We start from the raw sequence: 55,942 nt of genomic DNA on the forward strand, positions 1-55,942 counted from the left end.
GCCCGCTGCGCGGGACTGGTGCCCTTCTCGAGCTTCGAGATCTCGCCGATGGTGAGCGTGGTCGCGGGCACGCCGACCCCGGTGACGAGGACGAACAGCAGAACGAAGGCCATGACGTAGTGCATGGTCGAGCCCGCGACGGCCACTGACAGGCGGCGGGGGAACGACTGCTGCCGGTAGGTGCGGGCCTCGTCGGCCGGTTCGACCTTCTCGAGGTTGCTCATGCCGATGATCCGCACGTAACCGCCCGCGGGGATCGCCTTGACGCCGTACTCCGTCTCGCCCTTGCGCACCGACCACAGGCGGGGCCCGAACCCGAGGAAGTACTCGGTGACCTTCATGCCGCTCCACTTGGCGGTCAGGAAGTGCCCCAGCTCGTGCAGCATGATCATCACGATCAGCGCGATCACCACGAGGACGAACGGGAACGCGCCGGTCACGATCGAGAAGGCGAGGGTGATCCCCACCACGGCAAGCAGGCGGATCAACGACGCCCGCCGCTGGTCGGGTGTCATCTCCCGGGGAGGGCGACGCCCTCCGAACATGCTCAGCGGGCTACCAGGCGCCACCTCGAGGTCGGCGTCGGCGCCCGCGCCGGGCTGGGTGCGATCTGTGTCGGTCACGCGGCTGCTGCTCTCCGTTCCACGGCTCGCCGGGCCGATTCCCGGGACCGCCTGTCGGCTTCGATGACAACGTCGGCACTGGTGGGGGTTGTTCCATCGTGCCCCGAGAGCACCTCCTGCAGTACTTCGGCTATGGCGACCCAGGGGATGACCCCTTCGAGGAAGGCGGCGACCGCGACCTCGTTGGCGCCGTTCAGCCAGGCCGGACAGGTGCCGCCCACCCGACCCGCTTCGTAGGCGAGGGCCAGGCACGGGAACGCGGCGAGGTCGGGCGGCTCGAAGTCGAGCCGGCGGAGCGCCGCCCAGTCGATGCTGCCGAAGGGGATCGTGGCCCGATCGGGGTATGCGAGCGCATAACCGATGGCAAGCCGCATGTCGGGGTGCGACAGCTGGGCCAGCGTGGCCCCGTCGGTGAACTCCACCATCGAGTGGACGATCGACTGCGGGTGCACGACCACCTCGATGCACCCGTAGTCGACACCGAAGAGCTCGTGCGCCTCGATCACCTCGAGGCCCTTGTTCATCAGCGTGGAGGAGTCGACGGTGATCTTCGGCCCCATCCGCCACGTCGGGTGGGCCAGGGCGTCGTCGACGGTCACGTGGGCGAGATCCGCGGCCGAGCGGCCCCGGAAGGGGCCGCCGCTCGCGGTGAGGACGATGCGCCGCACCCGCTCGGCCCCGGCCACTCCGGCGGCCTGCAGGCACTGGTGCACGGCGACGTGCTCTGAATCGACCGGCACCAGCTCGGCGCCGGCGGTGGCCCGGGCCCGCTGCACGACCGGCCCGCCGGCGATGAGCGACTCCTTGTTCGCCAGCGCCAGGCGGGCGCCCGCCTCGAGCGCGGCCAAGGTGACGCCGAGCCCCGCGAAGCCGACGACCGCGTTGAGCACGACGTCGGCGTCGCGCGCGATGGCCACGAGCGACTCGGGCCCGGCCCAGACCTCGGTGCCCGCGGGGACCTGCGCCTCAAGCGCGGCGGCCTTCGTCGAGTCGGCGATGGCCACCCGCTTGGGCCGCAGGGCGTGGGCCTGCTCGGCCAGCCGCTCGATGGACGACGCCGCGCCGAGGGCCACCACCTCGTAGCGTCCGGGCTCGGACCGGATCACGTCGATGGCCTGGGTGCCGATCGACCCCGTGGAGCCGACCAGGCTGACCGTCCTCACCGGATCAATGCAGCTCGAGGAGCCGCACGAGATAGTAGGTGGCGGGCACGACGAACAGCAGCGCGTCGAGCCGGTCGAGCACCCCGCCGTGACCCGGGAGGAGCGAGCCCGCGTCCTTGAGGTTGAGGTCGCGCTTCACCAGCGACTCGCACAGGTCGCCGAGGGGCGCGAACACGATCACGACCAGCGAGAGGAGGAAGGCGCGACGGATCGTCCACGGGTCGAGCCCGAAGGCCGCGACGACCGCCACCGTGACGATCACGGTGGCGACCGATGCCCCGAGGAAGCCCTCCCAGGTCTTGTTGGGGCTGATGGCGGGCGCCATCGGCGAGCGGCCGAACCGGCTCCCGACGAAGAACGCGGCCACGTCGTTGGCGACGGTGGCGATGATGGCGAGCAGCAGGAACGCCACGCCGTGGCGGTGGGGGAACTTCAGCAGCAGTGCCGCGAACGAGCCTAGGAAGCCGACCCAGGCGAAGGCCAGGATGGTGACCGAGAGGTTCGGCACGGGACGCGCCCGGATGACCCCGATCAGGTACCAGAGGAAGCCGAACACGACGAACATGGCGAGCACGAGGGGGAACGCGGCCTCGCCGTTCCGGTAGGCCGCGGCCATGAGCGAGATCGTGCCCACGAGGCCCAGCGCCGTCGCGGGGTGGTAGGCAGCGAGGCGGAGGCCGTTGTAGATCTCGGCGACCGCGAGGAAGACGGCGGCGCCGGCCACCACGAGCAGCACGCCCGGCCCGGCGGCGGCGGCGAGCAGCACGACGCCCCCGAGGCCGAGGGCGGTCGCGACGGCCACGGGCACGTTGCGTCCACCACCGTCGGCGCGTTCGTCGTCGAGCAACGGGGGCCGCGGCCGGGAACTGGCCCGCACGGGGGGTGGCTCGGGCGCGGAGGGCTGCGCCTCGGTCTCGGGCTCGTCGAAGGAGTAGAGGTCGCTGTGCTCGGGCCGGTCGGCGAGCGCGCCGACGCGGGTGTCGCGGGCACCTTGCAGCTCGTCGTCCTCGAAGTCGCGGCCTTCCCAGTCGCCGGGCTGGTCGCGCCAGCGCGGGCTCGAGACCGACGACCAGGCGTCGATGTCGTCGTCTGCGGCGGAGGCGTCGTCGGACTCGGGGAGGATCCGCGGCACCTCGCCCGTGGGGGGCTCGGTCCAGTGCGGGAGGTCGGCGGCGGGCGGCCCGGGCTCGCCGGCGCCCGTCGTCGTGCCGCGCGACGTCGGCGCGACCGGCGGCGGCTTGGGCACGGCCGTCGACGGGTCGCTGTCCTCGGCGAGCGGGAAGCTCACCGGCGGGCGCGGCCCCTCGGGCGAGGGGGGGACGTCGCCGAACCGCAGCTCGTCGTCGGGCCGCTTGCCCGCCGCCTGCCCGGTCTCGATGGCCGCCTGCGCCTCCTCGGCGCCGATGATGCGCACGCCCTCGGTGGGCGCACGCGGTGTGTGCCGGACCTCGATCTCGTCTTCCTCGTCAACGTCGCGGTCGCCCACGTGACCCCTCCTGACAGCTCAGACCTCGAGCAGCTCCTGCTCCTTGTGCTGCAGCATTCGGTCGATCTCGGCCACGTACTCGTGGGTCAGCTTCTCGAGCTCCTTCTCCGCCCGCTCGAGCTCGTCGCCCGACAGGTTGTGGTCGCGCTCGAGCGCCTCGAGGTCGTGGCGGGCGGTCCGTCGCACCTGGCGCACGGCCACCCTCCCCTCCTCCGCCTTGTGCTTCACGACCTTGACCATCTCCCGGCGCCGCTCCTCGGTGAGCTGCGGGAACGCCAGGCGGATGACCTGGCCGTCGTTGGAGGGGTTGATGCCGAGGTCGGAGTGCTGAATGGCCTTCTCGATGGCCTTGAGGTCGTTCTTGTCATAGGGCTGGATCTCGAGCAGCCGCGCCTCGCGGACGTTGAACCCGGCCAGCTGCTGGAGGAGCACCTCGGTGCCGTGGTACTCGACCTTGATCTTCTCGACCAGCGCCGGAGTGGCGCGGCCGGTGCGGACAGAGGAGAAGTCGCCCTGGGTGTGGGCGACCGCCTTGGCCATCTTCTCGACGGTCTCGAGGAGGACGTCTTCGGCAGAGCGATCCTCTGTCATCGGACAAGCGTACCGATCGCCTCCCCCTCGAGGGCGAGGCGGATGTTGCCCGGCTCCATGAGGTTGAAGACCACGATCGGCAGGTTGTTGTCCATGCAGAAGGTGATGGCGGTGGAGTCCATGACCTTGAGGCCCAGGCGCAACACGTCGAGGTAGGCCACCTCGCTGAACTTGGTCGCCTCCGGATTGAGCAGGGGGTCGTCGGTGTAGACGCCGTCGACTCCCGAGTGCGTGCCCTTCAGGATCGCGGCGGCCCCGATCTCGGCAGCGCGCAACGCCGCGGTGGTGTCGGTCGTGAAGTACGGGTTGCCGGTGCCGCCTGCGAAGATCACCACCCGCCCCCGCTCGAGGTGACGCATCGCGCGGCGCCGGATGTAGGGCTCGGCGATCTGGGCCATCTGAATGGCGGTCATCACGCGCGTGGCCTGACCCACTTTCTCGAGCGCGTCCTGCAGCGCCAGCGCGTTGATGACGGTGGCGAGCATGCCCATGTAGTCCGCGTTGGCGCGGTCCATGCCCGCGCCCTCACCCGTGAGCCCACGCCAGATGTTGCCGCCACCCACGACGACGGCCACCTGTACGCCGAGGTCGCTGCTCGCGTCGGCCAGCTCGCTCGCGATTCTGGCGACCACCTTGCCGTCGATGCCGTAGCCGATGGTCGAGTCGGCGAACGCCTCGCCGGACAGCTTGAGCACCACCCTCGACCACTGCGGGAGGCCGTCGGGCATCAGCGCTATTTCCCGATCTCCAGGCGCGCGAAGCGGGTGACGTCGGCGCCACCCAGCAGCTGGCGGATGGTCTGCTTCTGGTCCTTGACGTACGGCTGCTCGAGCAGGCACGCCTCCTTGAAGAAGCCGTTCATCCGGCCCTCGACGATCTTGGGGATCGCCTGGTCGGGCTTGCCCTCGTTGCGCGTCAGGTTCTCGAGCACCGCGCGCTCCTCCGCGACGACCTCCGGGGGGACGTCGTCGCGACTGAGGTATCGCGGGTTCGCCGACGCGATGTGCAGCGCGACCTCGTGCGCGAGCGCCTGGTCGCCACCGGTGAGCTCGACGAGCACGCCGATGACCCCGCGGTCGCTCTGCACGTGCAGGTAGGTGTCGAGGACGGCGCCCGCGGCCGCCTCGAAGCGCACCACGCGGCCCAGCGTGATGTTCTCCTTGAGCGTCACGCCCAGGTCGGTGATGTCGCCGGCCCGTTCGTCGGCGGACGCCTCGCCCTTGGCTGCGACCGCCTCCGCCAGCTCGGACACCAAGCTTCTGAACTCGGCGGACTTGGCCACGAAGTCGGTCTCGCACCTGAGCTCGACGGCAGCCGCGGCCGTACCCGTGTTCGCGGCGGCGATCGCGCCCTGTGAGCTCTCGCGGTCGGAGCGCTTCGCCGCCTGCGCCTTCCCCTTCTCGCGCAGCCATGTCCTGGCCGCGTCGAAGTCGCCCGCGCACTCCTCGAGCGCGCGCTTCGCGTCCATCATCCCCGCGCCGGTGTCCTGGCGGAGGCGCTGCACGTCCTTCGCGGTGAAGTCGGCCATCACGGCGCCTCGGGGGGTGGAGGAGGTGGAGGCGGCGGGGGCGTGGCGGGAGACGCGGTCGCGGTGGTGGTGCCGGTGGCGTTGTCGGGGTCGGGCTCGCTCGCCGCCGGCCGGCGGCTCGACGCCGCCAGGCGGGCCTCGCGCTCCTGGGCCTGCAGCGCGGCCTGACGCCGCGCCTCGGCCTGCTGGTGGACGCGACGGGCCTCGCTCTCAGGGTCGGGGGCGCCCAGGTCGGCCTTGGTGGTCACCGGGCGGGCGTTGCGCCGCGAGGCGATGTAGCGCCCCTCCTCGACCGCGTCGCTGATGACGCGACACAGCAGCGTGCCCGCGCGGATCGCGTCGTCGTTGCCGGGGATGACGTACTGGACGACGTCGGGGTCGCAGTTGGTGTCGACGACGGCGACGATCGGCAGGCCGAGCTTGTTGGCCTCGGTGACCGCGATGTGCTCCTTCTTGGTGTCGATGATGAACACCGCGTCGGGGAGCTTCGCCATGGTGCGGATCCCGCCCAGGTTGCGCTGGAGCTTCTCGAGCTCGCGCGAGTGGATCAGCGCCTCCTTCTTCGGCATCGCGTCGAAGTCACCGGCGGCCTGCATCGACTCGTACTCCTGCATCTTCTTCACGCGCGAGCTGATCGTCTGGAAGTTGGTGAGCATGCCGCCGAGCCAGCGCTCGTTGATGTAGGGCATGCCGCACTTGTCGGCGTAGCGCGCCACCGGGTCCTGGGTCTGCTTCTTCGTGCCGACGAAGAGGATCGAGCCTCCATCGGAGACGGTGTCGCGCACGTACGTGTACGCGGTCTCGATGCGCTCGAGGGTCTGCTGCAGGTCGATGATGTAGATCCCGTTGCGCTCGCCGAAGATGAAGCGTCGCATCTTCGGGTTCCAGCGCCGGGTCTGGTGGCCGAAGTGGACCCCGGCCTCGAGCAGCTGCTTCATGGTGACGACAGCCACGAAAAACACTCCTCCCATCGGTTGGTGGGCCCGGGCGCTGCGCCCCGAAGGGCGACCGTGGGGTGCGCACGGACGTGGTGAACCCCGGCGACGATCGCTGGGATCGACCCACTCTAGTGCCACCGCACCCGATCGCTCACCACGGCCCCGGCGGCGTCGCGGTCGGGAACGAGGTGCACCCGGGACGGGCCTGCGTCACCGAAGAGGAGGGCGGGGTCGATGTAGACGTCGCCGATCCGGGCGCCGAAGTGGAAGCGGTCGCCGGCGGTGCCGACGGGCTCGCCCCGGACGACCCGGTCGCCCCGGTGGACCAGCACCGTGCGCAGGAACGAGTAGCTCGTGCGGATCCCGTCGGCATGACGCACCACGACGTGGAGCGACCCGCCCACCATGCCCGCGAACACCACGGCGCCGTCGGCGGCCGCCCCGACCCGGGTGCCGGGCACGGTGGCGTAGTCGATCCCCCGGTTGCCCGCCGCCCAGGGCGCCGGTGGGGCACGGAACGGGTCGACGACCGGAGCGTCGATCGGCGGTCGATAGCCGACCGCGGCCAACGTGACGACCGCGGTGAGGGCGGTGAGGGTGGTGCGCAGCGACAGCAGCGACAGCATGGCGACTCCCGGGCCTCGGGGGCTCTGAGGGGGAAGCGCCGGCGCGCAGGCTACCGCCGGATAGGGAGGAGCTCAGGCCAGCTCGCGCTCGGGCTCGGCCAGCTTCGACCGGAGCTGCAGCACCGCCTTGGTGTGGATCTGACAGACCCGGCTCTCGGTGACGCCGAGCACCTCGCCGATCTCGCCCAACGTGAGGCCCTCGTAGTAATAGAGCGTGAGGACGACCTTCTCGCGTTCCGGCATGCGGTTGATGGCGTCGGCGAGGATCTGCTTCATCTCCTCGACCTCGAACGCCGCGACCGGTCCCTCGCCCTTGTCGGGGATCGTGTCGCCGAGCGTCGTGGACTCGCCGCGCTCACCGCCGACCGACAGCATCTCGTCGAGGGCGACGAGGCCGACGAAGGAGATCTGGTTGAACACACCGTGGAGCTCGCCCTCGGTCATGCCCAGCTCCGCCGCCACCTCGGCGTCGGTCGGGGTGCGGTGCAGGTCGTTCTCGAGCTTCGTGTACGCCTTCTCGACCGATCGGGCCTTCGCCCGCACCGAGCGTGGCACCCAGTCGATCGACCGGAGCTCGTCGATGATCGAGCCCTTGATGCGCGCGATCGCGTACGTCTCGAACTTGATGCCCCGGTCGGTGTCGAACTTGTCGATGGCATCGATGAGCCCGAAGATGCCGTAGCTGACCAGATCGGCCTGCTCGATGTTCTGCGGGAGCCCCACGGAGACGCGACCGGCCACGTACTTCACCAGCGGTGAGTACTGAACGATGAGCTTGTCGCGGGCGTCGCGGGCGTTGGTCTCCTTGTACTCCTTCCAGAGCTGGGAGACGGCTGCCGCGTCGTCGTCGGGTTCCACGGACGTCCTAGGCACGAGGGTGCGTTGCTTCGTACACGGCACGAAGCCGCTGCTTGCTGACATGAGTGTATAGCTGGGTGGTCGCCAGGTCGGCATGACCCAGCAGCTCCTGAACGGCACGCAGGTCTGCCCCACCGTCGAGAAGATGGGTGGCGAACGTGTGCCGGAGCGCATGGGGATGGGTGGGATCGCTCGCTCGACGGTCGAGGATGCGCCGGACGTCGCGTGGCGTGAGCCGACCACCCCTGCGGTTGAGGAAGGCGGCGTCGGCGGGGGAACGCTCGCCCACGAGGTGTGCCCGGCCATGCGCCAGCCATGCCCGCACCGCTTCGACCGACGGCTCGCTCATCGGCACCCACCGCTGCTTGTCGCCCTTGCCCCACACTGTCACCCGCCGTTCTCGCAGCTGGAGGTCGGGGGGGCGCAGACCACAGAGCTCGGCGACTCGGAGACCGCTCCCGTACAGGAGCTCGACGACCGCGTTGTCGCGGAGATGAACGGCCCAGGCCAGCTCGTCGGTGGGCGGCGGGCCGGGAGCCTCGAGCACCGTCTCCAGCTCGGCGTCGCGCAGCACCCGAGGCAGCCGTGCCTCGCCACGCGGGGCCGAGAGGCGCCGGGAGGGGTCGACATCGATCGCGCCCGCATGCAACAGCCAACCGAAGTACCGCCGCAACGATGCCGCCTCGCGCGCGATCGTGCGCGACTTGCGGCCCAGCGTCGTGCGGTACGCGAGGTAGCGGCGGAGGTGCAGACGCGTGACGTCGGCGGGCCCGCTGAGCCCGCCCCGCTCCGCCCACCGGACGAACGCGGCCACGTCGCGGCCGTAGGCCACAACCGTGTTGGAGGAGGCCGAGGACAGCGAGCGCACGAACGCTTCGTGCTGCCAATCCACGGGCCCAACCTACCGGTCTCATCCCGCTACCTCGGTGATCCGCTCCCACCAGCCGCCGCGGACCTCGACCCAGCCGTCGCGCTCGAGGTGGTTCAACACGACGCTGAGCCGGGCCGGGGGTTGCGCGGTGCGGGCGGCCAGCTCCTCGAGGCTGGCCGCGTCCCAGCCGAGGGCGTCGAGGACACTCGACCCCATCGCGTCGGGAGCGCGGCGGCGATCGGCGCGGCCCGCGCCATCCGCGCCACCTGCGACCGCGGCGCCTGCGACCGCCGTGCTGAGGCCGAGCGCGACGAGGACGTCGGTGCTGTCGCGCGCCGGATGGCAACCCTCGGCCAGGAGCTCGTTGGTGAACGCCGATGCCGCGCTCCGAACCGATCCCGGGACCGCGAGCACGCGACGGCCCCGGGCGGCGGCTTCGTCGACGGTGTGGCGTGACCCGCCGCGCGGGTGGGACTCGACGACGACGACCACCGACCCGAGCGCGGCGATGATGCGGTTGCGCGCGGGGAAGCGCCAGGGCTCGGGCGCGGCGCCCAACGGCGCCTCGCTCAGCAGCACCCCCGCCCGGGCGACCTCGTCCCACAGCCGGGCGTGGGCCTTCGGGTAGATGACGTCGAGCCCGCTGCCCACCACGCCGATCGGCGGTGCCCCACCATCGTCGGTCGCCTCGAGCGCGCCGCGGTGCGCCGCGCCGTCGATGCCGAGCGCGAGCCCGGACACCACGCGCACGCCCGCACGCGCGAGGTCGCGTCCGAACTCGAACGAGATGTCGTGACCGTAACGAGTGCACCGGCGCGTGCCGACGATGGACGCGCGCGTGCCGTGGAGCGCATCGAGGTCGCCGCGGTGAAACAGCACGCGCGGTGGGTCGTTGTCGTCCGCCAGCGCGACCGGATACCCGTGATGCCCGAGCACCCGGACGCCGACGCCGTGGGCCGCGTAGCGCGACCAGTGCTCGGCGACATCGGTCGCACGTGCGGCCCGGCGCCATTCGCTCGCGATGCGAGCCGGTCGGGGTCCGCAGGTCGACTCGACTCGCTCGTGTCGCATCGCCCGGCCCTCGACCACGCGTGCCCACGCGTCGTCGGCCGGCCAGGTGTCGAGCAACGCCGCGATCCGGCTGGGACCCATCGCGGGGAGCCCGGCGAGCGCGGCCGCGAACCCTTCGAGCGGCGGGCGCTCGCCACTCACGAGCCCGACTCCAACGGGGACGGAACCGTCCGGAGGGGCCCCTGAGGCTCAGGCCCCGTGGCCGTTCCCACTCTCACGCGACCATCTCGCCGACGAGAGGCTCGGCCCGTAGATCGAGGGCCAGGCACACGTGCTCCTCGCCGACGGTGTGCCCGGCCTCCGCCAGGTCTGCGAGCGTTCGTGCCACACGCCGGACGCGGTGCAGGCCGCGCGCGCCGAGCTGACCGGCCCGGAGCTTGTGCTCGAGGAGGCGCGACGCCGCGGTGGTGAGGGGGGCGACGTCGTCGAGGCGCCCGGCCGGCAGCGCCGCGTTGCACGCAACACCCCGCGACCGGGCGCGTGCGCGAGCCGAGGCCACGCGCTCGGCAACGACCGACGAGGGTTCACCGCCGGTGCCTCCCATCAGCTCGCCGACCTCGGGCCGGCTCACGAGCACGCGCAGGTCGAAGCGGTCGAGGAGCGGGCCCGATAGCCGGCGCGCGTAACGCGAGCGCGCCGCTTCGCTGCAGCGGCACGAGTTGCGCGGCCCACCGGCCCCGCACGGGCAGGGGTTGGTGGCGCCCACGAGCAGGAAGCGGGCGGGAAAGATGACGCTGGCCCTGGCGCGCGACACGCGCACTACGCCTTCCTCGAGCGGCTGACGCAGTGCGTCGAGCACGTGCCGGGGGAACTCTCCCATCTCGTCGAGGAAGAGCACGCCGCTGTGGGCCAGGCTGATCTCGCCCGGGCGCATCGCCGCGGTGCCGCCTCCGATGAGCGACACCGCGGATGCTCCGTGGTGCGGCGCGCGAAACGGTGGCCGGGTGACCAGCCAGCCACCGGGCAGCGGGACACCTGCCGCGGAGTGGACGCGCGTCGCCGCGAGCGCTTCGTCGCGCGTGAGCGTCGGGAGCAGGCCGGGCAGGCGCCGCGCGAGCATCGTCTTGCCCGCGCCGGGCGGCCCGGACAGCAGGCAGTGGTGGCCACCTGCCGCGCATACCTCGATGGCCGTACGGCCCACGGGCTGACCGCGGACGTCGGCGAGGTCGGGGGAAGCCGCGTCGCGGGGCGCGGGGCCGGCTTCGGGCGCCGGCGGCCAGGGCGCATCGCCCTTCAGGCAGTCGACCAGCTCGCGCAGGGCTGATGCCCCCCTGACCGCGTGACGCCCGACGAGCCCGGCCTCGGCGCTGCATTCGAGCGGCACCGCAACCGACCGGGTGCGGAGCGCGTCGACCAACGGCACCACGCCGGGGACACGCCGCAGCGAGCCGTCGAGCCCGAGCTCGCCGAGGAACGCACAGCCGGCGACGGCCTCGGCGGACAGCTCGCCGATGGCCACGAGCAGCCCCACCGCGATGGGAAGGTCGAGGCCCGCACCCCCCTTGCGCATGCCGGAGGGCGCCAGGTTGACCGTGACCCGCCGCATCGGCCAGGCCAGCCCGCTGGACAGGAGCGCGGCCCGGACCCGGTCGCGCGACTCGCGGCAGGCGGCGTCGGGGAGGCCGACGATCGTGAACCCGGGCAGCCCGTTGGAGACGTGCACCTCGACGGCGACGGGGTGCCCCTCGACACCCAGCAGGGTGGCGGAGGGGATGGTGGCGAGCACGGGCGCTCCTCCTGCGGTATCGGTTCACGCAAGGAGGAAGTGGCTGTCACCCTATCGGGAGGGTGCGACAGTGCTTGCCGGTCGCTTCGCTCCCGGGTCAGCGGCCTTCGAAATGGGGCTCGCGCTTCTCGACGAAGGCCTTCATCGCCTCGACGATGTCTGCGGTACCGCTGCAGACGATCTGACACCGGGCCTCGTCCTCCAGCGCCTGCTGCATCGACACCAGGGAGCCGTGGTTGAGGAGCGTCTTCGTCATCGACAGCGCGATCGTGGGGCCCGCGGCGAGCTGGGCGGCCCACTCGTCGACCAGCGCGTCGAGCTCGTCGGCGGGCACGACCCGGTTCACCAGTCCCATGGCCAACGCGTCGGGTGCCGACAGCGGCTCGGCGAAGAACGCGAGCTCCTTGGCCCGGTGCAGGCCGACGAGACGCGGCAGCACCCAGCTGCCGCCTCCGTCGATCGACATCCCGCGCTTCGAGAAGATCTCGATGAAGCGAGCGTCGTCGGACGCGAGGATGAGGTCGCACCCCAGCGCCATGTTCGCGCCCATCCCCGCGGCCACCCCGCCGACCTTCGCGATGGTGGGCTTGGTCAAGCGGTGCAGGCCGAGGATGAGATCGCCGACGTGACGCATCGAGGTCAGCCCGTCGCTCACGGGCGACTCACTCAGGTCTGCACCCGAGCAGAAGGCGCCCCCGGCGCCGGTGAGCACGAGCACCCGGTCGTCGCGCTGCGCGGCCGTCTCGGTGATGACCGCAATGAGCTCCTCCATCATCGTCGCCGTCACCGCGTTCTTGCGGTGCGGCCGGTTCATGGTGACGGTGACCACGCCGTCACGGCGGTCGACGAGCAGCGTCTCGTAGCTCTCCATGGCTGGCACGATAGTGACCCTGTGGGCTTCAACCCCTTCCGCCAGCAGAAGCGGCGCACGTCGGACTACGCGCTCGTCGCGGCCGCCTTCGTCGTGATCGCGCTCGTGCTCGCGTGGGCCCTGATCCCGAGGTGACGGTCACCCGGGTCCAGCCGTATCAGGCGGTGAAGCGCTATCGGTGCCCGGGCTGCAACCAGTGGATCGAGCCCGGAACCGGTCATCTCGTCGTGGTGCCCTCCGACGCGCCCGACCTGCGCCGCCATTGGCACCACGCGTGCTGGGCGCACCGCGACCGCCGACGCTGAGGGCAACCGCGATCGAAACGCAGTCAGAACGCGGCTTCGATCACCTCGACGTCGCCGGCGAGCACCGACGCCACGTCGAAGCGGATCTCACCGGCACTGCGCCGGCCGGCCTGCTCGAGCCATTGCACGCCGAGCTTGCGCAGCTGCGCCCGCTTCGTGCGGGTGACGGCTTCGGCCGGCACACCGAACGCGTCCGACGTGCGGGTCTTCACCTCACAGAAGACGACGAGCGCACCGCGGGACGCCACGATGTCGAGCTCGCCGCGCTGGTAGCGCCAGTTGCGGTCCAGCACGCGGTAGCCGCGCGCCTCGTACCACTCGGCAACCAGCTCCTCGCCGCTCGCGCCCAGTGCCCGGCGAGCATGCGTCACCGAACTACTCCTCCCGACGGATCTCCTCGACGTTCACGTCTCTGAACGTGACGACGCGCACCGACGAGACGAAGCGCGCCGGGCCCGGCCGGTACATGTCCCACACCCACGCGTCGCGCATGTCGAGCTCGAAGTAGGTGCGGTTGTCCTCGGTGCGCAGGTTCATGTCGACCGAGTTGGCGAGATAGAAGCGGCGCTCTGTCTCCACGACGTAGGAGAACATCTTGATGACGTCGCGGTACTCCTCGTAGAGCTGGAGCTCGATCTCGGTCTCGTACCGCTCGAGGTCCTCGGCGCTCACGGGTGCACCACGCTCGTATTGATGGAGCTGCGCTCCTCCGCTTCGCTTTGGTGCTCGCTCTGGTGCACCACGCTTCGGTGCTCGCTCATCGTTCCACTCTACGTGTCAGAGGAACGATGTTCGTTGGACCGGCCACACCCGCACGACGGCCCGGCCCACGACCGTCGAGCGGCGGATCGGGCCGAAGACCCGGCTGTCCTCCGAGTTCGACCGGTTGTCGCCCATCACCCAGAGCCGGCCGGCGGGCACGACGGTCGGCGCGAAGGTCGCGGTCGAGGTGCCGGGCGGCAGGTAGGGCTCCACCAACCGCTTGCCGTCGACGAGGATCCGCCCCTGGCGGCCTTCGACCCGCTCACCCGGGAGAGCCACCACCCGCTTGATATGAAACGGATCGGCGCCGACGCGTGGTCCGGCGGAGCGGGCAGGCCCGGCGGCGCGTCGAAGACCACGATGTCGCCCCGGCGCGGGTCGTGCAGGTCGTACGCGAGCTTCGAGACGACGACGCGGTCGTTGACCTCGAGCTGCGGGGTCATCGACGCCGAGGGGATGTAGTACGCCTGGGCGACGAACGTGCGCACCGGCCACACGACCAGCAGCGCGACGGCGACGAGAAGGCCCACCTCCTTCGCCCAGTGCATTCGCGGCAGCCCGATCTCGGGCACCGCCTCGGGCTCAGCGGACGCTGCGCTTCTCCTTGATCTTCGCGGCCTTTCCGGACCGGTCACGCAGGTAGTACAGCTTCGCCCGACGCACGTCGCCCTGGGTCAGCACCTCGATGCGGGCGATGATCGGCGAGTGCACGGGAAACGTGCGCTCGACGCCGACTCCGAAGCTCACCTTCCGCACGGTGAACGTCTCGCGCACGCCGGAGCCCTGGCGGCGGATGACCGCTCCCTGGAACACCTGGATGCGCTGACGGCTGCCCTCCACCACCCGTACGTGCACCTTCACCGCGTCGCCCGGCGAGAACGCGGGGACGTCGTCACGGAGGCTGCTGCGATCGACGAGATCAGTGGGGTTCACGGCGCGACAGGCTCCTGGCCAGGGTCCCGGGGACGGCTCAGGATACACGCGCGGTCATCAGAACCCGAACTCGTCGAGCAGGGCACGCTCCTCGGCGCTCAAGCCCCCACGCGCGTCGATCAGGTCGGGCCGGGCCGCGCGGGTTCGGGCCAGGGCCTGCGCCCGTCGCCACCGGGCGATGCGGCCGTGGTCGCCGGAGCGCAGCACCTCGGGCACCTCGTGTCCCCGGAACGTCGCCGGGCGGGTGTAGTGGGGATACTCGAGCAGCCCCTCGACGAACGACTCCTCCTCCGCCGACGCGTCGTTGCCCATCACTCCCGGGACGAGACGCGTCACCGCCTCGACGACGACGAAGGCGGCCGCCTCGCCACCGGCGAGCACGTAGTCGCCGACCGACAACTCGCCGTCCACGAGGTGATCGCGCACGCGCTCGTCGACTCCCTCGTAGCGGCCGCAGAGCAGCGAGAAACCCGGGCCCGCGGCGAGCTCGCGGGCCAACCCCTGATCGAATCGACGCCCGCCGGGACCGAGGAGGAAGAGCGGACGCGGTGGCACGACCGCCTCCACGGCGCGGAAGATCGGCTCCGGAGCGAGCACCATGCCGGCGCCACCGCCGAACGGCGGGCCGTCCACCGACCGGTGCCGGTCGGTGGTGTGGTCGCGCAGGTCGTGCAGCCGGACGTCGACGAGCCCGTGCTCGCGTGCCCGACCGAGCAGGCTTCCGTTGAGCGGTGCCTCCAGCAGTTGCGGCAGGCAGGTGAAGACGTCGATCCGCACGTCACACCGTTCTGCGCGGCGAGACGGGCGACATCAATCCAACAGGCCGGCGGGCACGTCGACCACGATGCGGTCCGCGGACGACTCGACCACGAAGACGAGCGGCACCAGCCGCCCGTCGCCCAGCACCAGGAGGTCGCTGGCCGGGTTGGCCTCGACCGACTCCACCCGGCCGTACGTGCGACCGCTGACGTCGACGACCTCGGCGCCGATGAGCGCGTGCACCCACAGCTCACCCTCGTCGTCGATGGGCTCAGCCGACAGGGGCGTGCCACGCAACGCCTCGGCCTGGTTGCGGTCGGCCACGCCGGCGAAGGCGACGATCCACCGGCCCTGGTGCGGCGAGGAGCGCTCCACTTCGAGCGGGCCGCGCGGCGTGGCGAGCACCGAGCCCACCGCCACCCGCTCGGTGCGGTTGGTGACGAGGTCGACGATCACCTCGCCGCGGATGCCGTGGGGCTTGACGATCCGGCCGACCTCGAGCAACTCAGCGGATGACCGGCTCAGTCGACGATGTCGACCTGCGCGTCGACGCCCTCACCTGCGCCGGCGGCGCGCACCACCGTGCGGATGGCCTGCGCCACCCGGCCCCGGCGACCGATGACACGGCCCATGTCGTCGGGCGAGACGTGCAGGCGCAGCGTGACCGCGTTGTTGCGCCGGCCCTCGTCGATCTCGATCATCACCGCCGCGGGGTCCTCGACGATCGCCTGCGCGAGATAGTCGAGCACGTTGCGCGAGACCGCCCCGATGACACGGTTGCCGTCGTCGCGGTCGTCGTCGAGGTCGTCGTCACGGTCGTCGTCGAGGTCAGCGTCGGTGTCGGTCACGACGTGCCCGGCGTCTTGAACTGGTCCCACGCGCCAGAGATCTTCAACAGCTTCTCGACCACCTCGGTGGGCTGCGCCCCCTTTGCCAGCCAACCCACGGCCTTGTCGTTGTCGATGTTGACCACCGAAGGCTCGGCGCGCGGCTGGTAGGTGCCGACGATCTCGATGAATCGACCGTCACGCGGCGACCTGCTGTCGGCTGCCACCACCCGGTAGGTCGGTTGCTTCTTCTTGCCCATCCGCATCAGGCGGAGCTTGACGGCCACGTCGCTGTTCTCTCGCTTTCCTAATTGAGACCCGGCAGGGTGGGCACTCGGCCCTTCGACCCCTTGCCGAACGACTTCATCATCTTCTGCATCTCTTTGAACTGCTTGAGGAGCTGGTTGACGTCGGTCGTGGTCATGCCGCTCCCCTGCGCGATCCGCAGACGCCGCGACCCGTTGATGACCGAGGGGTTCCTACGCTCCTGAGGCGTCATCGACCGGATGATCGCCTCGACCCGACCGAGCTCGCCTTCGTCGATCTCGGCCTTCTTCAGCTCCTTCGGGATGCCCGGGATCATACCGATGATGTTCTGCAGCGGCCCCATCTTCTTGATCTGCTGCATCTGCTCGAGGAAGTCCTCCAGCGTGAACTGACCCTTCTGGAGCTTGGCCGCCGCCTTCTCGGCCTCCTCCTGGTCATACGCCTCCTCGGCCTTCTCGATGAGGGTGAGGACGTCGCCCATGCCCAGGATGCGGCTCGCCATGCGATCGGGGTGGAATGGCTCGAAGTCGCTCAGCTTCTCCCCCACCGACGCGAACGCGATGGGCCGGCCGATCACGTCCTTCACGCTCAACGCCGCGCCGCCGCGTGCGTCACCGTCGAGCTTCGAGACAATGACGCCGTCGATCTCGAGCACCGCGTGGAACGACTCGGCGACGTTCACCGCGTCCTGACCCGTCATCGCGTCGACGACGAGGAACGTGTACTTGGGGTCGACGGCGGCCGACACGTGGCGCACCTCCGTCATCAGCTCCTCGTCGACGTGGAGCCGCCCGGCGGTGTCGACGATGAGCACGTCACGCCCGAGGCGCTGTGCCTCCTCCAGCCCCTTGCGCGCGACCGTCACCGGGTCGGACGGCTCGCTGAAGACGGGCACGTCGACCTGGTGGGCGAGCACGCGCAGCTGCTCGACGGCCGCCGGGCGCTGGAGGTCGGCGCCGACGAGGAGCGGATTGCGGCCCTGCTGCTTGAACCAACGGGCCAGCTTGCCGGCGGCGGTCGTCTTGCCCGAGCCCTGCAGGCCGGCCAGCAGCACGACCGTCGGCGGGCGGGACGCGTAGGTGATCTTCAGCGTCTCGCCTCCGAGGGTGGCGACGAGCTCGTTGTGGACGATCTGGATGACCTGTTGCGCGGGGCTCAGGCTCTGCGACAGGTCGGCCCCGACGCACTGCTCCTTGATGCGCGCGATCAGGCCCTTGACGACCTTGAAGTTGACGTCGGCCTCGAGCAGGGCCAGGCGGATCTCGCGGAGAACCTCGTCGACCTCGGGCTCGCCGAGACGGCCCCGGCCCCGCAGGCGCTTGAAGATCCCCTCGAAGCGATCGGACAGAGAATCGAACATGGGCGCCTCAGGCTACCGGGGCGCGGCATCCACCGATCATGAGCCTGAGGGGGCGCTCGGAGGGAGCGGAGGCGTCACCGACGTGGTCGAGGCGGCGGGAACGACGCTGCTCGGCACGTCGGCCGGCTCGGTCGTGGCCGGCCCGGGCTCGGGCAAGCGCTTCTCGGCGGGCACGGGCTTGGGCAGGAACTCGTCCGCGACGGCCAGCACGGGCACGGTGCCGCCGTCCTCGAGGTCGAAGAGCAGGACGGGTACGAGCAGGGCGCGCCCCTCGTTGTCGGGCCCGAGCAGCGGCGCGAAGGCGAGGCCGACGCGCACACCGGTGATCGTGCGCACCTGCGGCGGAAGGGTCTGGCACCCGTCGCAAGAGGGCGCGCCGCCGGCGAGCGGCTGCGGGCCGATCCCGAAGGGCGACCGCTTCAGCCGCTCGAGACCGGCGGCCGCGGTCACGAGCGGGTACTCGTCGCCCCGAACCGGCTGCGTCAACCAGCCGTTGGCCGCTTCGACCGCACCCTTCGGTCCGACGGACACGCTGCCGGCGTACCCGAATGTGGGGAGCCCGCCGACCTGCGGGTCAACCGTCACCTGCCACTGCGAGAAGCCGTCGTCGACGCGCACGCGGGCGCCGTCGAGGTCGACACCCGTCTTCGCCAGGAGGGCCCGCGCGGTGGCCTCGGCGTGCTCTCGTGTCGGAAGGCCGGCGGGGCGCTCGGGCGCCGGGACCGGTTCGGGCGCGGGGCACGCCACCGCCGGGCAGACCGCGTTCTGCGGACACGGCGGCAAGGGGCAGACGGCGAGGGTCGACGCCGTCGTCGTCGCCGACGAGGACACCATCGCCGAACCGGTCGCGTCCGCCGACCCGGCCGACCGCACGACGCCACCGCCGCTCAACCCGCACTCGCTGCCCGCCACCGGCGTGTCGGGGGCGGGTGATGCACCCGCGGCCGTCGCGGGCACCGTGCACGGGCCGATCGCGCGCGCATCGGGCCCGAAGTACCACGGAAGGCCGGGCTGACGCTCGACCCTCAGGCTGTGCCCGCTCGCGCTCACCGTCCATCCGCCGGCGCCGGCCTTCACCGGCCCGTCCAGGCCGAGGGCGTGGGCCAGCGCCTCGACGCGCGAGGCGTCACCATCTCGGCCCACTTCCCATGCCCGCGCTCGGCCCGGCAGGTCGGGCAGGGTTCCCCGCACCCGGTACTCGATCGCATCCGCCGGAAATGACAAGGCGGCCGAGACGGTCCGGATTCCGGCCGACTCTCCTCCCAACGCGATCGCAGGCAGCCGGGAGGGGGAGCTGTCGCTCGAGCGCCCGGCGACGACGGCCAGGCCGATCACACCCACCACGAAGCCTGCGATCGCCGCCCGGGCCAGCATCCGCTCTCTCAACACGCCCCTTGGACGGCAGTGGCCCAACGGCAGTTCCCGTTCTCTGCGGGACCCTGAGAAATCTTGTCAGAAATGTCTTGTGATCGAACGTATGTTCGAGTAGAGTGACGTCAGCGCTTCCCCGCATCGGTGATTCCTCGCGTCCGCGGGAGAGGCGATGTCGGTGCTCGACGAGCTGCAGGCGACGGTGGCGACCCAGCGGGCCATCCTGTCCGCGCTCGAGCCCGGCTGTCTCAGCGGTCCCGACGCGCTGCGCCTGCTGGAAGTCATCACCGAGGGCGAGCGGGTGCTGGCTGCGGGGCGGACGTTGGTGGCCAAGCGGGTGGAGGAGTCCAACGTGTGGCGGGCCTCGGGTGAGCGCAGTGCCGCCCACTTCATCGCGCACAAGACGGGCACGAGCGTGGGTCGGGTGCAAGCGGGTCTGGAGACGGCCGAGCGCGTGGCGGCGCTGCCCGCCACCGCGGAGGCGTTCCGCGCCGGGACGCTGTCGGAGGTCCCGACGCGGTGGCGGTGGCGAGCGCGGCGGCGGCGAACCGAACGAGGAGCGACGCCTACTCGAACGCGCCGGACGCGACACGGCGAAGCAGCTGCGCGACGAGTGCCGGCGGGTGCGCCACGCCGTGACCGACGAGCGGGCCCGCTACGCCGCGATCCGCGCCGATCGCCACCTGCGCACCTGGACCGACGGCGAGGGCGCGTTCTGCGGTGTGTTCCGCACCACCCCCGACGCGGGGGCGAGGAGCTGCTCGCCCTCGACGCCGAGATCGACCGCGTGTTCAAGGGGGCGCGGGCCGAGGGCCGGCGCGAGCCCCACCAGGCCTATGCGATGGACGCGCTCGAGACCCTGGTGTGTGGGGGTGGGGGTGGCGGTACGCGCTCGAAGCCCAAGGCCGAGATCCGAGTCGTGGTCGACTATGCGGCACTGGGGACACACGGTTGCGGGCGAGGCGTGTGAGATCGAGGGCCTGGGGCCGGTGCCGGTGGCGGTGGTGGAGTCCTGGAAGCACGACGCCTACCTGCGCCTCATCGTCACCGACGGCATCGACGTCAAGGCCCTCACCCGCCGCAGCCGCTACGTCGACGCCCATCAGGACGCGGCGCTGGCGGTGCGCGACCGGCGCTGCGTCGTCACCGGCTGCGACGTCGACTGGCGCCTTGAGCGCGACCACCGGGTGCCCTACGCGCAGTGCCACACCACCTCCCTCGACGGGCTGGGGCGCATGTGCTGGTGGCACCACCTGCTCAAGACCAAGGGCTGGGCGCTGGGGGGCGGGCCCGGGTGCTACCGGCTCACGCCGCCGGGCACGGAGGTTGACCCGGTCGAGCACAGCGGTCGAGCGCCCCCTCGAGAGTGAGGCGGGCGGGTCTACGCGAACAGCGCGTCGACGAAGTCATCGGGGTCGAACGGCACCAGGTCCTCCGCCGACTCACCCAAGCCGACCAGCTTGATGGGGATGCCGAGGTCGGTCTGGATGGCGAGGGCGATGCCGCCCTTGGCGGTGCCGTCGAGCTTGGTGAGCACCACGCCGGTCACCTCGACCGCGTCGGTGAACTGGCGCGCCTGCACGAGACCGTTCTGCCCGGTGGTGGCGTCGAGGACGAGGAGCACCTCACTGACGCGACCCGGCGCGCCCTTCTCCGCGACCCGCCGCACCTTCGTCAGCTCGTCCATCAGGTTGACCTTGGTGTGCAACCGCCCTGCGGTGTCGGCCAGCACGAGGTCGACACCGCGCGCCGCGGCGTGCTCGGCCGCGTCGAAGATCACCGAGCTCGGGTCGGCTCCCTCCGCGCCCCGCACGAACTCTGCGCCGACGCGCGTGGCCCACAGCTCGAGCTGCTCGGCCGCCGCGGCGCGGAACGTGTCGCCTGCGGCCATGATCACCGATCGGCCGCCATCGGCCTGTTGCAGCCCGACCTTGCCGATGCTCGTCGTCTTGCCGACGCCGTTCACGCCGACGAAGAGCCACACGTTGGTACCGCCCGGCTCGAAGCGCAGGCTCCGATCGGCGGTCGTGAGGCTCTTCTTCAGATCGTCCTTCAACGCGTCGACGAGCGCGCGGGAAGAGGTGATGCCCTCGGCCTTCACGCGCAAGCGCAGGTCGTCGAGCAACGCGGTCGTCGCGTTGACACCGACGTCGGCGCGGATCATCGCCTCCTCGAGCTCGTCCCACGTCTCGGCGTCGATGCTCGTGCGGGAGAGCACCGAGCCGACGTAACCCGAGAAGAGGCCACGCGCCTTGCCCAGGCGGTCGCGGAACCGGGGACGCGCTGCGACCGCGACCTCGGGCGGCGCCTCCACCTCCGGCGCCGCGACCGGCGCCTCGAGGCGGGCCGCCTCGCGCGGACGCGGCTTCGGCGGTCGAGTGACCGGTGGCTCGATCGCCGGACCGCGCGAGCGACGCCGGCTCACGGCGACGGCGGCGAGCGAGCCGCCCAGCACCACGAGGACGGCGAGGAGGACGAGCAGGACCGTCATGGGCGCGCCAGCCTACCGGCGCGCCCGATTCGTCGGGCCGGCCTCACGGCCGGACCACGACGGTGCGGTCAGGCCACCACCGTCACTCGCTCGGAGATCACGCGTGATGAGCCACCCGGCTGCATGGTCACGCCGTAGAGGCAGTCGGCCGCCTCCATGGTGCGCTTCTGGTGGGTGACGACGAGCAGCTGCGCCTCGTCGCGGAACTCGTGCACGAGCTCGAGGAAGCGGTGCAGGTTCACGTCGTCGAGCGCGGCCTCGACCTCGTCCATCAGATAGAAGGGTGACGGGCGGCTGCGGAAGACCGCGAAGAGAAACGCCAGCGCGGTCAACGACCGCTCGCCACCCGAGAGCAGCGACAGCTTGCGGACGTTCTTGCCCACGGGCCGAGCCTCGACCTCGATGCCCGTGTCCAGCAGGCTGTCGGGCTCCGTGAGGGTCAGACGGCCGCTGCCGCCCGGGAAAAGCGTCTCGAAGAGCTTGACGAAGTTGTCTGCGACGTCGGCGTAGGCCGCCGCGAAGACGTCGACGATCTCGCGGTCGACGGCCTTGATCACCTTGGCCAGCTCGCGGCGCGACGACTTGATGTCGTCGAGCTGGCCCTCGAGGAACGTGTGCCTCTCCTGCAGCTGCTCGTACTCCTCCAGCGCCAGCGGGTTGATCGGGCCCATCAGGCGCAGCTCGCGCTCGAGCTCGCGCACGCGGTTGGGCGGGCTCGTGCCGGCGGGGAGCTCGGGGCACTCGGCGGCCATGGCGGTCTCGGGCTCGCAGTCCTGCTCGCGGCGCAACGTCTCCACCGCGGCCTCGAGCCGCATGCGCGCCTCGGCCTCCTCCAGCTCGGCGCGGCGCGACCGCTCCCGCACCTCTTCGAGGCCCCGGGTCGCGTCCGACCGTTCGCGCCGCAACGATTCGAGCCGCTCAGAGGCGGCGCGCGCCGCCTCGGACTGCTGCCGGCGCCGTTCGCGGACGCGCGCCAGCTCGCTCTCGACGACGGCCAGGCGGTCCTGCACGAAAGCGGCCAGCCGGCCCGTGTGGAGGGCCAACTGGTCGAGGTGGATTCGGTGTTGCTCGGCCTCGGCTCGCTCCGACGCGTGACGCGCCAGCCGTTCGTCGACCTCGGTGAGCCGGCGCGCCAGCTCGGCTCGACGCGCCTCGTGCTGCGCCGCGTGCACCTCGAGGTCGCGTCGCAACGCGGCCACGGCATCACTTCGCTCCTCGAGCCGGCGGCGCGCCGACCGGATGCCTTCGACCCGCGCCGCGCCCGCCGCCTCCTCCGCGGCCAGCGCGGTGAGCGACTCCTCCAGCTCGACGACGCGCGCCGACTCGCGCTCGAGTCGCTCGGCCAGCTCGGCCTGATGGGCGGCCACCGTGCTCGCCTCGATCGACACGTCGCGCCGCTCACTGTCGACGTGTTGCACCTCGGTGCCGAGCGCGGCGAGCCGGCCGTCGTTGGCGTCGAGCGCACGCGCGGCCTCGGCCTCGTTGCCGGTCGCGGCCTCGAGCTCCACCTGGGCCGCAGCCAACCGGCCCTCGGCCGCCTCCAACGCCGTGGCGGCGTCGGCGGCGCGAGCGCGCGCCTCGTCGAGGGCGGCGCGCGTGACGCCCGGACCCGATGCACCGACCCGACTCCCTGCCGCGCTGAACCGGTCGCCTTCGCTCGTGACCGCGACGGCCCCGGGATAGGCGAGGGCGACGTCGAGCGCCTCCTGCCATCCGCCCGGCACCACCACGGCCGCCGCGAGCATCACGTCGAGGAGCGCCTCGACGCCCGCGTGCGCGGAGCGCACGTGGGGGCGCACGGGCTCGCCCAGCAACGGGAGGCCGGGCGTCTCGCGCTGCACACCCAACGCGATCACTGCTCCCGGGTGGCGGGTCTCCTTCAGTCGTGCAATCGCGCGGCGCGCGGTGTTGGCATCGGCCACCACGACCGCCGCGAGCGAGTCGCCCGCCGCGGCCGCGAACGCGGGCTCCCAACCGGGCTCGACCTCGACCAGCTCGAGCAGTGTGCCCACCACGCCGTCGAGATCGGCCAGTCGCTCGGCTCCGGCGCGAGTCCGCGTCTCGTCGAGGGCGAGCGCGAGCGCGTCGGCGCGCGCCGTCCACGCCTCGCGGTCGGCCTCCGCGCGCCGCCGATGCGTCTCGATGCTCGACACGTCGGCCTCGGCCGCCCGATGCCGTCGCTCGGCCTCGTCGACCGCGGTGACGAACGGCTGCTCGGTTCGTGCCGCATCCTCGAGCTCGGCGCGAAGGCGTGCGGCATCGGCGTCGAGACGCTCCGCGCGCTCGTGCAAGGCGGAGAGCCGGCTCTCGAGCCGGGCCGACTCGGTGCGGCCGCGATCGACCGAGGTGCGCATCGCCGAGAGCTCGCCTCGCATCTCCGCGGCGGCGCTGACACCCGTGTCGACGCCGTCGGCCCACTGGCCCTCGACCTCGGCCCGCTCCGCCAGCAGCGCCTGCTCGGCCGCGGCCAGCTCGTCGGCCTGCGGCGCGCGCGCCTCGCCGGCCAGGTCGATCTCGCGGAGCTCGTTCGTCAGCGCGCTCGACTCGGCCTCGAGCGCGGCGATCAGGTTGCGGTCCACTGTGACCGAGCGGTCGCGCTCGACCGAGCGGGCTCGCTCCGCCAGGAGCGCGGCCAGGCCCCGAGCGCGTTCGCGGAGCGCCTCCAGCCGGCCGACCGCATCGCTGAGACCGGCGGAATCGGTGGCCGACAGCGACGACTCAGCAGTCATGACCGACGTGTCGAGATGCGTGAGCGTGGCCTTCAGTTCGGCCTCGCGCGCCGCGAGCGACGTGCGCGCCTGCGCGCCGTGCTCCGAACGCGCGCGCAGCGACGCGATCTCGCGTCCCGCGAGATGCAGGCGCAGCGCCGCCAGCTCGGCGACGAGGTCACCGTGGCGGCGGGCCGCGTCGGCCTGTCGCTCGAGCGGGCGCAGCTGACGCCGCACCTCGCGCAACAGGTCCTGCAGACGGAGAAGGTTGCCTTCGGTGGACTCGAGCCGGCGCTCGGCCTTCTCTTTGCGGCGCCGGTACTTCAGCACACCCGCGGCTTCCTCGATGATCATGCGCCGGTCCTCGGGCCGGGCGTTGAGCACGGCGTCGAGCTGGCCCTGCGACACGATCACGTGCTGTTGGCGACCGACGCCGCTGTCGGAGAGCAGTTCCTGCACGTCGAGCAACCGGCAGGGCACGCCGTTGATCGCGTACTCGCTCTCACCCGACGAACGGAACAGCGTGCGCGTGACCGTCACCTCGGTGAACTCGATCGGGAGGATGCCCGAGGAGTTGTCGATGGTCAGCGACACCTCCGCCCGCCCGAGCGCGGGGCGCTTCGTGCTTCCGGCGAAGATGACGTCCTCCATCTTCGACGATCGCACCGTGCGCGGTCCCTGGGCACCGAGCACCCACGCCACCGCGTCGACGATGTTGGACTTGCCGCTGCCATTGGGCCCGACCACCACGGTGACGCCCGGCTCGAACTCGAGCGTGGTGGTCTCGGCAAACGACTTGAACCCCTTCAGGGTGAGGGATTTCAGGAACACGCGGGCGAGGCTAGCGGCGGGTCAGGGGGTGTCCGTGGATTCCCGCCGCGCTGCACGCCGGCACGGCTTCACACCTGACACTGCTCGCACAGGAAGGACGACCGGCCGTTGACCTTGACCCGCACGATCGTGCTCCGGCAACGGCGACAGGCGTAGCCCTCACGGTCGTACACCTTGTGCTGCGACTGGAAGTCGCCGAGCTGGCCGAACAGGTCGCGGTACTGCTCGTCGGCCAGCGAGGACCCCCGGTGCTTGATCGCGTCCTGGAGGGTCTCGACCATGGCCCGGTAGAGCCGGCGCACCTCCTGCGAGGAGAGCGAGTCGGAGCTGCGGTCGTAGCGCAGGCCGGCCGAGAACAGGATCTCGTCGCTGTAGATGTTGCCGATGCCCGCCACGAACTTCTGGTCCATGAGCAGCGCCTTCAGCTTGGTCTTCTTGGCCGAGAGCAGGTCGCCGAAGCGGGTCCACGACATCATGTCGTCGACCGGGTCGAACCCCAGGTGGGCCAGCTCGGGCACCTGCTCCTCGAGCTCGTCGGGCGTGGTGAGGAACAGCTCGCCGAAGGTGCGGGGGTCGACGAAGCGCAGCTGCCCGCCCTGGGTGAAGGTGATGACCACGTGGGTGTGCTTGTCGGGCTTGTCGCGGGCGCCGCCCTTGGCCCGCAGGAGTTGGCCGCTCATCCCGAGGTGGGCGACGAGGATGTCGCCGCCGTCGAGGCCGAGGAGCAGGTACTTGCCCCGCCGGTCGATCCCCGTGATCTTGTGGCCCGCGAGCTTCCCCGCGAAGTGCTTCTTGTTGGGGTGGCGGCGAATCGAGCGCATGCCCGTGATCTCCACCTGCTTGACGCGCTTGCCCACCACCTCGCGCTCGAGGTCGCGGCGGAGGGTCTCGACTTCCGGGAGCTCGGGCATCAGGCGTCGTCCTCCCCATTGGGACTGCTCGCAGTGACTGGCGCTTCCGGGAGTCGCGCCTCCGGGACCCGGACCGCCTGCAGGGTCTGCCAGGCCTCGCGCGCCGCGGCCTGCTCGGCCTGCTTCTTCGACCGCCCTTCGCCGGCCCCGTGAGGCTCGCCGGCCACGTAGACGGTGGCGTAGAAGCGCTTGGCGTGGTCGGGCCCGTCGTCGGCGACCAGGTAGCGGGGCAGCTCGTCGAAGCGCCGGGCGGCCAGCTCCTGCAGGCGGGTCTTGTAGTCCTGCCCCCCGGGACCGGCCGCGGCCTCGGTGATGCGCTCGCCCAGCAGACCCATCACCAGCCCCCACGCCCCGTCCCAGCCGCGGTCGAGGTAGACGGCGCCGATGACGGCCTCCATCGCGTCGGCGAGGATCGAGGGCTTCTCGCGGCCGCCCGACTGGTCCTCCCCCTTGCCCAGGAGCAGGGCCGCGCCCAGGTGCAGCTCGGCCGCCAGCTCGGCCAGCACCCCGGCGTTGACGACCGAGGCGCGCACCTTCGCCAGCTCCCCCTCGGGCAGCAAGGGGTAGGTGCGGAAGATGTGATCGGTGACGATCAGCCCGAGCACGGCGTCGCCGAGGAACTCGAGACGTTCGTTCGAGTCCGTGCCGGCGGTCTCCGCGCACCACGACCGATGGGCCAGGGCGCGAGCGAGGAGGTCGTCGTCGCGGAACTCCAACCCGAGGCGCTCGGTGAGAGCGGCCAGCTCGGAGCTCGTGCTCAGGGCTTAGGTCGCCCCCTCGTCCAGTCGGCCGACGACGTAGTCCACCGCGTCGCGCACGGTCTTCAGGTCCTCGAGGTCCTCGTCGTCGATGCGGAAGCCGACGCTGCGCTCGCCCAGCTCCTCCTCGAGCGCCTCGACCAGCTCGATCAGGGCGAGGGAGTCGGCGTCGAGCCTCGGCGATGGCGGAGGGCTCGATCTCGAGGATGTCGGCCAGGCGGTCGCGGATCAGCTCGAAGACCTGCCGGCGGTCGAGCGGCCCTCGCTCCACGTGGGTCTCAGCGGGCACGGAGGCTCCTCGGTGGCGGGAACGGAGGTTGGCGGGGGATGGGCCAGTGTACCGGAGGGTCGCGATTGTGCGCTTGTGAAAAGAACTAGCCAGCGACCGCGGCGCGCAACCGATCGACCAGCCCCGCCTCGACCATCTCCGCCGCCAGCCGGACCGCGCCCACGACCGCCCGGGGCCCCGAGGAGCCGTGGCTGATGATGCAGACCCCGTCCACCCCGAGCAGCATGGCGCCCCCCGTGGTGTCGGGGTCGAGCTCGGACGCCACCGGCAGGAGCGGGGTGAGGGCATCCGCGGGGAGACGGCTCGCCACCACTCCCATGAAGAAGCGAAGGGCCCCCTCGAGCGTCTTCAGGGCCACGTTCCCGGTGAAGCCGTCGGTGACGACGACGTCGACGGCGTCGGTCATGAGGTCTCGACCCTCCACGTTGCCCACGAACTTCACGCCCGCGCCGGCCGCCAGCAGGGCATGGGTCTCCTTCACCAGCGGCGTGCCCTTGGCGGCCTCCTCGCCGATCGAGAGCAGGCCGACGCGCGGCTCGGCGACGCCGTAGCGCTCTCCGTAGAACGCCGAGCCCATCTGGGCGAACTGCACGAGGTACTGAGCCGTGCACTCGGTGTTGGCGCCCGCGTCGAGCAGCACCGTCGGCAGGGAGCCGGGCACCGGTATGGGTGTGGCGATCGCGGGCCGCTGCACGCCCTTGAGGCGGCCCATGCGCAGCAGCGCGCTGGCCATGGTGGCACCGGTGTTGCCCGCGCTCACCATCGCGGACGCCCGGCCGTCGCGCACGGCTTCGGCCGCGCGCACCAGCGAGGAATCCTTCTTGCGCCGCACGCCCTGCGCCGGGTCGTCGGCCATCTCGATGACCTCGCTCGCGGGCAACACCTCGAGGCCGCCGGTGTCACCGATGCGATCGGGTGTCCCGACGAGCAGGACGGACACGCCGAGCTCGGCGGCCGCCTGGCGGGCGCCCGTGACGATCTCGTCCGGCGCCTTGTCGCCGCCCATGGCGTCGACTGCGATCGGGAGCCCCGAAGCGGCTCCCCCGCGGGTCACTCGACCTCGATCGCCTGACGACCGCCGTACCAACCGCAGTTCGGGCACACCACGTGCGGCAGCTTGGCCTGGTGGCACTGCGGGCACTCGCTGCGCGGCGGCGCGCTCAGGCGCCACGCCGAGGCGCGGCGGCTGCGGCTCTTCGACTTCGACGTCTTCTTCTTGGGGACAGCCATGGGCCTTCCTGGCGATGCTTCAGTCGGGTCTAGCGGTTCAGCTGGTCACGCAGCTCGTCGAGCGCTTCCCACCGTGGGTCGCGGTCGGGGGGCGCACACCGGCACGCACCCCGGTTGAGGTCGGCCCCGCACGTGGGGCACAGGCCCCGGCACTCCTCCCGGCAGAGCGGCGCCAAGGGTAGCTCCAAGAGCAGCGTCTCACGCGCGAGCGGCTCGAGGTCGACGTGCTCGTGGCGGAGCGGGTAGGTCTCCCCTTCCCTCGCCTGCGGCTCGAACAGCTCCTGGAAGCCGCCGCGTGCCTCGTCCGCCACGTCGGCGAGACAGCGACGGCACTCGCTGCGCCACCGGGCCGTGACCGAGCCCGTGGCCAGGATGCCGTCGCTCACCGACTCGAGGTCGACGTCGACGTTGATCGGCTCGTGGGGTGGCACGACGGTGCCCACCACCGCCAGGCCCGGGAGCGAGGGCGCGATCAGGCGCTCGTGGCGGCGCGCCCCGCGTCGGTGCAGGAGGTCGGCGACGTTGACGACGAGCGGTCCCATGGGGTGTGTCTCACCTGGCCCTGTCTCACGCCTGGTCCTGGTCGAAGAACGGATCGTGCTCACCGGCCTCGACCGCGCCCATGTCGTCGTCGAGCACCGACGGCAGCGGCGTCACGCTCAGCTTCTCGCGCCCCGCCTGCACCGTCTTCGTGATGCGCTCGAGCACGATCTCGAAGCCCGCCAGCTTCTGGTCGCAGTAGTCCTCGGCCTCGTGACGCAACCGGCGGGCCTCGTCGTCGGCCTCCTCGACCGCGCGCTGCGCGGCACGCTCGGCCTCGCGCACGATCTCGGTGCGTTGCACCATCCGCTCGGCGCGCGCCCGGGCGTCGTTCAGGAGGTCGTCGGCCTCGCGCTGGGTCTTGGCGAGGAACTCCTCGCGCTCCTTGAGCAGCCAGCGGGCCCGCTTGAGCTCCTCGGGCAGGCGCTTGACCGCCTCGTCGAGCAGCTCGAGCACCTCGTCCTTGTTCTCGAGGCGAACGGTCGTCGAGAGCGGGATGGGCTTCGCGTTGCCGACCACGTCGGCGACGCGCCGCAGCAGGATCTCGGCGTCGAGCTGCTCGACCGGAAGGCTCTCGTCGGTATCACTCATCGGTCCACCGTGCCTCGTGCCTCGGCCGCTGCACCGACCTGCCACATGGGAGCTGCGCTCCTCGCTGCGCTGCGGTGCTCGCTCATCGGGCGAACCTCTCCTTCAGGCGCTGCGCGACCGTCGGCGGCACCATCGACGAGACATCGCCGCCGAAGCGCGCCACCTCGCGCACGAGGCTCGACGAGAGAAACGAGTGCTGGGGGCTGGTGGGCATGAACAGCGTGTCGATCCGGGCGAGCTTGTAGTTCATCTGCGCCATCTGCAGCTCGTAGTCGAAGTCGGAGACGGCCCGCAGGCCCTTGACGATGGCGTTCACGCCGTGCTCCCGGGCGAAGTCGACCAGCAGACCCTTGAAGAAGTCGATGCGCACATTGCCGAGATGAGCGGTGACCTCGGCCAGCATCTCCTCGCGCTCCTCGAGCGTGAACAGCGTCTGGCTCTTCTGGGGGTTGCGGATGACGGCGGCGATGACCTCGTCGAAGTGGGCGGCCGTGCGCTCGATGATGTCGACGTGCCCGAGGGTGACGGGATCGAAGGAACCGGGGATGAGGGCGATCGCCACGTAGGGGCCTGTCCCTTCAATCGTCCGCTCGTTGCACGACCACGGTCACCACGGTATCGCCGTAGCGCTTCTGCTTTACAGTCCGCCACCTGGAACTGCTCCACCTGCCGCCGAGGTCGAGGTCACGGTCCGACTCGAGCACGGCGACGCGGGCGCCGAGCCGGGCCAGCACGTCTTCCCACGCCTGGAACTCGTACGGGGGGTCGGCGAAAGCCAGGTCGAAGCCGGCGTCCCGCCGCTCGAGGAACCTCACGACATCGGACCGCACGACGTGGCCACGCTCGGTCATCCCCGTCGACTCGAGGTTGGACTGCACGGCCGCGAGGGCGACGGCGTCGATGTCCACGAACACGGCGCGGGAGGCACCGCGCGAGAGCGCCTCGATGCCGAGCGCGCCCGTGCCCGCGAACAGGTCGACCACCGACGCACCGTCGAGGGCACCCATGCTCTCGAGCGAGGAGAAGACCGCCTCGCGCACCCGTTCGCTCGTGGGTCGCAAGGTGCGACCCGCGGGGGCGCGGAGCCGCCGCCCTCCTGCGGTGCCGCCGACGACTCTCACCCCAGGATCTTCTCGCGGCGGGGTCCGCCGTGGGGCTCAGGACTTGAACAGGAACTCGGCCTCGTCGTCGTCGATGAGGAGGCGGATCTCCTCGGCCAGCAGCTCGTGGTCGCGCAGGTGCGGGTCGCCGTCGACGATGGCGAACGCCACCTCGCGTGCGCGGGCCACCCACTCGCGGTCTCGCCGCAGCGACGCGAGCTTCAGGTCGCTGCGGCCTTTCTGGCGCGTGCCGAAGACGGTGCCCTCGCCGCGGATCTCGAGGTCGACCTCGGCCAGCTCGAACCCGTCGGTCGCGCGCTCGAGCGCCTCCAGGCGGGCCTCGCTCTCGGGCGTGGTCGCCTCGCCGAGCAGGTAGCACCACGACTGCGCCGCACCCCGACCCACCCGGCCGCGTAGCTGATGGAGCTGGGCCATGCCGAAGTGGTCGGCGTCCTCGACGAGCATCACCGTGGCGTTGGCCACGTCGACGCCCACCTCGATCACCGTCGTCGCCACCAGCACGTCGACGTCGCCGTCGCGGAAGCCGGCCATCACCGCCTCCTTGTCCTTGCCCTTCATCTGGCCGTGCAGGAGGGCGACGCGCAGGTCGGGGAAGACTTCGCGCGAGAGGCGCTCGTGCTCGTCCGTGGCCGCCCGCGCCTGGATCTTGTCGGAACCCTCGACGAGCGGGCACACCACGTAGGCCTGCCGGCCCGCGTCCACCTCCTTACGCACGCGCGTGTACGCGACGGCCTCCTCCATGGGGCTGCGCAGCCATTCGGTACGCACCGGGGTGCGCCCCGGCGGCAGCTCGTCGAGGACCGTGACGTCGAGATCGCCGTAGACGGTCATCGCCGCGGTGCGCGGGATGGGGGTCGCCGTCATCACGAGCACGTCGGGGACCGTGTTCTCTGAGCCGTCACCTTCCGAGCTCCGGCCCTTCGCGCGCAGCGCCGCCCGCTGCTCCACACCGAACTTGTGCTGCTCGTCGATCACGACCACGCCGAGGTCGTGGAAGTCGACCGCCTCGGTGAGCAGCGCGTGCGTGCCGATGAGCAGGTCGACGGTGCCGTCGCCGAGCCCGGCGGCGATGCGAGCCCGCTCCTTGGCGGTCGTGCGGTGCGTCAGGAGCTCCACCCGCAGCGGCCGGTCGGCGAAGAGCGAGCCCTCCCCGGCGGTCACCGTGAGGTGACGCAGCAGGTCGCGGACCGCGACATCGTGCTGCTCCGCGAGCACCTCGGTCGGCGCCATGAACGCTCCCTGCCGGCCGCTCTGCACACCCATCAGCAGCGCGGTGACGGCCACGACGGTCTTGCCCGCCCCCACGTCACCCTGGAGCAACCGGTGCATCGGATGCGGCCCGGCCAGGTCGGCGGCCAGCTCGTCGATCGCGTTGCGTTGGGCACGTGTGAGCGGGAACGGAAGCGCGTCGTGGAAGCGGCGGACGAGCTCGCCGTCGACGGTGTGACGGATGCCCTTGGCCTCGCGCTCCAGCGCACGCTTGCGCATCACCAGCGTGAGCTGCAGTCGCAGCAGCTCGTCGAGCACCAGGCGCTTGCGCGCCGCCTGCGCCGCACCCATCGACTCCGGCGCGTGCACCTGGTTGAACGCCCACGTGCGGTCGACGAGGTCGAGACGGTCGAGCCATTCCCGCGGCAGCGGGTCGGCCAGCTCGCCCGCCCGTCGCAACGACTCCTCGACCCAGCCACCCAGCTCCCAGGTCGTGAGCCCCGCCTTGTCGGACTGCGGGTAGATAGGCACGATGCGCCCGGTGCGGTTGCCGATGAGGTCGACGACCGGGTTGGTCATCTGCCGCCGCCCCCGGTAGGCCTCGAGCTTGCCGAAGAACACCGCGTCGGCGCCCTCCCGCAGCTGCTTGGCCCGCCAGGGCTGGTTGAAGAACGTGCAGCGCAGGTAGCTGGTGCCGTCGAACACGTCGACCTCGACGAGGGCGCGGCGCTGCCGGGTGCGTCGCGACTGCACCCGCTTCACCACCGCGAGCACCATGGCCTCGTCGCCGACCTTGAGGTCCTTGATCGCGGCCTGCTGCGTGCGGTCGAGGTACCGGCGCGGGTAGTGGGTGAGGAGGTCGAGGACGGTCTCGATCTCCATCGTCGCCAGCGCCTCGACCTTCTTGGGCCCGACGCCGTCGAGCACCGAGACCGGCAGCTCGGCCAGCTGGCGCAGCCGCCGCGGCATCCGCCTACTCGACGCTGAGGAGGTAGGGGTAGAGCGGCTGACCGCCGTGGTGGATCTCGGCCGCGACGCCGGGGTGGTGCTCGGCCAGCCATTCGGTGATGCGGCGGGTTGCCGCGGCGGACGCGCCCTCGCCCTCGATGACGGTGACGATCTCGTGGTCGTCGCCGACGAGCACGTCGAGCAGGCCGGTCGCCGCCCCGGCCAACGTGGGCGCCACCACCTCGATGCCCCGGCGGGAGAGGCCGATGTAGTCGCCCGCGCTCACCGGGCCGGCGGGCGACGCCGACCCGCGCACCGCCTGGGTCACCTCGCCCGACTCCACGTGGGCAGCGCACTGCGTCATGCGATCGGCATTGGACGCCGCGTCGGCTTGGGGGTCGTACTCCATGAGCGCGGCGAAGCCTTCGGCGATGCCCTTGGTGGGCACGACCTTCACCGTCTTGGTCGTGAGCCCGTCGACCTGTTCGGCCACCGCGATGATGTTCTTGTTGTTGGGCAGGACGACCACCTCGTCGGCCGGGCTCATCTCGACCGCTTCGAGGATCTGCGCGGTCGACGGGTTCATCGACTGGCCGCCCGCCACGATGTTCTGGACACCCAGCGAGCGGAAGATGCGACGGACGCCGTCGCCGGTGGCGACCGCCACCACGGCGGTGGGAACGGGCGTGTCCGGAGGTTGCTCCTGCTCCGGCGGTGCTTCCCGCACCCATCGTTCCTCTTCCACCTGCTCCATCAGGTCGGTGACCCGGATGTTGCGCGGGCGACCGCAGTCGAGCGCGGCTTCGATGGACGAGCCGATGTCGTCCGTGTGGATGTGGCAGTTCCAGAGCCCGTCGCCGCCGACGACCACGATCGAGTCGCCGATGCCGGCCCACACGTCCTTGAACGCGGGCACGGTCTCGTCGGGCGCCTCGAGGAAGTACATGACCTCGTACCGCAGGTCGCCGACACCGCCCTCGTGGGCCAGCTCGGCCACTGCGTTCTGGTCCGCGGTGGCGCCGCTCACCGCGCCACTGACTCCGCCGCGGACTGCGCCACCGACTGCGCCGGCGCCGAGGGAGATCGCCTCCGGTTCGGGTACCGGCCGGCCCGCGGTCACGTTGAGCAGCACGTCGAGCAGGAGGAGAAAGCCGGCCGCGCCCGCGTCGACCACGCCCGCCTCCTTCAGCACGGGCAGCAGCTCGGGCGTGTTCGCGAGCGCGTCGGTCGCGGCGATGTGGGCCGCGTCGAGCACGTCGACCAGCTGCTTGCCCTCGGCCGCAGCCGCGGACGCGGCGTCGGCCGCCTCGCGCACGACCGTGAGGATCGTGCCCTCGACCGGCCGCATGACCGCGCCGTAGGCGGCCTCGGACGCGCCTTTGAGCGCGTCGGCCAGCGCCTGCCCGTCTGCGGCCTCCAGTCCCTTGAGCCCGTCGCTGAGCCCGCGCAGGATCTGCGAGAGGATCACGCCCGAGTTGCCGCGCGCGCCCATGAGCGAGCCGTGGCTGATGGCTTTGCAGGTCGAGGGCATGTCGACGCAACCGTCGAGCTCGGCCACCACCGATTCGAGGGTGAGCGCCATGTTGGTGCCCGTGTCGCCGTCGGGCACCGGGTAGACGTTGAGGCGGTTCACGACGTCCTGATGCGCGCGGAGCGCGTCGCGGTACCCGGTGACCACGGCCCGCAGGTCGTCGGCACGCAGTCGATCCAGCGTCGGCACGCGGGGGAGCCTAACGCTGCTGCTATCCTCGCCGGTCCTATGGCATCGGTGTGCGAGGTGTGCGGGAAGCACCCCTCCTTCGGCATGAGGATCAGCCACTCCCACCGGCGCACGAAGCGTCGCTGGAACCCCAACATCCAGCGCGTGCGCGCGCTCGTCGACGGCTCGCCCAAGCGCGTGCACGTGTGCACGTCGTGCCTGAAGGCGGGCAAGATCCAGAAGCTCGCCCACTGACCGGTCCCATCTTGTCGTAGTCAGCCGTCGTCAGGACGGCTCAGTACGACAAGAAGACCCGACTGAGCTTCAGGCCAGTCGCTCCCACCCGGGGTTCACGGGGCCCACGCCGCGACCGAGCTCCACTCCCGCGGCGATGGCGCGCTCCACGAAGCGCTTGCCCGCGACGCACGCGTCGACCGGGTCCATCCCCCGGGCCAGCTCGGCGGTGATGGCCGCGGAGAGCACGCAACCGGTGCCGTGCGTGTGCCGCCCGGCGAGGCGCGGCCCGGCGAGCCACTGCACCTCGCCGTTGGCGACGACGCAGTCGGGCGACGCCTCCTCGTCGTGGAGATGACCGCCCTTGACGACCACGACGTCGGGCCCCAGCGCGGCGAGCTCGCGGCCCGCGACCTCCATGTCCGCGCGCGTGGCCACCTCGGCACCCACCAGCCGCGAGGCCTCGGGCAGGTTGGGCGTGACGACGGTGGCGATCGGCAGCAGCACCTCGCGCAGCACCTTCACCGCGTCGTCGGCCAGCAGTGTGTCGCCGTGCTTCGACACGAACACGGGATCGACGACGAGCCGGCGGACGCCGAGGTCGTGCAGCGTGGCCGCGACCGTCGAGACCAGCTCGGCCGAGGCGAGCATCCCGGTCTTGGCCGCGTCGACGCCGATGTCGATCGCGACTGCTGCGATCTGCCGGCGCACCAGGTCGGCGCTCACCAGCTCGAAGGCCTCCACACCCAGCGTGTTCTGCGCGGTCACCGCCACGATCGCGGTCGTTCCCCACACGCCGTGCGCCTCGAACGTCTTGAGGTCGGCGACGATGCCCGCGCCGCCCCCCGAGTCGGAGCCCGCGACGGTGAGCGCGACCGGGGGTCTCGCCGTCACCACGTGTGCTCCCACCCGCCCTCGGGCAGGTCGCCGTCGGCCAACCGTCGCTCGCCCGCGTCGGCCGTGCAGCGACCGATGGCCAGGGGCCGCGTGAGCCCCGCGGCCGAGAACGCGTCCTCCACGCGCCCCGGGTCGGGCGCGGCGAAGAGCAGCTCGTAGTCCTCGCCGCCTCCGAGCGCGGCCGCGACGCCGTCGTCGCCAGTGGCCCGGGCCACGCCCACGGCCACCGGCACGCGGTCGAGCGCGACGCCGACCCCCGACGCCTCGGCGATATGGCGCACGTCGGACGCCAGCCCGTCGGAGAGGTCGATCATCGCCGTCGCCCCCGCGGTCCGCGCCGCCCGGCCCTCGGCCACGCGGGCGCGCGGCCGGCGGTGGGCCAGCGCCAGGTCGGGCGCCTCGCTCCCCCGGCCGGTGCGCAACAGCTCCAGCCCGGCGGCGGAGGATCCGAGGGGGCCGGTGACGAAGAGCACGTCGCCCGGCGCGGCGCCCGACCGCAGGACAGGCGCCGAGCCGTCGAGCGTGCCGGTCACCGCGACCGACACGATGAGGACGGGCGCCGCGACCAGGTCGCCGCCGACCACCGGGCAGGCGAAGACCTCCGCGGCCGCCAGCACGCCGTCGTAGAGCGCGTCGAGGTCGACGGTCGCGAGCGGGCCGGCCACGGTCACAAGCGCGTGCAGCGGGCGGCCCCCCATGGCGGCGACATCGCTCACGTTGACTGCGAGCGCCTTCCACCCGACGTCGTCGATGCCGACAAGGTCGAGATCGAAGTGCACGCCGCTGACCACCGCGTCGGCGGTGAGCAGCAGGTCGCCGGGCGGAAGGGCCACCACGGCGGCGTCGTCGCCGATGGCGGGCAGACGGGCGCGCAGGCGCGCGATGAGGGCGAACTCGCCGGTCAGGGAAGCCTCCGATAAGTTGGCTGTTCCGACCTTAGGCGAGCTTTTCGGGGGTTTCGTGCAGGGTGTGATCAAGTCGTACGACCCGGGGACCAAGGAGGGAACGCTGCTGCGCGACCTCGACCGGGTCGAGTACGACCTGGCGGCCGACGCGCTGACCGGCTCGGTGTTCCGCATGCTGCGCCAGGGACAGCGCGTCGTGTTCGACCTCGACGCCGACGGCCGGGCCACCCGGCTGCGCCTGGGCTCCGAGGTCGACCTGGGCACGCGGGAGTTCCCCGCGACGAGCTGAACCGGACGAGGTGAACGAGAAGCGCCGAGATGCAATCGAAAGGATCTTTCCAGTGAGCGGCACGACGGCCAACAAGAAGCTGGTGCAGTGGGTCGACACGATCGCGGCGCTCACCAGCCCCGACCGCGTGGAATGGTGCGACGGATCGGCCGAGGAGTACGACCGGCTCTGCCAGCTGCTCGTCGACAACGGCACCTTCACCCGGCTGAGCGACGCCAAGCGGCCCAACAGCTACTGGGCCCACTCCGATCCCGCCGACGTCGCTCGCGTCGAGAACCGAACCTTCATCTGCTCGGAGCGCGAGGCCGATGCCGGCCCCACCAACAACTGGCGGTCCCCCGCGGACATGAGAGAGACGCTCACCGGGCTGTTCCGGGGCTCGATGAAGGGCCGCACGATGTACGTCGTGCCTTTCTCCATGGGCCCGCTCGGCTCGCCGATCGCCCACATCGGCGTGCAGCTCACCGACTCGGCGTACGTCGCGGTGTCGATGCGGATCATGACCCGCATGGGCCAGGGCGCGCTCGACGTGCTCGGCGACGACGGCACGTTCGTGCCCTGCCTGCACTCGCTGGGTGCGCCGCTCGAGCCCGGCCAGACCGACGTGCCGTGGCCGTGCAACGCCGACAACAAGTACATCGTGCACTTCCCCGAGACGCGTGAGATCTGGTCCTTCGGGTCCGGATACGGCGGCAACGCGCTGCTGGGCAAGAAGTGCTTCGCGCTGCGCATCGCATCCGTCATGGCCCGCGACGACGGCTGGCTGGCCGAGCACATGTTGATCGTGAAGCTCACGTCACCGGAGGGCGAGACGCGTTATGTCACCGGCGCCTTCCCGTCGGCGTGCGGCAAGACCAACCTGGCCATGCTCGTCCCCACGCTGCCGGGCTGGAAGGTCGAGACGGTCGGCGACGACATCTGCTGGATGAAGTTCGGGGCCGACGGGCGCCTCTACGCGATCAACCCCGAGGCCGGGTTCTTCGGCGTGGCCCCGGGCACGAGCACGAAGACGAACCCCAACGCCATCCTCACGCTCGACGGCAACTGCATCTTCACCAACACCGCGCTCACCGACGACGGCGACATCTGGTGGGAGGGAATGACCACCGAGCCTCCGGCACACGCCACCGACTGGAAGGGCGAGGAGTGGACGCCCGACAAGGGCACCCCCGCCGCGCACCCCAACGCCCGCTTCACCGCGCCGGCCGCGCAGGACCCCGCGATCGCGCCCGAGTGGCAGGACCCGAAGGGCGTGCCGATCGACGCCATCCTCTTCGGAGGGCGCCGATCGTCGGTCGTGCCGTTGATCCACCAGGCCTACGACTGGCAGCACGGCGTGTTCCTCGGCTCGATCATGAGCTCGGAGACGACGGCGGCGGCCGAAGGGCCCACCCGGCTGCGCCGCGACCCCTTCGCCATGCTCCCGTTCTGCGGCTACAACATGGCTGATTACTTCGCCCACTGGCTGAAGATCGGCCGCGCGAGCGACCCGGCGAAGCTGCCGAAGATCTTCTACGTCAACTGGTTCCGCAAGGACGACGACGGCCACTTCCTGTGGCCCGGGTTCGGCGAGAACAGCCGCGTGCTCGAGTGGGTCTTCGAGCGGGCCAGTGGCCGCGGCGACGCGGACGAGACGCCGATCGGGTGGGTGCCGGCCAAGGGCGCGATCGACACCGACGGGCTCGACGTCCCCGCCGACGACCTCGTCGAGCTGCTGCGGGTGGACGCCGGCGAGTGGGCCGACGAGCTTCCCGACATCGTCGCCTTCTACGAGACCTTCGGCGACCGCGTTCCCGCCGAGCTGCGCGACGAGCTGCAGAAGCTCGAAGCGCGCCTCAGCGGGTAGCGAGCCGCGACAGCCACCGCCGCGCCTCCGAAGGCGAGCGCAACCGCACCCAGCGAGCGTCGACGAGCGCCTCGTAGCGCACCCGCCGGTCGGCGTGCGTGCGCCAGGCCCAGCGGATGGGGTGGTCGGGCGCGAGCCACTCGCGCGCCTGCTCGCGATTGTCGTTCCACAGCGGACGCCTCGTGATGGCGCGCTCCACGGAGCGCCGCAGCACGCGCCGCATCACCACGCCGCGGTCGTAGTCGAGCCAGACGATCGTGGTCGCACGCGGCCACACGACGTCGCGCACCGCCGAGTAGTTGCCGTCGACCACCCACCCGTCGCCGGTGGTCGCAGCCGCGGCCCGTTCCCGCAACTGGGCCTCGGTGGCCTGTTCCCAGTTGGGCCCGTGCTGGAGCGCGTCGAGCTCGACGTGGGGTACGGCGAGGAGCGCTGCCAGGCGAGCGGCGATGGTCGTCTTGCCCGAGCCCGACGTCCCCACCACCACGAGGCGCGTGCCGAGATCCATCGCTTACCATCGTGGCCTGACGCTTCCCCCCAGGAGGACATGCATGGCGGTCAGCGCGTACGTGCTCATCCAGACCGAGGTGGGCAAGGCGGCTCAGGTGGCGTCGGAGGTGGCAAGCATCGATGGCGTGATCTCGGCGGAGGACGTCACCGGCCCCTACGACGTGATCGTGCGGGCCGAAGCCGACTCGGTCGACGAGCTCGGCAAGATGGTCGTGAGCCGGGTCCAGCTCATCGACGGCATCACCCGCACGCTCACCTGCCCGGTCGTCCACCTGTAGCGCGGCCGCGCCCGATGCGGTTGGCGCGTCGCGCGTGGCGCTCGAGCGCGAGCTCCACGAGCCGGTCGACGAGCTTCGGGTAGGGCACCCCCGACGCCTCCCAGAGCTTCGGGTACATCGAGATCGGCGTGAAGCCGGGAATCGTGTTCGCTTCGTTGACGAGGAAGCCCCGTCCGTCCTCCTCGTAGAAGAAGTCGACGCGTGCCATCCCTTCGGCCCGCAGTGCGGCGAACACCTCGATCGCGAGCGCGCGCACTTCGGCGGTGGCGGCGGGTGTGAGCGGAGCCGGCACCACGAGGCCGGCGCCGTCGACGAGGTACTTGTCCTCGTAGTCGTAGAACTCGCGGCTCGGCACGACCTCGCCGGGCACGGACGCCTCGGGGTCGCGGTTGCCGAGCACGGCGACCTCGATCTCGCGTCCGACGACGGCCTCCTCGACCACGACCCACTCGTCGTAGGAGAACGCGAGCCCGAGGGCCCGCTCCAAGGCCTCGCCGTCGGCGACCTTCGACACGCCGACCGACGAGCCGAGGTTGGCGGGCTTCACGAACACCGGCCAACCGAGCTCGCGCTCGACGCGATCGCGCAGCCGCGGGCCGGCTTCGTCCTCGTGCAGGCCGAGCCAGCGGGCCTGCGGCAGGCCGTGCGCGCCGAGCACCTCCTTCGCCTTGGCCTTGTCCATGGCGAGGGCCGAGCCGAGCACCCCGGCGCCGACATAGGGGACGCCCGCCACCTCGAGCAGGCCCTGCACGGTGCCGTCCTCGCCGAAGGGACCGTGCAGCAGCGGGAGGAACACGATGGGCGCGTCGTCGCCTTTGGCCTGCGCGACCGGCGAGAACGGCGAGACCTCGCGACCTGCGGCCTCGAGGGCGCGCGGCAGGCCACCCGCACCCCCCTTCAGCGCCGCGATCGTCGCCTCGTCGAGCAGCCAGCGGCCCTCGGCGGTGATCCCGATGGGGACGACGTCGTAACGGTCGGGGTCGAGCGCCTCGAGGACGTGCACGGCGGTGACGCAGGAGACCTCGTGCTCGGCCGAGCGCCCGCCGTACAGCACCACCAGCCGGATCTTCTGCGCGGTCATCTCACGTCTTTCCGACGAGCAGGGCGCGGATGCCGAGGCCCATCAGGAAGAGGCCGACGCCGCCGTAGAAGGCGAACACGTGGAGACGCACCCACTCGGACTGGCGGTAGGAGTACGCGATGCCGACGGCGATGATGGCGACGAACCCGTAGAACATGTGGAACTGCGGAGCCTTGAGCTTCTGGCCCGCGACCATGCCGACCCCCAGCGCGACCTGCACGAAGATGGCGAACTCGACGAACACCGTGAACCACCACAGCGCACGCGTGCGCAGCGACTCGTAGCGATCGGCGGCGAGCGCCCACACGCCCGCGAGGCCGTTTCCGATGATCACCACCCACGCCCAGCCCTCGTGGATGGCGAGGAGGCTGGCGAGCAGGAAGTCAGGCCCCGCTTGCGGTGGCCGCGGCCTCCGACCGGGCGAGCGCCTCGGTGTGAGCCTCGGCCGCCACATCGACGAGCTCGGTGATCTCGTCCTCGGTGAAGCCGGCCATCTGGCGGAAGCGGCGGGCGAGGTGCACCGGGTTGTCCTCGGACTCGCCGCGGAAGCCACCGAAGCTGAACAGCTTGTCGATGGTGCGCTGGAACTCGAGCGCCTCCTGCTGACGCTCCTTGTCGTTCGCGGTGATGCGGCGCAGCCAGTCGGAGCCCATCTTCACGTGGGTGACCTCGTCGGCGAGCATCCAGTCCTCGCAGAACTCGAGGATGGGGTCGCCGGTGAGCGTGCCGAAGTCGCGCATGGTGTTGAACACGTCGATGGCGAGACCCTCGAGCGCGCGGTTGACACCGGTGAGGCGCAGCACCGGGTCGGGATTGCACGCCGCCTGGTAGAGCAGCGTCTGCTCGGCGAACTCGCCGATCTCGGTGCCCATGTGCTCGGTGAGCTTCACCGAGATCTCGACGTGACGGGCCTCGTCCCAGCACTGGCGCGCCATGTCGAGCTTCAGCTCGAACGGCGCCTCGTTGCGACCGCTGCCCGTGTCGAAGTCCCAGCACGTGCGGCCCGCGCCCTCGAGGGCCTGGATCTCGCCCACGAAGATGCCGTGCATGAGGCCCCGCGCGCCGTCGGGTGAATCGGGGTCCTCGGGGTTGAAGCCGGTACGGCGATCCTGGCGTCTGCCCGCGCCCCGGGGGTCGAAGATGACCTCCTCGATGTTGATCTTGACGAAGCGCGAGTCGCGCGCCAGGTCCTCGACAGGAAGGGTCTTTCGCATGGCCCGATGCTACCCGAACGTCACCGGGACGACCGTGGCCTCGCTCACCGCCCCGTCCTCCGCGGAGCGGGTGAAGAGCACGATGGCGCCGGCCGATCGGCTGGGTGGCGCGAACGTCAACGAGGCGTCGAAGGGACCGAACTGGCCGTTGGAGCCGCCCATGAAGAACCCCTCGCCGAGCTTGCGGCCCGGGCCCGCGCTCTCCTCCCGGACCTCCCAGTTCACCTGGGCCTCGAAGGCCGTGCTGGTTCCCCTGATCCTCATCGGAGAGGTGACGCGGTTGCCGGGCTCGGGGGTGGCGAGGTCGATGTTCTTGGTGCGGGCGCCGGTGACGAACCAGTCGCCACCCGATTCCTCCACCGTGACCGACGTGACGGCCGGACGATCGCGCCGGGCTCGGATCTCCACCACCCGGGCGCTCAGTGCGGTCGACTCGACGGTGGGATCCGGCATGCGGAGGTAGTAACGCGCGAACGACACGGCGACCGCGCCCGGGTCGCTGAAGGTCGTCCCACCCGGGAAGGGCCAGATCGCGTTCGGGGGCCGCGCGGGCGGGATCGGCAACGTGGTCGCCGGCGATGTCGTCGGCGTGGTCGGGGTGGCCTCTCTGGTCGTCGTGCTCGGCGCGGTCACCGCAACCGTCGTCGTGTCGTCACCCCCCAGCACCGGGATCAGGGCAACGACCACCACGGCTGCGGCGGCGAGCCCGAGCGCGGCGAGCCCGGCCCGGCGGCGCATCCGAGTGCGCCGGATCGCCTCGGCGCGCTGCTCGACGTCGTCCCAGTCGGGCGTCGGCGTCACCGTCGAGGCGTACGCGTGCATCGCCTGCTCGAGACGCTCCTCGTCGGTCATGCCGTCGCCTCCAATCTCTTCTCGAGCGCGGCGATGCCGCGGTGGGTGTGGGTCTTCACGGAGCCGGCCGAGATCCCGAGCGTCTCGGCGATCTCCGCCTCCGAGAGGCCGAGGTAGTAGCGCAGCGCGAGGCACTCGCGCTGGCGCACCGGGAGGGCGCGCAGAGCGGCGATCACCTCGCGGTGCTCCTCCCCCGAGAGCGCGGTCGCCTCGGCCGACTGCGTGTCGCGGCCCGGCTCGGGCCGGTGGCGGTCGACGACGTGCAGGTGGCGCATCCGCGAGCGGGCGCCGTTGAGCACCGCGCTCCGCACGTAGGCGAGCGCCTTCTCGGGATCGCGGATGCGTCCCCACCCGACGTGCACCTTGGCGAAGGCGTCCTGGGTGATGTCCTCCGCGGCCGCGACATCGTGCAGTAAGAGGGAGGCCAGGCGCACCAGTGAGGCGTAGTGCTCCCGGTAGAGGGCGACCAGACCCTCGGCTGCCACCGCGTCCGCATCGACCATGGCCTGCATCATCACCGCGACAGACGCCGGGGTGGTCGATCGCGTTGACCCCGAGCGCCGGGGCCCTCCGTCCTCCTCGCTTCCTCAGAGGGCCGAGTCGGAAGCGTCCTCGACCCCGAACGAGGTCGTCGTGCCTCGGAGGGCCTGCTTGAGGATCTTGCCGGCCGGGTTCCGGGGCAGGGGCCGGGTGACCAGGTCGAGGTGGGCCGGCACCTTGTAGGCCGCCAGGTGCTCGGCGCAGAAGCGCTGGAGGTCGGCGGCGCTCGTCGTCGAGCCCGGCTTGAGCTGGACCACGGCCTTCACCTCCTCACCGAGCGTCTTGTGCGGGACACCGACCACGGCCGCGTCGATCACGTCGGGGTGCTCGTAGAGCACGTTCTCGATCTCGACGGAGTAGATGTTCTCGCCCCCGCGGATCACCATGTCCTTGGCCCGGTCGACGATGTAGAGATAGCCCTCGGCATCGAGCCGGCCCAGGTCACCCGTGTGGAACCAACCGTCGGTGAAGGACTCCGCGTTGGCATCGGGCCGGTTCCAGTACCCGTGGCTCGAGACGGTCGGGCCCTTGATCCAGACCTCACCCGTCTCGCCGTGCGACAGGTCGTCGCCGTCGGGGCCCACGATGCGCAGCTCGACCGTCGGCACCGCCCGTCCCGCCGAGCCGGGGTGGGCGACATAGTCGTCGCCGCCGATCGCAGTCGCGACCGACGCCGTCTCGGTCAGGCCGTAAGCGGTGGAGAGCCCCGCCTTCACGTTGGGGAACGCCTCGGTGATGCGCTCGACCAGCTCCGCACCCGACGGTGCGCCACCGTAGGAGATGCGGGTCACCGACGACAGGTCGTAGGAGCCGAAGTCGGGTGACTCGAGGAGTCGCCACATCACGGTCGGCACCCCGCCGATGCTCGTGACCCGCTCGTCCTGGATCAGGCGCATGGCGGCGTCGGGATCGAAGCGGCCGGGCGGCATCAGCACGAGCTTCCCGCCCGACGCGTAGTTGAGAACCATGGTGGAGTGGCACCCGGTCGTGTGGAACAGCGGCACGATCAGCAGCGACGCAGCCTGGGCCCTGCCGGACAGCTCGGCCGGTGGGGCGGAGCCCTGCATCACCTGGACGGTGCCCAGCAGGAAGAGGTTCTGCAGGTTGGCGAGCGTCTGGCGGTGGGTGATGGTCGCGCCCTTGGGCTTCCCGGTCGTGCCCGAGGTGTAGAAGATGCCCGCGATGTCGTCCTCGTCGACGTCGACAGAAGGGAAGCCGCCAGGATCGCCACCGGCCTCCAGCTCGGTGAACGGTGCCGCGCCGGCGGCAGGTGTGTCGGTTCCGATGACGTAGACCTGCTCGAGCGCGGGGAGCACATCAGGAAGGTGCTTCACGAGCTCCCACCGGCGCTCGTCGCAGATCAGCACCCGGCTGCCGGAGTCCTCCAGCGCGAACTGCAGCTCCTCCGCCCTCCACCACGCGTTCAGCGGCACACAGATCGCGCTGGCGGCGGCGCATGCCCAGAACGCCACCACCCATTCGGGGTTGTTCGCAGACAGCAGCGCGACGCGGTCGCCCCGCTGCACGCCCCGGGCCGCCAGGCCCGAGGCGGTGGCCCGTACCCGGGCGTTGTGCTCGCGGTAGCTCAGGCGGCGGTCGTCCTGGACCACGAAGTCCGCGTCGCCGCGGCCGTTCGACATGTCGACCAGCTCGCGCATCGATCCGAGCCGGCTCTTGTAGACCTGCAACGGGACGCCCCGCACGTCGTCGGTGACGACCTCGAAGGGGCCGCCCGGTCCGGTGAGGGTGTCGAGCACGTCGATCATCGTGGTCAGTGTCGCCGTCGCCAGTGTCGCGAACGATCAGACGGGGTCAGCAACCTCGTCGCCGGTGAGCGTGGTCGTCGGCATCCACACCAGCTCGCCCGTGTCACGCAGCTCCTTCACGGCCGCGACCGGATCGGGGTCGGAGAACAGCCGCTTGTCGCCATAGTCCGCGGGGCGGCCGGTCGCGTCGATCGCCCACCACGACGCCTCCAGGGCGATGCCGTTGGGATCGGTGAAGTAGATCGAGCGCACGATGGAGTGGTCGACGACCTCGGTGACCTCGCACCCGTGCGCGATCAACCGCCGACGCATCGCGTGCAGCGCCTCCTCGTCGGGGAGGTTGAACGAGAGGTGGTCGAACTGCATCGGCCGGGAGCTGGGCATACCCGCCGGCTTGGCGAAGGTCGACGCCCCCTTCCACTCGAAGAAGGCGATGGTGTTCTCCGGCCCGAGCTCGAAGAAGTAGTGGCGCATGGGCCCGGCCAGCACGGTCGACACCAGCCGCATACCGAGCACACCGTGGTAGAAGCGGACGGTCGAGTCCATGTCGGGGGTGACCATGGCCAGGTGGTTGATGCCCCGCCACCGCGGGCTTTCGACAGGTTCGCTCATGGCCCCAGGCTAGGCGCGCTCTCCCGCGCAGAACGCCCGGCCTTAGAAAGCGCTCTCGAGGATGGCGCGGGCGTCGGCCTCGGAGACGGGACGGGGGTCGTGCGCGACGTCGGGGCCGGACTCCGCCTGGCGGGCCACCGCCTCGATGTCGTCGTCGTCGACGCCACAGTCGGACAGCCGCGTGGGCAGGCCCAGCCGGCCCAGCAACGCCTCCACCGCGCCGGCCGGGTCGGCGGCGTCCCCCAGCGCGGCACCCACCGTCGCGAGCTCGCGCGGCAGGGTGTCGAGGCTGAGGCGGATCGCGTGCGGCAGGATCACGGCGTTGGCCAGCCCGTGCGGGATGCCGGCGCGGCCCCCGAGCAGCTGCGCCAGCCGTTGCTGGACGCCCATCGACGCGTTCAGCAGGCAGCGCCCGCCGAGCACCGCTCCGGCCAGCATCCGCGTGCGGGCGTCGATGTCGGCGGGATCGTCAACCACCGCGGGAAGGGCCTCGGCGATGCGCTCCACGCCCGCCAGCGCGATCGCCTCTGCCTCGGGCGTGCGCCGGGGTGAGTACGCGCACTCCACACAGTGGGCGAGCGCGCTCATCCCGGTCTCGGCGCTCACGCGCGCCGGCGTGGAGAGCGTCAGCTCGGGGTCGTGGATCGTGGCGATCGGCGCCACCGTCGGGCCACCCGCGTCCGCCTTGCGACGCGTGTGCTCGTCGGTCATACCGAAGAACGGCGTGAGCTCGGCTCCGGAGTACGTCGTCGGGATCGAGACGTGCAGCAACGCCGGCCGGTCGAGGTAGGACGAGCCGGGCGTGCCCTGCTCCTGCTCGGTGAAGTAGCACACCGCCTTTCCCAGGTCTGCGCAGGACCCGCCTCCGAAGGACACCACGCTGTCGACGCCGTCGCGTCGCGACTGCCGCATCGCCTCCTCGACCACGCCGGTCGGGACGTGCGAACGTGCACCCGCGTAGGTCGACACCAGCGCGCGTCCCAGCGCCTTGACGATGCGGTGGCCGTCGTCGGAGTCGAGGCGGCCTGCCGTCGTCACGAGCAGGACGCGCCGGCTGCCGATCTCGTGCACGAGCTTGCCCACACCGGTAACCCGTCCCCGACCGAACCGGACCTGCTGCGCGGCAGAGGTGTGGGTCCACTCCGGAGACGTCACGCTTCTCCTCGCTTTCGCAACGCGGTCTTCAGGATCTTGCCCGTGCCGCTCTTGGGCAGCTCGGAGACGAAGTCGACGACCTTCGGTGCCTTGAAGTGGGCGAGCCGCCCGCGCACCCACTCGATCAACTCCTGCTCGTCGACGGACGCGCCGCCGCGGACGACGACGTACGCATGCGGTACCTCGCCCCACCGCGGGTCGGGCTGGGCCACGACCGCCGCTTCGAGCACGGCCGGGTGCGCCGACAGGGCCTTCTCCACCTGGACCGACGAGATGTTCTCGCCGCCGGACACGATGATGTCCTTCCGCCGGTCGACGATGGTGACATAACCCTCGGCGTCGACGGTCGCGAGGTCGCCTGTGCGGAGCCAGCCACCGCGCAACGCCTCGGCCGTCTCGTCCGGCCTGCGCCAGTAACCCGCCATCACGTGGTTGGAGCGCACGCACACCTCCCCCACCGTCACTCCGTCGTCCGCCACCTCCCGATCGCGGTCGTCGAGCACGCGCAGGTCGACACCGATGTTGGGATGACCGGTCGACGCCCGGCGGGCGCGTCGCTCCCCCAGGGACAACCCGTCGTGCGCCCGTGTCGTGTTGGCCTTGGTCAGCTGCGGCGAAGCCTCGGTGAGCCCGTAACCGCTGATGACCTCGCACCCGAGCGCGTCCTCGAGCGCCGCGAGGAGCTCGGGGCCCGCCGCGGCCCCGCCCACCGTGACCTGGACGAGCGAGGAGGTGTCGTGGTGCGCGCGCGCCGGGCACTCGAGCAGCGCGACGGCCATGGTCGGCACGAGGTGGAGCCGGGTGACGCGCTCGGCCGCGATGAGCCGCAGCACCTCGCTGGCGTCGAAGCGCTCGAGCATCACGTGGCGGCCGCCGAGCACCGTCACCCAGTGCGGGGTACCCCAACCGTTCACGTGGAACAGCGGGATCGTGTGCAGCACGACGTCGCGGTGGTTGCCCCCCATCGACAGCGCGCTGTCGATCGCGTGGGTGGCCAGCGCCCGATGCGTGAGCATGGCGCCCTTGGGGTCGCCCGTCGACCCGCTCGTGTAGAAGAGCTCGCAGACCGCGTCCTCGTCGATCGGCCCCGGGTCGAAGCGCGCCCCGGGCGCGGCGACGAGCGCGGCCTCGTAATCGGGGCCGACGTCGAGGCGCGTCCGGGACGGGAGCGCTTCCGCGAGCGCCGCGAACCTGGGGTGCACGACGAGCAGTGCCGCCTCGCAGTCGTCGAGCACGAAGGCGAGCTCGGCCGCCGCCATGCGCACGTTGAGCGGCGTGAGCACGCAGCCGGCGAGCACCACCCCGTAGTACGCCTCGAGCATCTCCACCGTGTTGTCGCACAGGTACGCGACCCGGTCGCCGGGGCCACAACCCAGCTCGCTCCGCAGCACGTGCGCGAGGCGGTGGGCGCGTGCCGCGAGATCGCCGTAGGTGTACCGCCGCTCGCCGTCGACGACGGCCTCGAGCGGACCGAACAGGCGGCGGGCCCGCTCGAGGAAGTCGAGGGGCGTGAGCGGCACGATCATTCGGCGTCGGACCCTACGCGATGCTCAGAGGACGGCCGTGGCGCCTTCGGCGCCCAGTTGCACGAGACGCAGCCGCCCCCCGTCGTTCTCGAGCACGGTCCGCGAGCAATTGTCGGGGCGGAAGCACACGAGGCGGTCGTCACCGGAGGCGGCGCCGACGGCCGCGTTGATGCCGAAGAAGTGGGTGACCACGACGGTTGCGACGTCGAGCGCGCCGATGGCGGCGAGCAACTGGGCGCGCCAGCGCAGCAACGCGTCGTCCTGCTCGGCCCATCGCCCCGCGTAGATGCTCCGGAGCCACGCCCCGCGCCCGGGGAGGTCGTCGACCGGCGCCCGGATCTCGCCGACGGCGGGCTCGACGTCGGCCACGACGCCCCACACCCGCTCGAGCGCGGCGGCTGTCTCGCGCGTGCGTCGCATCGGCGAGACGACGACCGGGAGAGGCCCGTCGGGCGCGAGGGCCGCGGCCATGGCCGCTGCCTGTTCCCGGCCGTCAGCGTCGAGCGCGGGGTCGGCATCCGCGTCCCACGCGGCGGCAGCGCGACCGTGCCGCACGAGGACCAGCCGGCTCAGCTGCGCGCCTCCGCTGCGCTCGGCTTCTGAGAGGCGCGGTGCTCGCTCGTCACATGGGAGCTACGCGCCTCCGCTGCGCTCGGCTTCTGAGAGGCGCGGTGCTCGCTCGTCACATGGGAGCTGCGCGCCTCCGCTGCGCTTCGGTGCTCGCTCAATCGAGGTCGTCGAGCAGACCGTGCTCGTGGATGCCGGCGGGTGCGCCGCGGCGGATGAACCACTCGGTGCCGAAGGCGCGCGCGAAGAACTCGGACGGCATGGCGAGGAAGAACGACGACTCGGAGATCTGACTGGCGTGGGCGGCCATCGCCGCCCGCTTGCGGTCGAGGTAGTCGGTGACGTCGACCTCGGTGGTGATCTGGTCCTCACCCACACCGAAGTCGTCCATCGCGTCGGGATCGAGGTCGCCGGGCATCTCCATGCCGGCGGATCGAGCCTCGAGCAGGCCCCGCACGATCGCGTCGCGGTTCGCGGTGGCTTCGTAGACGCGCCGTGTGCCGGCGAGTTCGGACGCGCGCACTCCGACGCGGTGGACCTGGATGTGGTCGGGATGGCCGTACCCGCCGTGCTCGTCGTAGACGGTGAGCACGTCGGCCTGCTCCTCGTCGAGGATGGCGCCCAGCCGCTTCGCCGCTTCGTCGACGTCGGCCCGCCAGAACGAGCCCGGCGCGTCGTTCTCGGGCGTGCCCATCATCCCGGAGTCGACGAACCCGAGGAACTCGACGCGGGCCGCCCCGAGCACCTCGGCCGCACGGAGACATTCCTGCTCGCGCCGCTGCCACAGCTCCTCGCCCTCGTCGAGGAAGCCGTCGTCCACCTCGCCGTGCTCGCCGCGCGTGGCGAACACGATGACCACCCGGTGGCCCGCGTCGGCCGCCTTCGCGAGCGACCCGCCGGTGGGGATGGTCTCGTCGTCGGGATGGGCGTGGAAGCTGACCAGCGTCGCCATCAGTGCACGGCTCCCGCTTCGCGCAGCTTGGCCACGTCGTCGGCGTCGAAGCCCCACGCGAGGAGGACATCGTCGGTGTGCTCACCCGGTCTCGGCGGTGGCCCCTGGACCTCGGCGGAGGTGCGGCTGAAGCGGGGAGCCGGCGCAGGCTGCACAATGCCGTCACGCGTGAGGAACGTGGCGCGCGCCCGGTTGTGCGGGTGCGCGGGCGCCTCCGCGAGCGAGAGCACCGGCGCGAAGCACGCGTCGCTTCCCTCGAGCAACGCGCTCCACTCGTCGCGCGTCTTCGTGCGGAACAGCTCCGCGAAGCGCTCCTTCATCGTGGGCCACTGCGTGCGGTCGAGCTGCCAGGGGAGGTCCTCGTGCTCCCAACCGACGAGACGCAGCAGCTCCGCGTAGAACTTGGCCTCGATGGGCCCGACCGCGACGAACTTGGCGTCGGCGGTCTCGTAGACGTCGTAGAAGTGGGCGCCGGTGTCGAGGATGTTGGTGCCGGGCTCTTCACCCCACAGGCCCATCGCGACGAACGCGTGGATCATCGTCATCAGCACCGCGGTGCCGTCGACCATGGCCGCGTCGACGACCTGCCCCTGCCCCGACCGCCCCGCCTCGACGAGCGCGCACGCCACACCGAACGCGAGGAGCATGCCCCCGCCACCGAAGTCGCCCACCATGTTCAGTGGAGGCACGGGGCGCTCGCCCTTGCGGGCGAAGCTGTTCAGCGCGCCGGCCAGCGCGATGTAGTTGATGTCGTGGCCCGCGGCCTGCGCCAACGGCCCGTCCTGGCCCCAGCCCGTCATGCGCCCGAAGACGAGTCGGGGGTTGCGGGCGAGGCACTCGTCGGGCCCGAGGCCCAGGCGTTCCATGACCCCCGGCCGGAACCCTTCGATGAGCGCGTCGGCCTGCTCGACGAGTCGGAGCACGGTGGCGACGCCGTCGGGGTGCTTGAGGTCCACGGCCACCGAGCGACGGCCACGGTTCAGCACGTCGCGCGCGGGGTCGCCCGCACCGGGTCCGGGACGGTCGACGCGCACCACGTCGGCACCCATGTCGGCCAGCATCATGGCGGTGAACGGGCCCGGCCCGATGCCCGCCATCTCGATCACCCGAAGGCCCTGCAGCGGTCCCATCTCGTCGACGCTACCAACTGCCGATGACGGAGCTACCGTGACGGCGGTGACGTCGATGACGGAGATCGCGGCCGCGTACGCCGGCGGCCGCGCCCGTATCACTCGGCTCGTCGAAGATCTCGACGAGCAGGAGGCCGCCACCATCGTGCCCGGCTGCCCGGCGTGGACGGTGAAGGACGTCGTTGCCCACCTCACCGGGATCTGCAGCGACATCGTGGCCGGGAACATCGAGGGCGTCGCGACCGATCCGTGGACCGCCGCCCAGGTCGACGCCCGCCGGCCCTTGCCCGTGTCGCAGCTCGTGGCCGAGTGGGACGAGGTCGGGCCCCAGGTCGAGGCGATGTTGCACGCGTTCCCGGAGCCGGCGAGGCAGCTCGTCACGGACCTCGCGACGCACGAGCACGACCTGCGCGGCGCGCTAGCGAGGCCCGGCGCCCGCGATTCCGACGCCATCGACATCGGGCTCGCGTTCACGGCGCCGAACTTCGTGATGGCCCTGGCCGATCGCGGCGTGCCCGCGCTCTCCTTGCGCGCCGGTGACCGTGAGTGGACCGCGGAGGGGGCCCGGCCGGTCGCCTCGGTGTCGGGCGACCGCTTCGAGCTGCTGCGGGCGCTGACCGGCCGGCGCAGCACGTCGCAGCTGCGACAGCTGAACTGGGACGGTGACCCCGAGCCCTACCTGCCCGCGTTCGAGTGGGGACCGTTCCACGTGCCCGCGGCGGACGTCGTCGAGTAGAGCACCGCTCTTCTTGTCGTACGTGGCCGTCCGCACGACGGCTGAGTACGTCAAGAACGGCGGCTTTGGCCGACGCGGTCAGTGCTGGTGCGACGGCGGCACGTCGAGCGCGGGGTTGCGGTCGAAGAACCCGAAGGGCTGGAGGGTGAACCCGGCGTACTCGACCGGCATGACCGGCCAGTCCTCGGGCCGGGCGACATGGTTGACGCCGAACGTGTACCAGACCACCACGTCGGTGTTCTCGATCGGGCGGTCGGCGGCCGTCCACTCGGGAAGGCCGGCACCCCCCGCGTGGAGGTTGGGATACCCCGCGGCGCGCCGCTCGTCCGGCGCGTAGGGCGTCACCCACAGGTTGTTGCGGGCGAACCCCGCCCGTCGCGCGACCGCCGAGCTCTCGTCGGCGAGCATCGTGGGCGTGTTGCCGGGCATGAGCCGGTACGCAACCGGACGACCCACCGCGTTGCGACGACCCGGGTTCACGATCATCCACCCGCGGCCGCGCGCGGGGTCGACGACGCGTTGGGCCTCTGATTCACGCGCCAACAGACGCGCGGACGACACCGTCGCGTTGCCGTAGGGGTTGTCGGGGCCCGGCGGTAGCCCGGTGACCTCGGTCTCGTAGACCGAGTTCTCCGGCCCGTCGACGTCGAAGTCGAGCCGGAAGTTGAACAGGTGCTGGTGGTGGGGCGCAGCCAACTGCGGTGCGACGAGCGAGCCGTGGGCGGGCTCCTCACCCGGTGCGACCGCCATCGTCTGGAGGATGCCGGTGAGCTTCACCTCGAGCTGCTTGGTGCCGTCGAGGTAGAAGTACCAGAAGAAGCCGTACTCGTAGTTGCCGACGGTGTGGATGGAGCTCACGACCAGGCGCCGCGACCGGCGCACCTCGGTGGTGAAGGTGTGCATGTCGAAGTGCTTCCAGAGGATCCCGTAGTCCTCCTCGTGCATGCAGATGGCGTTCGGGACCGCCTGGCCCTCGCCCTCCTCGTCGGCGACCGCGGCGTCGAAGTAGTGGATGGTGCCGAGGCAGTCGCACCCGAGCTCGAGCGAGTTCACGAACGGGAAGCGGCCGAGGCCCAGCTCGCCGGAGTCGAAGGCGTTCTTCCAACGGTGCCCGAGCGCGGCCTCGCCGTAGGGCACGACCATCTCGCTGAGCGCGGCGCGGTGCAGGATGGGACGCACCCGGCCCTGGTCCTCGTAACCGACGGTGTGGAGCACGAGCCCGTCGAGCGGGTGCATCGACACGCGGAAGCGCCACTTCTGCCAGTGCACCTCGTTGCCCGTCACCTCGAAGCTCGGCCCCTCGGCCTGCACGATGTCGAGCGGCTTCAGGTCGGTGCGCAGCGCGCCCACGCTCGCGGCGTCGTAGTTGCCGTGCGCCTTCGGCACCGGCACCACACCGTGGTCCTCGACCGAGACCACCTCGCCGTGCTGGACGTCGACGGTGGCGACCACGCCCTCGATCGGATGCGCGTAGCCGTTGTCCGCCGGGTTGTCACGCACGTAGGAGATGACGCGGACCAGCCGCCGGTCGCGCTCGCCCTCGATGCCGAAGTTGCCTGCCGGCCAGGGGTCGAGCTGGAGGCTGTCGAGGTCGGTGATGCCCCGCTTGGCCAGCGCGTCGACGTAACGGGGGTCGGCCTTGGTCAGCTCGATCGCGCCCATCATCTCGCCCAGCAGGTTCATGGCCTGGTCGTCGGAGCGCACCCACGACACGACCTCGCGGCGCGTGAGTGACACGACCGCTTCGTACGTGCCGCCGGTGGCGTGGTCGACCACCAGCGCGCCCGCCTCGCGCTCGACGGTGTCGCCCGGCGCGAAGTCGCGCACGACCTCCTTGACCGGCTCGTGCAGGGTGATGGCGGCGAAATGGGCCCGGTCGCCGACGTGCCCGCTCGCGCGCAGGATCGCAGCAGTGGCAGAGATCTCCTCGACCGTCAACGGCTCGAGCGGGTGCTCGACGATGGTCGTCTCGGATACGGCAGTCATGGCTTCATCCTCCGAACAGGCGGCGTGGGTTGTCGACGAGCATCGAGGTCCACGTGGCGCGCTCGACACCCCGCGCCTCGAGCCTCGGCCAGAAGTCGGTGAACATGTACGTGTGGGTGCGGCGGTAGAGCTGGTCGAGCACCATCGGCAGCACCGCCTGCAGCAACTCCTCGGGAACCGCGTACGGGAGGCGTGGTGACCGGAGGCAGCAGCCGTGGTCCTGGCTGAGGCACACGCGGTCGGCGTGACCGGCCTGGATGAGGGCGACGACGAGGTCGGCCTGCCGGTCGTCGGGAACGAGCAACTCGATGCCGATGCGATCGAACCCCACGAACGACCCGCGCTCGGCGATCGCGACGTGGCCGGCGGAGTCGCGTGCCTGGCCCTGGTGGCCGATGAGACACCGGCCCAGGTCGACGCCGTGCTCGGCCAGGATGTCCTGCTGCACGTCGCCACCGATGGAGTTCTCGCAGTGGCTGATGATCGCGAGACCCGACTCGACCGCCGCCATCGCCGCCGCCGCGATCACCTTGCGGTCGTGCTCGCCGGGCGGATCGTTCGAGGCGATCTTGATGGCGCCCGGCCTGATGCCCGTCGAGCCGATCCCGTTGCGGATCTCGTGGAGGTAGAGCTCCGCGACCTCCTCGGCCGAGCGGACCCGCCAGTAATAGGGGATCCCGATTCCCTGGTGGTAGAAGCCCGTGGTGCAGACGATCTGCATGCCGGAACGCTCGGCCACCTCGGCCATCAGCTCGGGGTCACGACCCAGGTCGATCGGACACGGGTCGACGAAGGTGCGCACGCCGTGCTCGGCCAGTCCGGCCATGCGCTCGACCGCGGTCTCGACGCACGCGGCGCGGTCCCAATGACCGGTGGGGTCGAGCTCGTCGCCCGGATAGGCGACGCGGATGTGCTCGTGCACGAGCGTTGGTCCGAGCTCGGCCGCGTCAACCGGGCCGGTGACGGTGTGCACGGTCGCCATGGAGGCGGACGCTAGTCCGACGCCGCGCGGCTCACCCCGTGCGCCGGACCAGACGGGCTCGCCCGATCACCGAGCCGCCTGCCGTGCGCAACGAAACGGTGTCGTAAACCGCGAGATCGCGACGCCCCGACCACGACAGGTTGACGGTGCCGGCCTCACCCGGCGCGAGCGCGCCGAAGCAGGCGGGAGCGACACCATTGCCCGACAGGCACAGGCGGGCGCCCGTGCGGGCGTGCCCGTAGGCCATGATCCACGAGACGACGCGGTTCGAGTCGTAGACGATCACGTCGAGGTCACCGGTCTGCGCGATGCGGAGATGGCCGCGGTGGCCGTAGCTCACCGTCTCGACGAAACGGGCCGAGCGTGCCTCGGACGGGTGCGTGCGCGTGCGGGAGACGACGAACGCCGCCGCGAGCACCACGACGATCAACGCGCCCACGAGCACCAGGCGCGACCGCCGCCGCCGGGCCCGCTGGTCGGTCACGAACCGGCGCAGCACCGCGGTCCTCGTTTCGGGCGAGAGCGACATCAGACCCACCTGTGCGCCGCGAGCGCGTTGCGCAGCTCGGCGTACGCTGCCCGGGCGCGGCTCTTCGCGGTCCCCTCGGGCACGCCGAGACGCGCCGCGGTCTGCACGAGCGTGAAGCCGTCGAGCACGTGCTCGACGACCGCGCGGCGGTCCCCCGACAGCTCCCCGATCGCCGACTGCACGGCCGCCTGGACGTCGCGACGCTCGGCGGTCTCAGCCGGCCCCCCGGCTGCGTCGGCCCGTTCGATGCGCTCGGTCGACGCGGGTGTGGTGCGGCGGCGCAGCAAGCCCAGCGCCACGTTGCGCGCGATGCGGTGGGCCCAGGCTTCGAGCGTGCCGCGCCGCGCGTCGAAGCGGCCCGCGTTGCGCCACACCCGCTCGAAGGTGTCCTGCACGACGTCGTCCGCCGACGCGGCTCCCACGAGGCGCACGGCCTGCGCGTGGATCCCGGGCGCCAGGCGGTCGTACACGACACCCATCGCTTCCTCGGACCCGGCGGCGAGCGCCTCCATGAGGATCTCGTCCTCGACGATCGTGTCTTCGTCGGAGTTGCGCGGCACGACCCGACGTTACGTTGTGGCGTGAGCGAGGTGCGGGTCGACCCCCTGACCGGCGCGCCGGTCGTGATCGTGGGACCGCGCCAGGACCGGCCCAACCTCCCGGCCGACACCTGTCCCTTCTGCCCCGGCGGGCTCGAGGCGCCGGAGCCCTACCGGGTGCGCTGGTTCACCAACCGGTGGCCCCCACTGGCCGCGGGACGCGCCGAGGTGGTGCTCTACTCGCCCGACCACCGGGCGACGTTCGCGTCGTTGGGCGTCGACGGCGCCCGGCGCGTGATCGACCTGTGGGCCGAGCGCACGCGGGAGCTCGGCTCCCGCCCCGACGTCGCGTACGTGCTCGTGTTCGAGAACCGCGGGCCCGAGGTGGGAGCGACGATCGCGCACCCGCACGGCCAGGTCTACGCGTTCGAAGATGTGCCCGAGGTCCCGAGGCGCGAGCTCGACACAGACCGGTGCGCGCTCTGCGCCGTCGAGCCGGGCGGGCAGCTCGTCGCGCGCGCCGGCGACTGGCGCGCATGGGTGCCGCCCGCCGC

Annotated in this window: 61 protein-coding genes and 3 pseudogenes (2 of these 64 cut by a window edge); 9 read left to right on the forward strand and 55 right to left on the reverse strand. The window is 71.5% G+C overall.

The window, feature by feature from the left end; all coding sequences use genetic code 11:
• From E6G06_20195 to E6G06_20255, 13 genes and pseudogenes are all read right to left on the reverse strand, one after another.
• Positions 1-623, reverse strand: a pseudogene (locus tag E6G06_20195) (hypothetical protein) (it extends 673 nt beyond the left edge of the window).
• Positions 620-1,786 (reverse strand): 1-deoxy-D-xylulose-5-phosphate reductoisomerase, encoded by a 1,167-nt coding sequence (locus E6G06_20200; protein TML86592.1) that lies wholly within the window; start codon positions 1,784-1,786, stop codon positions 620-622. The pseudogene E6G06_20195 and the gene E6G06_20200 overlap by 4 nt, the downstream one beginning before the upstream one ends.
• A 4-nt stretch (positions 1,787-1,790) precedes the next feature.
• A complete protein-coding gene (locus E6G06_20205) occupies positions 1,791-3,272 on the reverse strand; it encodes a phosphatidate cytidylyltransferase (GenBank protein ID TML86593.1) in 1,482 nt (493 codons plus the stop codon).
• 18 nt (positions 3,273-3,290) lie between these two features.
• A complete protein-coding gene (locus E6G06_20210; GenBank protein TML86594.1) occupies positions 3,291-3,863 on the reverse strand; it encodes a ribosome recycling factor in 573 nt (190 codons plus the stop codon).
• The gene (locus E6G06_20215; GenBank protein TML86595.1) at positions 3,860-4,591 is read right to left on the reverse strand and encodes a UMP kinase; all 732 of its coding nucleotides are present in this window, start codon (positions 4,589-4,591) and stop codon (positions 3,860-3,862) included. The genes E6G06_20210 and E6G06_20215 overlap by 4 nt, the downstream gene beginning before the upstream one ends.
• Positions 4,592-4,596: 5 nt before the next feature.
• Complete coding sequence (tsf, locus tag E6G06_20220; GenBank protein TML86596.1) at positions 4,597-5,391, reverse strand: translation elongation factor Ts; 795 nt, start codon at positions 5,389-5,391, stop codon at positions 4,597-4,599.
• Entirely contained in the window at positions 5,391-6,344 is a 954-nt protein-coding gene (gene rpsB, locus E6G06_20225; GenBank protein TML86597.1) for a 30S ribosomal protein S2, read from the reverse strand. The genes tsf and rpsB overlap by 1 nt, the downstream gene beginning before the upstream one ends.
• 113 nt (positions 6,345-6,457) lie before the next feature.
• A complete protein-coding gene (locus E6G06_20230) occupies positions 6,458-6,955 on the reverse strand; it encodes a M23 family metallopeptidase (GenBank protein TML86598.1) in 498 nt (165 codons plus the stop codon).
• A gap of 72 nt (positions 6,956-7,027) precedes the next feature.
• The gene (whiG, locus tag E6G06_20235) at positions 7,028-7,876 is read right to left on the reverse strand and encodes an RNA polymerase sigma factor WhiG (GenBank protein TML86599.1); all 849 of its coding nucleotides are present in this window, start codon (positions 7,874-7,876) and stop codon (positions 7,028-7,030) included.
• Entirely contained in the window at positions 7,821-8,705 is an 885-nt protein-coding gene (locus E6G06_20240; protein ID TML86600.1) for a hypothetical protein, read from the reverse strand. Before E6G06_20240 ends, whiG begins: the two co-directional genes overlap by 56 nt.
• An 18-nt stretch (positions 8,706-8,723) precedes the next feature.
• Positions 8,724-9,896, reverse strand: coding sequence for a DNA-processing protein DprA (locus E6G06_20245; GenBank protein TML86601.1), 1,173 nt, complete (start codon positions 9,894-9,896; stop codon positions 8,724-8,726).
• Between the two features lie 73 nt (positions 9,897-9,969).
• Entirely contained in the window at positions 9,970-11,481 is a 1,512-nt protein-coding gene (locus E6G06_20250; protein ID TML86602.1) for an ATP-binding protein, read from the reverse strand.
• A gap of 97 nt (positions 11,482-11,578) precedes the next feature.
• A complete protein-coding gene (locus E6G06_20255) occupies positions 11,579-12,352 on the reverse strand; it encodes an enoyl-CoA hydratase (protein ID TML86603.1) in 774 nt (257 codons plus the stop codon).
• A gap of 113 nt (positions 12,353-12,465) precedes the next feature.
• On the opposite strand from E6G06_20255, the gene E6G06_20260 reads away from it, so the two are divergent.
• Positions 12,466-12,657: a hypothetical protein gene (locus E6G06_20260; protein TML86604.1), complete on the forward strand. Its 192-nt coding sequence runs from the start codon at positions 12,466-12,468 to the stop codon at positions 12,655-12,657.
• A 23-nt stretch (positions 12,658-12,680) separates the two neighbouring features.
• Here E6G06_20260 and E6G06_20265 read toward each other — a convergent pair whose 3' ends face one another.
• From E6G06_20265 to E6G06_20310, 10 genes are all read right to left on the reverse strand, one after another.
• Positions 12,681-13,028 carry a YraN family protein gene (locus E6G06_20265; GenBank protein ID TML86605.1) on the reverse strand — a complete coding sequence of 116 codons (348 nt, stop codon included), beginning with the start codon at positions 13,026-13,028 and terminating at the stop codon, positions 12,681-12,683.
• 4 nt (positions 13,029-13,032) lie between these two features.
• On the reverse strand, positions 13,033-13,329 hold the full coding sequence (locus E6G06_20270; protein TML86606.1) for a DUF2469 family protein: 297 nt from the start codon (positions 13,327-13,329) through the stop codon (positions 13,033-13,035).
• 105 nt (positions 13,330-13,434) lie between these two features.
• Entirely contained in the window at positions 13,435-13,962 is a 528-nt protein-coding gene (lepB, locus tag E6G06_20275) for a signal peptidase I (protein ID TML86607.1), read from the reverse strand.
• Positions 13,963-14,001: 39 nt separating this feature from the next.
• On the reverse strand, positions 14,002-14,352 hold the full coding sequence (locus E6G06_20280) for a 50S ribosomal protein L19 (GenBank protein TML86608.1): 351 nt from the start codon (positions 14,350-14,352) through the stop codon (positions 14,002-14,004).
• 57 nt (positions 14,353-14,409) lie between these two features.
• Positions 14,410-15,129, reverse strand: a complete 720-nt coding sequence (trmD, locus tag E6G06_20285; GenBank protein TML86609.1) for a tRNA (guanosine(37)-N1)-methyltransferase TrmD — start codon at positions 15,127-15,129, stop codon at positions 14,410-14,412.
• 33 nt (positions 15,130-15,162) lie between these two features.
• On the reverse strand, positions 15,163-15,615 hold the full coding sequence (gene rimM / locus E6G06_20290; GenBank protein ID TML86610.1) for a 16S rRNA processing protein RimM: 453 nt from the start codon (positions 15,613-15,615) through the stop codon (positions 15,163-15,165).
• A 17-nt stretch (positions 15,616-15,632) separates the two neighbouring features.
• The gene (locus tag E6G06_20295) at positions 15,633-15,881 is read right to left on the reverse strand and encodes a KH domain-containing protein (protein ID TML86660.1); all 249 of its coding nucleotides are present in this window, start codon (positions 15,879-15,881) and stop codon (positions 15,633-15,635) included.
• 74 nt (positions 15,882-15,955) lie between these two features.
• Positions 15,956-16,225, reverse strand: coding sequence for a 30S ribosomal protein S16 (rpsP, locus tag E6G06_20300; GenBank protein ID TML86611.1), 270 nt, complete (start codon positions 16,223-16,225; stop codon positions 15,956-15,958).
• A 20-nt stretch (positions 16,226-16,245) separates the two neighbouring features.
• Positions 16,246-17,565 carry a signal recognition particle protein gene (locus E6G06_20305; GenBank protein ID TML86612.1) on the reverse strand — a complete coding sequence of 440 codons (1,320 nt, stop codon included), beginning with the start codon at positions 17,563-17,565 and terminating at the stop codon, positions 16,246-16,248.
• Between the two features lie 36 nt (positions 17,566-17,601).
• The gene (locus E6G06_20310) at positions 17,602-18,954 is read right to left on the reverse strand and encodes a hypothetical protein (GenBank protein TML86613.1); all 1,353 of its coding nucleotides are present in this window, start codon (positions 18,952-18,954) and stop codon (positions 17,602-17,604) included.
• 154 nt (positions 18,955-19,108) lie between these two features.
• On the opposite strand from E6G06_20310, the gene E6G06_20315 reads away from it, so the two are divergent.
• On the forward strand, positions 19,109-19,906 hold the full coding sequence (locus tag E6G06_20315; GenBank protein ID TML86614.1) for a DUF222 domain-containing protein: 798 nt from the start codon (positions 19,109-19,111) through the stop codon (positions 19,904-19,906).
• A complete protein-coding gene (locus E6G06_20320) occupies positions 19,866-20,306 on the forward strand; it encodes a hypothetical protein (GenBank protein TML86615.1) in 441 nt (146 codons plus the stop codon). Before E6G06_20315 ends, E6G06_20320 begins: the two co-directional genes overlap by 41 nt.
• Positions 20,307-20,317: 11 nt before the next feature.
• Here E6G06_20320 and ftsY read toward each other — a convergent pair whose 3' ends face one another.
• The 13 genes and pseudogenes from ftsY to E6G06_20385 form a co-directional block, all read right to left on the reverse strand.
• Positions 20,318-21,427 (reverse strand): signal recognition particle-docking protein FtsY, encoded by a 1,110-nt coding sequence (gene ftsY, locus E6G06_20325; protein TML86616.1) that lies wholly within the window; start codon positions 21,425-21,427, stop codon positions 20,318-20,320.
• Positions 21,428-21,495: 68 nt separating this feature from the next.
• Positions 21,496-24,966 carry a chromosome segregation protein SMC gene (smc, locus tag E6G06_20330; protein ID TML86617.1) on the reverse strand — a complete coding sequence of 1,157 codons (3,471 nt, stop codon included), beginning with the start codon at positions 24,964-24,966 and terminating at the stop codon, positions 21,496-21,498.
• 68 nt (positions 24,967-25,034) lie between these two features.
• Positions 25,035-25,877, reverse strand: coding sequence for a bifunctional DNA-formamidopyrimidine glycosylase/DNA-(apurinic or apyrimidinic site) lyase (gene mutM / locus E6G06_20335; GenBank protein ID TML86618.1), 843 nt, complete (start codon positions 25,875-25,877; stop codon positions 25,035-25,037).
• Positions 25,877-26,638 (reverse strand): ribonuclease III, encoded by a 762-nt coding sequence (gene rnc / locus E6G06_20340; GenBank protein ID TML86619.1) that lies wholly within the window; start codon positions 26,636-26,638, stop codon positions 25,877-25,879. The genes mutM and rnc overlap by 1 nt, the downstream gene beginning before the upstream one ends.
• 3 nt (positions 26,639-26,641) lie before the next feature.
• Positions 26,642-26,924: pseudogene (locus E6G06_20345) on the reverse strand (acyl carrier protein).
• 85 nt (positions 26,925-27,009) lie between these two features.
• On the reverse strand, positions 27,010-27,930 hold the full coding sequence (gene plsX / locus E6G06_20350; GenBank protein TML86661.1) for a phosphate acyltransferase PlsX: 921 nt from the start codon (positions 27,928-27,930) through the stop codon (positions 27,010-27,012).
• Positions 27,931-27,974: 44 nt separating this feature from the next.
• Positions 27,975-28,154, reverse strand: a complete 180-nt coding sequence (locus E6G06_20355; GenBank protein TML86620.1) for a 50S ribosomal protein L32 — start codon at positions 28,152-28,154, stop codon at positions 27,975-27,977.
• 29 nt (positions 28,155-28,183) lie between these two features.
• On the reverse strand, positions 28,184-28,696 hold the full coding sequence (locus E6G06_20360) for a DUF177 domain-containing protein (GenBank protein TML86621.1): 513 nt from the start codon (positions 28,694-28,696) through the stop codon (positions 28,184-28,186).
• A gap of 25 nt (positions 28,697-28,721) precedes the next feature.
• Positions 28,722-29,285: an ATP synthase F0 subunit B gene (locus E6G06_20365; GenBank protein ID TML86622.1), complete on the reverse strand. Its 564-nt coding sequence runs from the start codon at positions 29,283-29,285 to the stop codon at positions 28,722-28,724.
• 82 nt (positions 29,286-29,367) lie between these two features.
• Positions 29,368-29,847, reverse strand: coding sequence for a pantetheine-phosphate adenylyltransferase (gene coaD / locus E6G06_20370; protein ID TML86623.1), 480 nt, complete (start codon positions 29,845-29,847; stop codon positions 29,368-29,370).
• A 16-nt stretch (positions 29,848-29,863) separates the two neighbouring features.
• Positions 29,864-30,406 (reverse strand): 16S rRNA (guanine(966)-N(2))-methyltransferase RsmD, encoded by a 543-nt coding sequence (gene rsmD, locus E6G06_20375; protein TML86624.1) that lies wholly within the window; start codon positions 30,404-30,406, stop codon positions 29,864-29,866.
• 36 nt (positions 30,407-30,442) lie between these two features.
• A complete protein-coding gene (recG, locus tag E6G06_20380; protein TML86625.1) occupies positions 30,443-32,584 on the reverse strand; it encodes an ATP-dependent DNA helicase RecG in 2,142 nt (713 codons plus the stop codon).
• A 4-nt stretch (positions 32,585-32,588) separates the two neighbouring features.
• A complete protein-coding gene (locus tag E6G06_20385; protein TML86626.1) occupies positions 32,589-34,466 on the reverse strand; it encodes a DAK2 domain-containing protein in 1,878 nt (625 codons plus the stop codon).
• Here E6G06_20385 and rpmB point away from each other — a divergent pair.
• Complete coding sequence (gene rpmB / locus E6G06_20390) at positions 34,323-34,517, forward strand: 50S ribosomal protein L28 (protein TML86627.1); 195 nt, start codon at positions 34,323-34,325, stop codon at positions 34,515-34,517. The two genes, E6G06_20385 and rpmB, sit on opposite strands and share 144 nt — an antisense overlap.
• A 69-nt stretch (positions 34,518-34,586) precedes the next feature.
• On the opposite strand, the gene thiD is transcribed toward rpmB, so the two are convergent.
• Both thiD and thiL read right to left on the reverse strand, forming a co-directional pair.
• Entirely contained in the window at positions 34,587-35,390 is an 804-nt protein-coding gene (thiD, locus tag E6G06_20395) for a bifunctional hydroxymethylpyrimidine kinase/phosphomethylpyrimidine kinase (protein ID TML86628.1), read from the reverse strand.
• Positions 35,387-36,367, reverse strand: a complete 981-nt coding sequence (thiL, locus tag E6G06_20400) for a thiamine-phosphate kinase (GenBank protein ID TML86662.1) — start codon at positions 36,365-36,367, stop codon at positions 35,387-35,389. Before thiL ends, thiD begins: the two co-directional genes overlap by 4 nt.
• On the opposite strand from thiL, the pseudogene E6G06_20405 reads away from it, so the two are divergent.
• A pseudogene (locus E6G06_20405) lies at positions 36,354-36,494 on the forward strand (cold-shock protein). The gene thiL and the pseudogene E6G06_20405 overlap by 14 nt on opposite strands.
• Positions 36,495-36,639: 145 nt before the next feature.
• A complete protein-coding gene (locus E6G06_20410; protein ID TML86629.1) occupies positions 36,640-38,433 on the forward strand; it encodes a phosphoenolpyruvate carboxykinase (GTP) in 1,794 nt (597 codons plus the stop codon).
• On the opposite strand, the gene E6G06_20415 is transcribed toward E6G06_20410, so the two are convergent.
• Positions 38,423-38,941: an AAA family ATPase gene (locus E6G06_20415; protein ID TML86630.1), complete on the reverse strand. Its 519-nt coding sequence runs from the start codon at positions 38,939-38,941 to the stop codon at positions 38,423-38,425. The two genes, E6G06_20410 and E6G06_20415, sit on opposite strands and share 11 nt — an antisense overlap.
• A gap of 43 nt (positions 38,942-38,984) precedes the next feature.
• On the opposite strand from E6G06_20415, the gene E6G06_20420 reads away from it, so the two are divergent.
• Positions 38,985-39,221: an Lrp/AsnC family transcriptional regulator gene (locus E6G06_20420; protein ID TML86631.1), complete on the forward strand. Its 237-nt coding sequence runs from the start codon at positions 38,985-38,987 to the stop codon at positions 39,219-39,221.
• On the opposite strand, the gene E6G06_20425 is transcribed toward E6G06_20420, so the two are convergent.
• The 12 genes from E6G06_20425 to E6G06_20480 all read right to left on the reverse strand — a co-directional run bounded on the left by E6G06_20425 (position 39,196) and on the right by E6G06_20480 (position 50,616).
• Complete coding sequence (locus E6G06_20425) at positions 39,196-40,302, reverse strand: D-alanine--D-alanine ligase (protein ID TML86632.1); 1,107 nt, start codon at positions 40,300-40,302, stop codon at positions 39,196-39,198. The genes E6G06_20420 and E6G06_20425 overlap by 26 nt on opposite strands.
• 1 nt (position 40,303) lies before the next feature.
• Positions 40,304-40,639 carry a hypothetical protein gene (locus E6G06_20430; protein TML86633.1) on the reverse strand — a complete coding sequence of 112 codons (336 nt, stop codon included), beginning with the start codon at positions 40,637-40,639 and terminating at the stop codon, positions 40,304-40,306.
• A gap of 46 nt (positions 40,640-40,685) precedes the next feature.
• The gene (locus tag E6G06_20435; protein ID TML86634.1) at positions 40,686-41,516 is read right to left on the reverse strand and encodes a DUF455 family protein; all 831 of its coding nucleotides are present in this window, start codon (positions 41,514-41,516) and stop codon (positions 40,686-40,688) included.
• A 9-nt stretch (positions 41,517-41,525) separates the two neighbouring features.
• Positions 41,526-42,368 carry a hypothetical protein gene (locus E6G06_20440; protein TML86635.1) on the reverse strand — a complete coding sequence of 281 codons (843 nt, stop codon included), beginning with the start codon at positions 42,366-42,368 and terminating at the stop codon, positions 41,526-41,528.
• Positions 42,365-42,883 carry a SigE family RNA polymerase sigma factor gene (locus E6G06_20445; GenBank protein TML86663.1) on the reverse strand — a complete coding sequence of 173 codons (519 nt, stop codon included), beginning with the start codon at positions 42,881-42,883 and terminating at the stop codon, positions 42,365-42,367. Before E6G06_20445 ends, E6G06_20440 begins: the two co-directional genes overlap by 4 nt.
• A gap of 72 nt (positions 42,884-42,955) precedes the next feature.
• Positions 42,956-44,674 (reverse strand): acyl--CoA ligase, encoded by a 1,719-nt coding sequence (locus E6G06_20450; GenBank protein TML86636.1) that lies wholly within the window; start codon positions 44,672-44,674, stop codon positions 42,956-42,958.
• Positions 44,675-44,710: 36 nt separating this feature from the next.
• Positions 44,711-45,286 carry a VOC family protein gene (locus tag E6G06_20455; GenBank protein TML86637.1) on the reverse strand — a complete coding sequence of 192 codons (576 nt, stop codon included), beginning with the start codon at positions 45,284-45,286 and terminating at the stop codon, positions 44,711-44,713.
• Positions 45,287-45,328: 42 nt separating this feature from the next.
• Positions 45,329-46,561: a maleylacetate reductase gene (locus E6G06_20460; GenBank protein ID TML86638.1), complete on the reverse strand. Its 1,233-nt coding sequence runs from the start codon at positions 46,559-46,561 to the stop codon at positions 45,329-45,331.
• Complete coding sequence (locus E6G06_20465; GenBank protein TML86639.1) at positions 46,438-47,967, reverse strand: long-chain-fatty-acid--CoA ligase; 1,530 nt, start codon at positions 47,965-47,967, stop codon at positions 46,438-46,440. The genes E6G06_20460 and E6G06_20465 overlap by 124 nt, the downstream gene beginning before the upstream one ends.
• 24 nt (positions 47,968-47,991) lie before the next feature.
• Entirely contained in the window at positions 47,992-48,540 is a 549-nt protein-coding gene (locus E6G06_20470) for a histidine phosphatase family protein (protein TML86640.1), read from the reverse strand.
• Between the two features lie 151 nt (positions 48,541-48,691).
• On the reverse strand, positions 48,692-49,486 hold the full coding sequence (locus E6G06_20475; protein TML86641.1) for a GlcNAc-PI de-N-acetylase: 795 nt from the start codon (positions 49,484-49,486) through the stop codon (positions 48,692-48,694).
• Positions 49,486-50,616, reverse strand: a complete 1,131-nt coding sequence (locus E6G06_20480) for a CoA transferase (GenBank protein ID TML86642.1) — start codon at positions 50,614-50,616, stop codon at positions 49,486-49,488. Before E6G06_20480 ends, E6G06_20475 begins: the two co-directional genes overlap by 1 nt.
• On the opposite strand from E6G06_20480, the gene E6G06_20485 reads away from it, so the two are divergent.
• Positions 50,534-51,352 carry a maleylpyruvate isomerase family mycothiol-dependent enzyme gene (locus E6G06_20485; protein ID TML86643.1) on the forward strand — a complete coding sequence of 273 codons (819 nt, stop codon included), beginning with the start codon at positions 50,534-50,536 and terminating at the stop codon, positions 51,350-51,352. The genes E6G06_20480 and E6G06_20485 overlap by 83 nt on opposite strands.
• A gap of 78 nt (positions 51,353-51,430) precedes the next feature.
• Here E6G06_20485 and E6G06_20490 read toward each other — a convergent pair whose 3' ends face one another.
• The 4 genes from E6G06_20490 to E6G06_20505 are packed head-to-tail and all read right to left on the reverse strand — an operon-like array spanning position 51,431 to position 55,409.
• Positions 51,431-53,338, reverse strand: a complete 1,908-nt coding sequence (locus tag E6G06_20490; protein TML86644.1) for a primary-amine oxidase — start codon at positions 53,336-53,338, stop codon at positions 51,431-51,433.
• A gap of 4 nt (positions 53,339-53,342) precedes the next feature.
• The gene (locus E6G06_20495; GenBank protein ID TML86645.1) at positions 53,343-54,320 is read right to left on the reverse strand and encodes a hypothetical protein; all 978 of its coding nucleotides are present in this window, start codon (positions 54,318-54,320) and stop codon (positions 53,343-53,345) included.
• Between the two features lie 31 nt (positions 54,321-54,351).
• Entirely contained in the window at positions 54,352-54,849 is a 498-nt protein-coding gene (locus E6G06_20500) for a hypothetical protein (protein TML86646.1), read from the reverse strand.
• The gene (locus E6G06_20505; protein TML86647.1) at positions 54,849-55,409 is read right to left on the reverse strand and encodes an RNA polymerase sigma factor; all 561 of its coding nucleotides are present in this window, start codon (positions 55,407-55,409) and stop codon (positions 54,849-54,851) included. The genes E6G06_20500 and E6G06_20505 overlap by 1 nt, the downstream gene beginning before the upstream one ends.
• 21 nt (positions 55,410-55,430) lie before the next feature.
• On the opposite strand from E6G06_20505, the gene E6G06_20510 reads away from it, so the two are divergent.
• Positions 55,431-55,942: the 5' portion of a galactose-1-phosphate uridylyltransferase gene (locus tag E6G06_20510; protein TML86648.1), read on the forward strand. Its footprint extends 337 nt past the window's final position; only the first 512 of its 849 coding nucleotides appear in the window; the start codon lies at positions 55,431-55,433; the stop codon falls past the right edge of the window.

This window comes from Actinomycetota bacterium (genome assembly GCA_005888325.1).
In the GTDB taxonomy this organism is placed as follows: domain Bacteria; phylum Actinomycetota; class Acidimicrobiia; order Acidimicrobiales; family AC-14; genus AC-14.

Bases quoted from the DNA above. Each gene is read 5' to 3' on its own strand.
- E6G06_20210 (TML86594.1), bottom strand. From the start codon at position 3,863: ATGACAGAGGATCGCTCTGCCGAAGACGTCCTCCTCGAGACCGTCGAG.
- E6G06_20215 (TML86595.1), bottom strand. From the start codon at position 4,591: ATGCCCGACGGCCTCCCGCAGTGGTCGAGGGTGGTGCTCAAGCTGTCC.
- tsf (TML86596.1), bottom strand. From the start codon at position 5,391: ATGGCCGACTTCACCGCGAAGGACGTGCAGCGCCTCCGCCAGGACACC.
- E6G06_20230 (TML86598.1), bottom strand. From the start codon at position 6,955: ATGCTGTCGCTGCTGTCGCTGCGCACCACCCTCACCGCCCTCACCGCG.
- whiG (TML86599.1), bottom strand. From the start codon at position 7,876: ATGTCAGCAAGCAGCGGCTTCGTGCCGTGTACGAAGCAACGCACCCTC.
- E6G06_20255 (TML86603.1), bottom strand. From the start codon at position 12,352: ATGGAGAGCTACGAGACGCTGCTCGTCGACCGCCGTGACGGCGTGGTC.
- E6G06_20305 (TML86612.1), bottom strand. From the start codon at position 17,565: ATGTTCGATTCTCTGTCCGATCGCTTCGAGGGGATCTTCAAGCGCCTG.
- E6G06_20315 (TML86614.1), top strand. From the start codon at position 19,109: ATGTCGGTGCTCGACGAGCTGCAGGCGACGGTGGCGACCCAGCGGGCC.
- E6G06_20320 (TML86615.1), top strand. From the start codon at position 19,866: ATGCGGCACTGGGGACACACGGTTGCGGGCGAGGCGTGTGAGATCGAG.
- ftsY (TML86616.1), bottom strand. From the start codon at position 21,427: ATGACGGTCCTGCTCGTCCTCCTCGCCGTCCTCGTGGTGCTGGGCGGC.
- mutM (TML86618.1), bottom strand. From the start codon at position 25,877: ATGCCCGAGCTCCCGGAAGTCGAGACCCTCCGCCGCGACCTCGAGCGC.
- plsX (TML86661.1), bottom strand. From the start codon at position 27,930: ATGGGCGGCGACAAGGCGCCGGACGAGATCGTCACGGGCGCCCGCCAG.
- E6G06_20355 (TML86620.1), bottom strand. From the start codon at position 28,154: ATGGCTGTCCCCAAGAAGAAGACGTCGAAGTCGAAGAGCCGCAGCCGC.
- E6G06_20360 (TML86621.1), bottom strand. From the start codon at position 28,696: ATGGGACCGCTCGTCGTCAACGTCGCCGACCTCCTGCACCGACGCGGG.
- E6G06_20365 (TML86622.1), bottom strand. From the start codon at position 29,285: ATGAGTGATACCGACGAGAGCCTTCCGGTCGAGCAGCTCGACGCCGAG.
- recG (TML86625.1), bottom strand. From the start codon at position 32,584: ATGCCGCGGCGGCTGCGCCAGCTGGCCGAGCTGCCGGTCTCGGTGCTC.
- rpmB (TML86627.1), top strand. From the start codon at position 34,323: ATGGCATCGGTGTGCGAGGTGTGCGGGAAGCACCCCTCCTTCGGCATG.
- E6G06_20415 (TML86630.1), bottom strand. From the start codon at position 38,941: ATGGATCTCGGCACGCGCCTCGTGGTGGTGGGGACGTCGGGCTCGGGC.
- E6G06_20420 (TML86631.1), top strand. From the start codon at position 38,985: ATGGCGGTCAGCGCGTACGTGCTCATCCAGACCGAGGTGGGCAAGGCG.
- E6G06_20425 (TML86632.1), bottom strand. From the start codon at position 40,302: ATGACCGCGCAGAAGATCCGGCTGGTGGTGCTGTACGGCGGGCGCTCG.
- E6G06_20435 (TML86634.1), bottom strand. From the start codon at position 41,516: ATGCGAAAGACCCTTCCTGTCGAGGACCTGGCGCGCGACTCGCGCTTC.
- E6G06_20440 (TML86635.1), bottom strand. From the start codon at position 42,368: ATGACCGACGAGGAGCGTCTCGAGCAGGCGATGCACGCGTACGCCTCG.
- E6G06_20445 (TML86663.1), bottom strand. From the start codon at position 42,883: ATGATGCAGGCCATGGTCGATGCGGACGCGGTGGCAGCCGAGGGTCTG.
- E6G06_20450 (TML86636.1), bottom strand. From the start codon at position 44,674: ATGATCGACGTGCTCGACACCCTCACCGGACCGGGCGGCCCCTTCGAG.
- E6G06_20455 (TML86637.1), bottom strand. From the start codon at position 45,286: ATGAGCGAACCTGTCGAAAGCCCGCGGTGGCGGGGCATCAACCACCTG.
- E6G06_20465 (TML86639.1), bottom strand. From the start codon at position 47,967: ATGATCGTGCCGCTCACGCCCCTCGACTTCCTCGAGCGGGCCCGCCGC.
- E6G06_20475 (TML86641.1), bottom strand. From the start codon at position 49,486: ATGGCGACGCTGGTCAGCTTCCACGCCCATCCCGACGACGAGACCATC.
- E6G06_20485 (TML86643.1), top strand. From the start codon at position 50,534: ATGTCGGCCAGCATCATGGCGGTGAACGGGCCCGGCCCGATGCCCGCC.
- E6G06_20480 (TML86642.1), bottom strand. From the start codon at position 50,616: ATGGGACCGCTGCAGGGCCTTCGGGTGATCGAGATGGCGGGCATCGGG.
- E6G06_20490 (TML86644.1), bottom strand. From the start codon at position 53,338: ATGACTGCCGTATCCGAGACGACCATCGTCGAGCACCCGCTCGAGCCG.
- E6G06_20495 (TML86645.1), bottom strand. From the start codon at position 54,320: ATGGCGACCGTGCACACCGTCACCGGCCCGGTTGACGCGGCCGAGCTC.
- E6G06_20500 (TML86646.1), bottom strand. From the start codon at position 54,849: ATGTCGCTCTCGCCCGAAACGAGGACCGCGGTGCTGCGCCGGTTCGTG.